This window comes from Alcaligenes aquatilis (assembly GCF_003076515.1).
Classification (GTDB): Bacteria; Pseudomonadota; Gammaproteobacteria; order Burkholderiales; family Burkholderiaceae_B; genus Alcaligenes; species Alcaligenes aquatilis.
This window is the reverse complement of sequence record NZ_CP022390.1, coordinates 3,214,263-3,271,933: the sequence shown is the minus strand read 5'-3', so window position 1 is coordinate 3,271,933 and position 57,671 is coordinate 3,214,263. Positions and strand designations below refer to the sequence as shown.

General features: G+C 54.2%; 49 protein-coding genes (2 of these 49 cut by a window edge). 28 read left to right on the top strand and 21 right to left on the bottom strand.

What is annotated here, in order from left to right:
* The 15 genes from CA948_RS14975 to CA948_RS14905 all read right to left on the bottom strand — a co-directional run.
* Window positions 1–947, bottom strand: partial view of a CgeB family protein gene (locus CA948_RS14975; RefSeq protein WP_108728415.1) — the 5' portion only. 139 nt of this gene lie to the left of the window's left edge; the window shows 947 of its 1,086 coding nt (coding positions 1–947); it begins with the start codon at window positions 945–947; its stop codon lies beyond the left edge, outside the window.
* Entirely contained in the window at window positions 944–2,260 is a 1,317-nt protein-coding gene (locus tag CA948_RS14970) for a glycosyltransferase (protein WP_108728414.1), read from the bottom strand. The genes CA948_RS14975 and CA948_RS14970 overlap by 4 nt, the downstream gene beginning before the upstream one ends.
* A gap of 5 nt (window positions 2,261–2,265) precedes the next feature.
* Window positions 2,266–3,246 (bottom strand): polysaccharide deacetylase family protein, encoded by a 981-nt coding sequence (locus CA948_RS14965; protein ID WP_108728413.1) that lies wholly within the window; start codon window positions 3,244–3,246, stop codon window positions 2,266–2,268.
* Complete coding sequence (locus tag CA948_RS14960; protein ID WP_238988605.1) at window positions 3,243–4,139, bottom strand: polysaccharide deacetylase family protein; 897 nt, start codon at window positions 4,137–4,139, stop codon at window positions 3,243–3,245. The genes CA948_RS14965 and CA948_RS14960 overlap by 4 nt, the downstream gene beginning before the upstream one ends.
* Before the next feature lie 158 nt (window positions 4,140–4,297).
* The gene (locus tag CA948_RS14955; protein WP_108728411.1) at window positions 4,298–6,010 is read right to left on the bottom strand and encodes an asparagine synthetase B family protein; all 1,713 of its coding nucleotides are present in this window, start codon (window positions 6,008–6,010) and stop codon (window positions 4,298–4,300) included.
* Window positions 6,011–6,041: 31 nt separating this feature from the next.
* A complete protein-coding gene (locus CA948_RS14950) occupies window positions 6,042–9,395 on the bottom strand; it encodes a glycosyltransferase (protein ID WP_108728410.1) in 3,354 nt (1,117 codons plus the stop codon).
* A gap of 26 nt (window positions 9,396–9,421) precedes the next feature.
* Window positions 9,422–10,687: a UDP-N-acetyl-D-mannosamine dehydrogenase gene (gene wecC / locus CA948_RS14945; protein ID WP_108728409.1), complete on the bottom strand. Its 1,266-nt coding sequence runs from the start codon at window positions 10,685–10,687 to the stop codon at window positions 9,422–9,424.
* A gap of 14 nt (window positions 10,688–10,701) precedes the next feature.
* Window positions 10,702–11,823, bottom strand: a complete 1,122-nt coding sequence (gene wecB / locus CA948_RS14940) for a non-hydrolyzing UDP-N-acetylglucosamine 2-epimerase (RefSeq protein ID WP_108728408.1) — start codon at window positions 11,821–11,823, stop codon at window positions 10,702–10,704.
* Between the two features lie 4 nt (window positions 11,824–11,827).
* Window positions 11,828–14,545 carry a coiled-coil domain-containing protein gene (locus CA948_RS14935; RefSeq protein ID WP_108728407.1) on the bottom strand — a complete coding sequence of 906 codons (2,718 nt, stop codon included), beginning with the start codon at window positions 14,543–14,545 and terminating at the stop codon, window positions 11,828–11,830.
* 25 nt (window positions 14,546–14,570) lie between these two features.
* On the bottom strand, window positions 14,571–15,761 hold the full coding sequence (locus tag CA948_RS14930) for a KpsE/RkpR family capsule polysaccharide export protein (protein ID WP_203226723.1): 1,191 nt from the start codon (window positions 15,759–15,761) through the stop codon (window positions 14,571–14,573).
* Window positions 15,758–16,420 carry an ABC transporter ATP-binding protein gene (locus CA948_RS14925; RefSeq protein ID WP_108728406.1) on the bottom strand — a complete coding sequence of 221 codons (663 nt, stop codon included), beginning with the start codon at window positions 16,418–16,420 and terminating at the stop codon, window positions 15,758–15,760. The genes CA948_RS14930 and CA948_RS14925 overlap by 4 nt, the downstream gene beginning before the upstream one ends.
* The gene (locus CA948_RS14920; protein ID WP_108728405.1) at window positions 16,417–17,205 is read right to left on the bottom strand and encodes an ABC transporter permease; all 789 of its coding nucleotides are present in this window, start codon (window positions 17,203–17,205) and stop codon (window positions 16,417–16,419) included. The genes CA948_RS14925 and CA948_RS14920 overlap by 4 nt, the downstream gene beginning before the upstream one ends.
* A gap of 42 nt (window positions 17,206–17,247) precedes the next feature.
* Window positions 17,248–18,447: a polysaccharide biosynthesis/export family protein gene (locus tag CA948_RS14915; protein WP_230019385.1), complete on the bottom strand. Its 1,200-nt coding sequence runs from the start codon at window positions 18,445–18,447 to the stop codon at window positions 17,248–17,250.
* 2 nt (window positions 18,448–18,449) lie between these two features.
* On the bottom strand, window positions 18,450–19,790 hold the full coding sequence (locus tag CA948_RS14910) for an aminotransferase class I/II-fold pyridoxal phosphate-dependent enzyme (RefSeq protein ID WP_094197972.1): 1,341 nt from the start codon (window positions 19,788–19,790) through the stop codon (window positions 18,450–18,452).
* On the bottom strand, window positions 19,783–27,258 hold the full coding sequence (locus CA948_RS14905; RefSeq protein WP_108728404.1) for a type I polyketide synthase: 7,476 nt from the start codon (window positions 27,256–27,258) through the stop codon (window positions 19,783–19,785). The genes CA948_RS14910 and CA948_RS14905 overlap by 8 nt, the downstream gene beginning before the upstream one ends.
* 1,100 nt (window positions 27,259–28,358) lie before the next feature.
* Here CA948_RS14905 and CA948_RS14900 point away from each other — a divergent pair.
* Window positions 28,359–29,849: a nucleobase:cation symporter-2 family protein gene (locus CA948_RS14900; RefSeq protein ID WP_094197974.1), complete on the top strand. Its 1,491-nt coding sequence runs from the start codon at window positions 28,359–28,361 to the stop codon at window positions 29,847–29,849.
* 216 nt (window positions 29,850–30,065) lie between these two features.
* Here CA948_RS14900 and CA948_RS14895 read toward each other — a convergent pair whose 3' ends face one another.
* Window positions 30,066–30,929 (bottom strand): DMT family transporter, encoded by an 864-nt coding sequence (locus CA948_RS14895; RefSeq protein ID WP_094197975.1) that lies wholly within the window; start codon window positions 30,927–30,929, stop codon window positions 30,066–30,068.
* A gap of 126 nt (window positions 30,930–31,055) precedes the next feature.
* Between CA948_RS14895 and CA948_RS14890 the strand changes: the two genes are divergently transcribed.
* Both CA948_RS14890 and CA948_RS14885 read left to right on the top strand, forming a co-directional pair.
* On the top strand, window positions 31,056–32,447 hold the full coding sequence (locus CA948_RS14890; protein ID WP_108728403.1) for an aminotransferase-like domain-containing protein: 1,392 nt from the start codon (window positions 31,056–31,058) through the stop codon (window positions 32,445–32,447).
* A gap of 123 nt (window positions 32,448–32,570) precedes the next feature.
* Window positions 32,571–33,446 carry a DMT family transporter gene (locus tag CA948_RS14885; protein ID WP_108728402.1) on the top strand — a complete coding sequence of 292 codons (876 nt, stop codon included), beginning with the start codon at window positions 32,571–32,573 and terminating at the stop codon, window positions 33,444–33,446.
* A 68-nt stretch (window positions 33,447–33,514) separates the two neighbouring features.
* On the opposite strand, the gene CA948_RS14880 is transcribed toward CA948_RS14885, so the two are convergent.
* The 3 genes from CA948_RS14880 to CA948_RS14870 all read right to left on the bottom strand — a co-directional run bounded on the left by CA948_RS14880 (window position 33,515) and on the right by CA948_RS14870 (window position 37,792).
* Entirely contained in the window at window positions 33,515–33,967 is a 453-nt protein-coding gene (locus CA948_RS14880; RefSeq protein WP_108728401.1) for a DUF7832 domain-containing protein, read from the bottom strand.
* Window positions 33,968–34,146: 179 nt separating this feature from the next.
* Window positions 34,147–35,340, bottom strand: a complete 1,194-nt coding sequence (locus CA948_RS14875; protein WP_094197979.1) for an acetyl-CoA C-acyltransferase — start codon at window positions 35,338–35,340, stop codon at window positions 34,147–34,149.
* A 19-nt stretch (window positions 35,341–35,359) separates the two neighbouring features.
* Complete coding sequence (locus tag CA948_RS14870; RefSeq protein WP_108728400.1) at window positions 35,360–37,792, bottom strand: 3-hydroxyacyl-CoA dehydrogenase/enoyl-CoA hydratase family protein; 2,433 nt, start codon at window positions 37,790–37,792, stop codon at window positions 35,360–35,362.
* 645 nt (window positions 37,793–38,437) lie between these two features.
* Here CA948_RS14870 and CA948_RS14865 point away from each other — a divergent pair.
* From CA948_RS14865 to tatC, 23 genes are all read left to right on the top strand, one after another.
* Window positions 38,438–39,013, top strand: a complete 576-nt coding sequence (locus tag CA948_RS14865; RefSeq protein ID WP_108728399.1) for a chromate transporter — start codon at window positions 38,438–38,440, stop codon at window positions 39,011–39,013.
* Window positions 39,010–39,540, top strand: coding sequence for a chromate transporter (locus CA948_RS14860; RefSeq protein ID WP_094197982.1), 531 nt, complete (start codon window positions 39,010–39,012; stop codon window positions 39,538–39,540). Before CA948_RS14865 ends, CA948_RS14860 begins: the two co-directional genes overlap by 4 nt.
* Window positions 39,541–39,728: 188 nt before the next feature.
* Window positions 39,729–40,553, top strand: coding sequence for an ABC transporter ATP-binding protein (locus CA948_RS14855; protein ID WP_094197983.1), 825 nt, complete (start codon window positions 39,729–39,731; stop codon window positions 40,551–40,553).
* Complete coding sequence (gene mlaE, locus CA948_RS14850; RefSeq protein ID WP_162496915.1) at window positions 40,550–41,335, top strand: lipid asymmetry maintenance ABC transporter permease subunit MlaE; 786 nt, start codon at window positions 40,550–40,552, stop codon at window positions 41,333–41,335. Before CA948_RS14855 ends, mlaE begins: the two co-directional genes overlap by 4 nt.
* Before the next feature lie 21 nt (window positions 41,336–41,356).
* Window positions 41,357–41,833, top strand: a complete 477-nt coding sequence (mlaD, locus tag CA948_RS14845) for an outer membrane lipid asymmetry maintenance protein MlaD (RefSeq protein WP_094197984.1) — start codon at window positions 41,357–41,359, stop codon at window positions 41,831–41,833.
* 38 nt (window positions 41,834–41,871) lie between these two features.
* On the top strand, window positions 41,872–42,651 hold the full coding sequence (locus CA948_RS14840) for an MlaA family lipoprotein (RefSeq protein WP_108728782.1): 780 nt from the start codon (window positions 41,872–41,874) through the stop codon (window positions 42,649–42,651).
* Between the two features lie 39 nt (window positions 42,652–42,690).
* The gene (locus CA948_RS14835; protein WP_094197985.1) at window positions 42,691–43,362 is read left to right on the top strand and encodes an MlaC/ttg2D family ABC transporter substrate-binding protein; all 672 of its coding nucleotides are present in this window, start codon (window positions 42,691–42,693) and stop codon (window positions 43,360–43,362) included.
* A 185-nt stretch (window positions 43,363–43,547) separates the two neighbouring features.
* Window positions 43,548–44,339 carry an ABC transporter ATP-binding protein gene (locus CA948_RS14830; RefSeq protein WP_108728398.1) on the top strand — a complete coding sequence of 264 codons (792 nt, stop codon included), beginning with the start codon at window positions 43,548–43,550 and terminating at the stop codon, window positions 44,337–44,339.
* 95 nt (window positions 44,340–44,434) lie between these two features.
* On the top strand, window positions 44,435–45,193 hold the full coding sequence (locus tag CA948_RS14825) for an ABC transporter permease (RefSeq protein WP_094198456.1): 759 nt from the start codon (window positions 44,435–44,437) through the stop codon (window positions 45,191–45,193).
* Window positions 45,194–45,197: 4 nt separating this feature from the next.
* Window positions 45,198–45,446 carry a BolA family protein gene (locus CA948_RS14820; RefSeq protein ID WP_009455487.1) on the top strand — a complete coding sequence of 83 codons (249 nt, stop codon included), beginning with the start codon at window positions 45,198–45,200 and terminating at the stop codon, window positions 45,444–45,446.
* A complete protein-coding gene (gene murA, locus CA948_RS14815; protein WP_108728397.1) occupies window positions 45,439–46,698 on the top strand; it encodes a UDP-N-acetylglucosamine 1-carboxyvinyltransferase in 1,260 nt (419 codons plus the stop codon). Before CA948_RS14820 ends, murA begins: the two co-directional genes overlap by 8 nt.
* On the top strand, window positions 46,698–47,372 hold the full coding sequence (gene hisG / locus CA948_RS14810; protein ID WP_094197988.1) for an ATP phosphoribosyltransferase: 675 nt from the start codon (window positions 46,698–46,700) through the stop codon (window positions 47,370–47,372). Before murA ends, hisG begins: the two co-directional genes overlap by 1 nt.
* Before the next feature lie 129 nt (window positions 47,373–47,501).
* Window positions 47,502–48,806, top strand: coding sequence for a histidinol dehydrogenase (gene hisD / locus CA948_RS14805; RefSeq protein ID WP_108728396.1), 1,305 nt, complete (start codon window positions 47,502–47,504; stop codon window positions 48,804–48,806).
* A 25-nt stretch (window positions 48,807–48,831) separates the two neighbouring features.
* The gene (gene hisB, locus CA948_RS14800; RefSeq protein WP_094197990.1) at window positions 48,832–49,419 is read left to right on the top strand and encodes an imidazoleglycerol-phosphate dehydratase HisB; all 588 of its coding nucleotides are present in this window, start codon (window positions 48,832–48,834) and stop codon (window positions 49,417–49,419) included.
* A gap of 20 nt (window positions 49,420–49,439) precedes the next feature.
* The gene (gene hisH / locus CA948_RS14795; RefSeq protein WP_094197991.1) at window positions 49,440–50,087 is read left to right on the top strand and encodes an imidazole glycerol phosphate synthase subunit HisH; all 648 of its coding nucleotides are present in this window, start codon (window positions 49,440–49,442) and stop codon (window positions 50,085–50,087) included.
* Window positions 50,088–50,164: 77 nt separating this feature from the next.
* Window positions 50,165–50,905 carry a 1-(5-phosphoribosyl)-5-[(5-phosphoribosylamino)methylideneamino]imidazole-4-carboxamide isomerase gene (gene hisA / locus CA948_RS14790; RefSeq protein WP_094197992.1) on the top strand — a complete coding sequence of 247 codons (741 nt, stop codon included), beginning with the start codon at window positions 50,165–50,167 and terminating at the stop codon, window positions 50,903–50,905.
* A complete protein-coding gene (hisF, locus tag CA948_RS14785) occupies window positions 50,902–51,693 on the top strand; it encodes an imidazole glycerol phosphate synthase subunit HisF (protein WP_094197993.1) in 792 nt (263 codons plus the stop codon). The genes hisA and hisF overlap by 4 nt, the downstream gene beginning before the upstream one ends.
* On the top strand, window positions 51,693–52,097 hold the full coding sequence (gene hisI / locus CA948_RS14780) for a phosphoribosyl-AMP cyclohydrolase (RefSeq protein WP_108728395.1): 405 nt from the start codon (window positions 51,693–51,695) through the stop codon (window positions 52,095–52,097). Before hisF ends, hisI begins: the two co-directional genes overlap by 1 nt.
* Window positions 52,094–52,447: a phosphoribosyl-ATP diphosphatase gene (locus tag CA948_RS14775; protein ID WP_094197995.1), complete on the top strand. Its 354-nt coding sequence runs from the start codon at window positions 52,094–52,096 to the stop codon at window positions 52,445–52,447. The genes hisI and CA948_RS14775 overlap by 4 nt, the downstream gene beginning before the upstream one ends.
* 83 nt (window positions 52,448–52,530) lie before the next feature.
* The gene (locus CA948_RS14770; RefSeq protein WP_094197996.1) at window positions 52,531–52,899 is read left to right on the top strand and encodes a histidine triad nucleotide-binding protein; all 369 of its coding nucleotides are present in this window, start codon (window positions 52,531–52,533) and stop codon (window positions 52,897–52,899) included.
* A gap of 12 nt (window positions 52,900–52,911) precedes the next feature.
* Window positions 52,912–53,145, top strand: coding sequence for a Sec-independent protein translocase subunit TatA (gene tatA / locus CA948_RS14765; RefSeq protein ID WP_094197997.1), 234 nt, complete (start codon window positions 52,912–52,914; stop codon window positions 53,143–53,145).
* 17 nt (window positions 53,146–53,162) lie between these two features.
* Entirely contained in the window at window positions 53,163–53,654 is a 492-nt protein-coding gene (tatB, locus tag CA948_RS14760; RefSeq protein WP_108728394.1) for a Sec-independent protein translocase protein TatB, read from the top strand.
* Complete coding sequence (gene tatC / locus CA948_RS14755; RefSeq protein ID WP_094197999.1) at window positions 53,651–54,418, top strand: twin-arginine translocase subunit TatC; 768 nt, start codon at window positions 53,651–53,653, stop codon at window positions 54,416–54,418. Before tatB ends, tatC begins: the two co-directional genes overlap by 4 nt.
* A 245-nt stretch (window positions 54,419–54,663) precedes the next feature.
* On the opposite strand, the gene CA948_RS14750 is transcribed toward tatC, so the two are convergent.
* Entirely contained in the window at window positions 54,664–55,830 is a 1,167-nt protein-coding gene (locus CA948_RS14750; RefSeq protein WP_094198000.1) for a S1C family serine protease, read from the bottom strand.
* A 25-nt stretch (window positions 55,831–55,855) separates the two neighbouring features.
* Here CA948_RS14750 and CA948_RS14745 point away from each other — a divergent pair, with 25 nt between their 5' ends.
* Complete coding sequence (locus CA948_RS14745) at window positions 55,856–56,632, top strand: Nif3-like dinuclear metal center hexameric protein (protein ID WP_094198001.1); 777 nt, start codon at window positions 55,856–55,858, stop codon at window positions 56,630–56,632.
* A 181-nt stretch (window positions 56,633–56,813) separates the two neighbouring features.
* Here the strand turns inward: CA948_RS14745 and mscL are convergent, their stop codons facing one another.
* Window positions 56,814–57,269, bottom strand: coding sequence for a large conductance mechanosensitive channel protein MscL (gene mscL, locus CA948_RS14740; RefSeq protein WP_094198457.1), 456 nt, complete (start codon window positions 57,267–57,269; stop codon window positions 56,814–56,816).
* Window positions 57,270–57,395: 126 nt separating this feature from the next.
* Here mscL and petA point away from each other — a divergent pair, with 126 nt between their 5' ends.
* Window positions 57,396–57,671, top strand: the beginning of a protein-coding gene (gene petA, locus CA948_RS14735) for a ubiquinol-cytochrome c reductase iron-sulfur subunit (protein ID WP_094198002.1). Its footprint extends 369 nt past the window's final position; 276 of the gene's 645 nt are visible here — the first part of the coding sequence; the start codon lies at window positions 57,396–57,398; the stop codon falls past the right edge of the window.

The following is a 57,671-nucleotide window of genomic DNA, read 5'->3' as shown; positions in this document are numbered from 1 at the left end:
GCCTGCTCACGGGAATGCACCACGTGGCAGAAATCACGAAAATAACGATCCACCGCCCGACCGGGGTTAGTCACTGCAATACCTCCGCTGGCCAGAATTTCCAGCAAGCGGCGTGAGCACATGGTGTCGGAGTCCGTGACCGAATTCACGTTCAGACACATTACATGCTCTTTGTAGATACGCCCGGTCTCACGGTGCGGCACCTGGCTATGCACCTGTAAATGCGTCGAGCGAGGAAAGCGGAACTCAAGATGCCGAGACAGCCTGTCGTGATTTCTGTCATAGGCATTCAGATGCATTTGAGCATCCTCACAGGCCCCGAAAATCATGTCCAGAAAACGGCGACGTTCACTCAGGATACGGCGGTAATAACTGCCTGTAAAACACCCTTCCTTGCGCGTAAACCCAAAGCCCGTGAAATGATGAAACGCAGGCTGATACGGCATACTCAAGGTGTTCACGGGCACATCAGGATTCAGGCGGGCGCGATAGCGCGGCAGGCAATCGCTATCGGTGGTGAACACATAATCAAAAGCCTTGGCTACATCAATGAAGTGTTCAAAATACGCCCCGTCGTCCTTGTTCCAGAACACCGTGGGCACGCCCTGATCTTTAGCAAACTGCACCAGCTTGTAAATCGTGCGAGGCGTACGCAAACGAATCAGTCGCGACTGCTTGGCCAGCTCGTAACGCCACGCGCCACCCAAGCCATGAAACACGGACTCCACAAAGAGCAGATCCGGCTTCCAGGAGGAGATGACCTCCTCATAATTGCGCGGGTTCAGAATACGGATAGAGCATTCGGCTGACAGGCAATCTGCCGTGAAGTAGTCCGAGACCAAGGCCACTTTCAGTCGCCCAAACTGCCCTGTAGGCTTGCCGTCTTCGCTGACGGTGGGGTGCGTATAAATGCGAGCACCCAAAGCCCGGATTGCGCGGCCAATCATGAGTGAGTCCCGACCGGCAAAGCATGCACCACAAAGTCCGCCCAACTACGGCGCTGCGAGGCTTCTTCACGTGCCAAGGCACCGTCCTGCGCCAAGACCTCCGGCCCCACCTGAAACGCCTCATCCAGCACACGGGCCAAGTCCTGCACATCACCTGCTTTAAAAAAGCGTACCGAACGGCACGACCCAACCTCATCCTTGAACACCGGCAAATCCGGCACCAGAACAGGCTTGCCCATCGCCATCGCCTCGACCAACTTGATGGGCGGCACAATGCGACACACTTCAAAAGGACGACGAGGAATACATACCAATGCAGCCTTGGCCTGCAAAGCACGGGCCTCTTCAGGCGAGACCCGACCAGCAAACAGCACGTGCTGTTCCATACCCAGACTTTGTACCTGGGCCTGCAACTGCGCGCGCGCCTCCCCATCTCCAATAATGGTCAGGGTTACATCCTTGCCACGGCCCACCAGGTCCGCCACAGCGTCGATCAAAACATCCAGCCCCTCATAAACAATCAGGGAACCAGCGTAGACAATGGTATTGGGCTGCACATCCTGGGCATCGCCAGGAATAAAACGCGAGGGGTCCACGCAATTGGGCATCAGCCCCATACGTGCAGGATCCACGTTCCAGTGCTCGCAAGCGTATTGGCCCAACTGCTCGGAAATCACAAACAAACGATCTGCCTGGCTGGCAACCAGACCTTCCAGCTCCAGCCCCTGCTTGAAACCTTGAGAGTCCCGGAACTCCGGCATACGGGAGGCCCGGCTCAACTCCCATAAGCCACGCATTTCATATTGAAACGGAATGCCCAACTGACGCGCAGCAATCAAGGCCGGCAAGGCATTGACGTGGTTAGAAGCAGCATGGATGACGGCGACGCGCTGCTTGATGGCTTCCTGGGCGATGGAGGCGGCAGCTTCGATGGCGAACTGCATCACGGGGCGCTTGTTGGAAGGATTGCGAGCATGCGCATATCGCACCCCATCCACCAGGGTTTCATCTTGCTCGGCATCCACCAATCTGTCTTTACGATCCCATGGATAACCTGGGCGTGTCAGCACACAGATATCCCCACCTGCCGCCTGCATGGCGCGGATAATCTCGTGGGTACGGGTGGTGTAGCCGCTGATGTGATACGGCAAGGCACTAGCCGGCACATACAGCACACGTCCTGGCACAGGCTCATAAGGTGTCTCACGGCGCTGACCGCGCCGGGTTTGCCGACGCACCGTAAACAAGGTCAAACGCCGGCTCAGAGCCATCCAAGGCTCACGCAACAGCCCACGCCATAACTTAAAGAGCATTTCCCTCAAGCCTTTTTCTGAATTTTATTATCCGGTTCTGCTTGAAGCTCTGCCAGCGACAAGTCCACCGTATCAGGCACAACAATTTTTCCGCGAGCCTTCAAGTCCAGAAACTCTGCCGTCGTAATCACGTCATAATCTTTAGTCAGACGGGCCAGCAGCTTGCGATAGCCTTCCATGCGGCTATCGTCACGATATTCTCCCAAGCCGTTCTCGTCCCAGAACAGCAAGGACCAGGAGTGCAGCAGAAAGACAGCAAAGGAAGGGTTGCCGCTAAGGGTATTCAACAGCAGCTGCCCCCACCAGGGACGGAAGCGGAAATAGCTGGACTCTGGGTAAGTAAGGCGAGCCCACCACTCCGGCTTGCCTACCTTACCTAGAATCCGTTTCTCGGTCATAGGCACCTCAATCACGCCATTGGACCAAGTAAAAGGCTTGTTCGTGGGTTTGCTATAAATGCACTGATTGTTATGCACGGCGCATACAGAATTGTTGAAGGACAAAGGAATACCCACTGCCTTCAAAGCACGAATCGTGTCTGCGTTCCAGCGAAACGACCCGGCACGATGCGCTAGAACCGGCTTGCCTGTTACCTCGGACATCAAACCCGCAAAGTGCTTGAACACGAACTCGGCACGAGCCTGCTCGGTGTACTGGTTCATGTACTGTGGACGGTTCGACAAACCATGCTCTTTCCAGAAGCTGTCGGGCAAGTACTCCGGGTGCGTGTGCAGTTGCACATCCTGGCCTTGTTCATCCAGCCAGCGCACAACCTCTTTCAGCTCATCCAGACGCGAGTAAGCCCCGCACAAGTCCGTAAAGAACACATGCTTGACGCCGAACTCGTCACCGATCTTGCACATCTCGGCCACCCCGGCCGTACCTCTTGGAAATCGCCCCCAGATCAGACGATTAACGTGATCGTCAGAGGCGCGCTTGGGCAGTGCCTCTGTATCGACCGTAATCATTGCGTAGCGATCCCTCATACCTGTGTTTCTACCTGCTCTAAGTTAACTGTTCGCGAAAGACGGATTTTACCCCGCGCCTGCAGATCCAAAAAATCTGCTGTGGTGATCACGTCGTAGTCCTTAACAACTCGTTGCAAGAACAGGCGGTAGCCCTCCAGCAGACGGTCGTTGGTGTACTGGAAATGGCCATTTTCATCCAAATCCAGCAAAGACCAAGAATGCATCAACACCACCGAGACTTTGGGTAAAGACCACAGAGGATCCTTCCAGAAAGTCGTAGGCCGTGAACCATATTGAAAATAAGAAGACTCCGGGTAGGTCAGACTGGACCAGCGGTCCGGTTTGGCATCCAACACACCAGGGCTAAAGCGCTCTGTTACCGGGACTTCAATCGTGCCGTTGGACCAGGCGTAAGGCAAGCAATCAGGCTGGCCTGTTGGACAGCGCTTCAACAAGGCGGCCCGCATGGACTGGTTGAACGACAAGGGAATACCGACTGCCTGCAAGGCACGGATTGTGAGGGCATTCCAGCGGAAAGAACCGGCGCGATGGGCAAGGATGGGTTTGCCAGTGACGTCAGAGATCAGCTTGCCGAAGTGTCGGAAGACGAATTCGGCGCGGGCTTGGTCTTTGTACTCATTCATTAAAGCTGGACGATGGTCCAAACCGTGGTCCACCCAGAAAGACTTGGGCAAGGTTTCAGGATGGGCATGTAGCTGCACATCCTGACCTTGTTGATCCAGCCAGCGAACCGCTTCCAACATCTCAGATTGCTGTGTAAGCGTGGCGCATAAGTCCACAAAGAACACATGCTTGGCGCCGAACTCATCGCCAATAGAGCACATTTCACGAATTCCAGCAGTTCCGGTGGGGTGCTCGCCCCAGACCAGGCGTTGGACATGTTGATCCACTGCGCGCCTCGAAAGGGCTTCAGTATCTACTGTAAAGAACGCATAACGATCCCAACTCAATGTCAAGAAATCCTTAAAAAATCCTCTTACTATGCCAGCGTCATTTACACCCTACTAAGAATAAACAACGTAGATCTTTCACAGAAAAAATTGCTTCGCTATAAATCCAGCATCGAGTAATTAACAGACTCATCCCCAACCACTAGAGACAGAGAATCAATTTTTGTAAATAGCTTTATATCCTTACCCGTCCACAAATCAGAATCAAAACCAGCCAAAAAACCATCCAGAAAAACACTTAAACGATCATCAGATCTACAGATCTCAATATTTTCTTTAAATTTCTTAGACAAATTTTTCTTCAAATCAAAAGAAGGCTCCTTATAAATATCTTTATTTAGTTCCTTTTTTAATTGTAGCTTTTCTAAAAAATCATCTTTTCTTATTTTTGAAATTTTTTCCGACATCTTCACCAAACCATCAGGAGGCGTATCGTACGAAAAACCAAAAGGAGACTCATAAGGGAACCTATGTAAATCCATTTTATTATTCCCTATAATATCAAAAACAACCTTCCCTTGAGATTTTAAATCACTGCCTATCATTTTTGATGCCTGGAAAAACTCTTTTCTACCAAGAGGGTAATAAAGAAGTTTACCGGACCTCCATGAATCTCTATAATTTCCAAAATGATAGCGATTTCTATGAAGAAAATAATGATTATCTATAGAATCAAAAAAATCCTCACCCTCAATACCCGCCATTTCGTCCATAAACCAAGAAATGGAGTCTTCATAGTAAGACTTCAACTCCGGCCGTTTATTAACCAGCGCCGAAAAAACATAATACCCGCACTTCCGCTTATTTAATCTTTCTGACTCAATCTTAGAACCATAATTAATTTTTTTAAAATACTCAGCCCAAAACCCTCTTAAAACCTCGCCACACCCTCCAACTAACTCGACATAATTTCCATTATGGGTAGTCGAAGTGCAGTATCTACTGAAATTAGTACGGAAATAATTAGAAGACCTAAAAAACCTATAGTGATTCAATGCCTGATTAAAATCAATCGGCTCAACCAGAAAAGAACGAGAACCAGCCCATTGAAGATCATAATGAGAAACAATATCTAGCGCGATATCAAAATCACGATCGATAACATCAGACTGAAAGCTGCCACCATCCTCAAATCTCGGATTTGTTCTAATTGCCAAATCAGAAATAGAGTCAATTCCCAATGACAAAACAGCTCTTGAATCCTTACCTCCTGACAAGGAGAGTTCAGTATTCTGAAAACCAATTTCCTGAAGCCGTTGAAGATCAGCCTTTACAGCCCAAGAGCCCTGTTCAATCAACTCTTGATAAGATGCAGAAGTAAGATTATTTTTCTTTACTATTTTCCACGCCCCATCAGAAATCTCTATGATCTCATTAGGCAGCAAACGCTTAATCTGTTCACAAGAAGTATTAGCTGAGAAAGCCTGATCAAAAAAAGAATACGATGAAGCAAGCATTGGAAAAACAGCCGCTAAATCCAATTTTGGATAAAAACCATTTTTCCTAATACACGACAACAAAGAATCATAAGAGTTAGATAAGAAAAACCGCCCACCAAAAGCAGAATAAAAAATAGGGTAAAAACCAAAAAAATCAGTACAAACTATTTTTTTATTTTTATCTTGATAAATGGCTACCCACTCACCATCCAACTCACCTTGCACCAAACCACTAGAAATTTTAGGATAATAATCCCGCGAAAAAATCCGACCTTCCTTATAACCAACACCATCAAAGAGCAAAACCTTATCAGCTTCCTCTCTATTAACAGAACGACCCAAACCAAAAGAAACAACAAGTCTGTTAAACATAAAGCACCATGAGCTTCAATTCTGCTAAAAATTAATTAAAAATCTGTATTTCAGACTTAGCAATTATGTCCGAAGCACACTGCCTTCTAACCCTCTTTGCTGCTTCCATTGATTTCTCACAAAACTCATCGGGATTTTCATATAACTGAAGAATTGCCGCAGCCAACGCCTCTGCACTTTCAGGCTTTACAAGAAAACCACTTAGGTCATCGACAAACTCTGGAATAGCAGTTACTGCCGTTGTCACTGGGACCAAGCCAGATGCCATTGCCTCATCCCTAGATACACCTTGAGAATCCATACGAGTAGGAGTTAAAAACACTCCATACTCCTTGTGCATCTGAGCGATTTCATGATGCGTAATAAACTTCCGTTCAATATTCACATTAGAAAATTGACGAAGCGGTGCCACGGTTTCTTCAAACAAGACACCATCCCCAATAAATTTAAACTCAAGATCATTAAAAACAGGTTCTTTTGACAGCTTCAATATTGCTTGGACACTTAAATCATTTGCATATTTTCTTGAGGCATATGGACGAATAGACAAAACCTTTTTTCTTTGTTCAGCATCCTTCTCTCTATAGCTGAATAACCCGACATCAATTGGATTATGAATAATGCTGTATTTTTCTTTTGGAAGCCTTACCTTCAAATCCTCAAATACCTCTTCAGCAAAATAAGAAGACACAAAGACCACATGGAAATTATCAGGCGGATTACTGAACAACCTCTTCCAGAAACCCATCCTATTATCACTAAGTTTTTTCTGACGAGCTATTTCCGACTCACTCATTAATTCAAACTCAAATTCCCGCCGCCACCAAGACTGAATTTCTGATCCATGAGCCCACACTGTAATTTGGACTTTATCCACATATTTTTCTAAAACCTTCCACATATTCTGATCCATGATATGGACTAGAACATGCTTCACCTGTCCAGTAGCAAGTGTTGCTTCTAACAAACGTGCATCACCTGTTGCAACATCAACATTCGCGAACTCTCTGTATTCCGCCGGCCCGTTGTGAATCTTATACATATCCACCAACTGCCCTGCCTCTTTATAAGCACGGATACGGCTATGCACAAATCCATAACGATATAGATCGTCATATGCTGGGTACTGTTTAGCAAGCACTAAATAAGGTGATTTCGTAATAACTGCAGCAGGTCTTTCCGCTGTACTACCTAGCACCAACTTTTCTATTGTTATTTCACCAGGCCCCTCAATGCGAAGACCAAAGCGAACCTTTGTACAATGCGCAGGTATCGCAAGTGCATGTTTATCCCCTGCCGGATTCATTTGGTAGGATATTTTTTTTCCTCGTTTGTCCTGAAACTCAAAGACGGTTTTTATATTTATTAATTGCTCACAATGTAGATGAAACTGGCTATTAAGCACCAAATTCAGATCCTGACGAACTCGTGCATTTCTAGAGTACAGATAAAGGTGCTGACCGGGTTCAAGTGTAGACACTAACCGTATCTGTCCATCAACAATAGAAAGCGTCACACCCTCCTTAGACGGGATCCACTCCAGTAGCTCTTGCGCGCCCAGCTGTGGCAGGCTACTGCTATCGTCTGCATCCTCCTGCGAAAATGCTGGCAACCCCTCCGCAACAGCTGCCAGATGATTGCAGAAAGACACACCTTGATCTAGTAGCATTAGATCCATGGCTACTGCCCTGCTTTGATCAGACAGGGCTGACCCATGAGCGATGTAATTGAACTCGTCAATCGCCAGCATTCCAGGAACCTGGATATTGGCCTGCCCTGGATTCAGCCAGGAACGTGCCACTTGGTGATGTTTCCACGCTGAACCTCGCACCAGTGCAGCACGTAAAGGCAATATGTCTACTTCTCGGTACTGATGCGAATCCCCTAGCAGGACGGGGACACCATCACGGGCACAATAATGAGCTGATTTCCCGAAAGCCGAGGCTGTAGTATAGGTACTTGCCAAGGCTAAATCCGTCAGATAGTGCTCTCCATAATAGTCATCGGCATGCATTTCACCTATCAAATCATCTTTCGACAATGACATAGTGGCTTGGAAGGCATCCTCGAGAACGGAGTAACAAGTAACACCCTCAACATTCGCCACACCCTCTGGTGTAACGAGGTACAACTGCTTGTTCTTATAATTTTGGCGCTGAAAAGAATCCAGAATCCGCTGCTGTTCCGACCCATTTTTTGCTTCAGCAAGTAGAACAACTAAAGGCTGATGAACAGCAAATTTTTTCCCCGTCAGTTTAGCTTGGATATAGGCTAAACGCTGAGCATAAGTATGCTCAGTCATCACCTTGCGTAAACCTAGAAGACGCAGCTTACGATAATGCAGCTCATCACTAATGATTGGCCGCATACGTTCAGCAATTTGCTCTTGATTATCTGAAGATACAACGAGATCCCCAAAAAGCAGGCGAGTGCCACGGGAGAAATTTGAAACAACAACAGTATTGGAAGCCAACAACTCAAATACCCGTCGAGCAAACATCGTCTGTGACTGCTTGATGGTATTCATGTTTATGCCATATCGATAACCTTTATACGCCCGATCAATCTCCGAAAATGGCAATTTACCCAAGATCATGGGCTTGTATTCGTCAGGAAAAGTGTAATGCGGGTGAGGGTTATCAGCATTGCGATCATATATATCAACCGGCCTCAAACCCTTGACAGCACCGATCAGAGCCGCAAAGTCACGCTGACGCTCTGGATAACGGAGGTAGTACGAACCCGCAAAATTAAAAGCATCTTTTCGATCAAAAATCTCCAGAGGGTTATGCGTTTTTGGTTGGGCGGCAAAAGGCAGGAAATAGACATGATCGTGGCCAACACGGGCTTTATATTTAGGCACACAATCAATATCTGTCGTAAAGACGTAATCCACTTGCTTGGCCAAGGGGATAAAGGTGCCAAAATGCACAGGATCCTCTTTATTCCAAAACAAGGTTGGTACGCCATTACGCTTGCACCAATCAATGCACGCATTAATTTCCGGGCCATTTGTACTGATCTTCAGCTTCCAGAGCTGTTCAAATCCCTGCCAGGCTGACTCAATAAAAAGTATATGTGGCTTAAACCTTTCCAACTGCTCAATGCAGTGCTCAGGGTGCAACTGCAACAGCTCACACTCCGGGTCATAGGAGTGAAAAGTAAACTCATCCATCACCCCCGCCACACGCAGCTGCTTGACGGGTAAGCTAGCCAGCTCACCATAGCCTGCGGACGCACCTAAACGAGACTGGCATAAAGCCAGGTTCGCAGCAAAGAACTGATGCCCCAACTGCTCACCCAGCTCTTTGTACAGGGCCATCGCCTGTGCAAACTCTCCATCGCGAAATGCCCGCGCAGCACTACTTACTTTTGATTGCAACATATCAGCCTTTTCTGCCTTCCTAACGCTTATTCCGCGAACAAACCTACAACATCAATACACTGAGCATGCTTGCGAATCTCAGCAACTTGCTCAATGAATGGACGGTGTTTGACAAGAACGCAGACGACGTCAGCATCAGCCAGCGCGCTACCCAGAGCGGACAGCTCAATTCCAGTGCCTTGTAGCTTGGCGGGCAATTCTTTGATGTTGGGTTCTACGGCGTGTACTTTGCATCCCAGGCTGGCGATCTTCTTGGCAACACCAACAGCAGGGCTTTCGCGCAAGTCATCAATATCGGGTTTAAAGGCCAAGCCCAGGCATGCCACTTTAATGTCTGCCATGCGTGCGTCAGGACGCAGCGACAGCACTCCGGCAATAGCGGCTTTGACTTTCTCCACAACCCACTCAGGTTTGTAGTCGTTGATCTCGCGAGCCAAGCGAACAATGCGGGCCTCTTCAGGTGTTTTGTCCACGATGAACCAAGGGTCCACAGCGATGCAATGACCACCCACCCCGGCACCAGGCTGCAAAATATTAACGCGTGGGTGACGGTTAGCCAGGCTGATCAGTTCCCACACATTAATATTCAAGCGATCACAAATCAGGGACAGCTCGTTGGCAAATGCGATATTGACATCGCGGAAGCTGTTCTCGGTCAGTTTGCACATTTCAGCGGTACGGGCATTGGTTGGCACCAAAGCACCTTCCACAAAGATCCGGTACAGCTCGGTAGCCATCTCGGTGGCTTTTTGTGTCATGCCGCCAATTACGCGGTCGTTACTCACCAATTCATGAACGACACGACCTGGCAAAACACGCTCTGGGCAATAGGCAACCTGAATGTCAGCTTCCTCGCCTGCTTGCTGAGGGAAACTCAAATCAGGACGGGCCTCGGCCAGCCACTGGGCCAACTGCTCAGTCGTACCCACCGGGGAAGTGGACTCCAGAATGACCAGATTGCCTTTGGCCAACACGGGAGCAATGGCTTTGGCTGCATCGGCGATATAGCTCAGGTCAGGTTTGTTGCCTTCCAGGAACGGAGTGGGGACAGCAATCAAAAACGCGTCAGCGGCTTCTGGCGTCAGCGTAGCGCGCAAATAGCCACCGTGCACAGCAGCCTGCACCAGCATATCCAGTTCAGGTTCAACAATATGAATCCGGCCCTGATTAATCGTATCGACCGCGTAAGCATTCACATCAACGCCAATGACCTTTTTGCGGCGGGAGGCAAATAATGTGGCAGTAGGCAGGCCAATATAGCCCAGGCCGATCATGGATAAAGTTTCAAACATGCTGGTTTTCCGAATCAAGAGATCAAGGTTTTTAGAATTTCGCTAATACGGGTGGCGGCTTTGCCGTCCCCATAAGGGTTGTGCGCCCGTGCCATACGCTCATATTCTGCAGCGTCATCCAGCAACTGCGTGGCTGCGCTGACAATGGCGTGTGTTTCTGTTCCCACCAAACGCACCGTTCCTGCATCCACGGCTTCAGGACGCTCGGTTGTGTCTCGCATCACCAATACCGGTTTGCCCAAAGAAGGCGCTTCTTCTTGAATGCCCCCGGAGTCAGTGACCAAAAGATCACAACGATCCATTAGGTAAACAAAGGGCAAATAATCCAATGGTTCGATCAAATGAACGTCGGAAACGTCGGATAAGATACGACGTACTGGTTCCTGAACATTTGGATTCAAGTGCACGGGATACACCACCTGCACATCGCCACGGGAGGCAATCTGGCGCAAAGCCAGGCAAATGTTTTCAAAGCCGGAACCAAAGTTCTCGCGACGATGCCCCGTCACCAGAACCAAGCGTTTAGCTGGATTGATAAAAGAGAACTGAGCCTCAAAACGGCTACGCAGTTCCGAGTCCTGGCGTACGCGCGCTGCTACATCCAACAGCGCATCAATGACGGTATTGCCTGTAATATGCACCGTCTTGGGATCGACACCCTCATGCAATAAATGAGACTGCGATTGCTCGGTGGGAGCAAAGTGCACATCAGCCAACACGCCCGCTTGGCGACGGTTCATTTCCTCTGGCCAAGGCGAGTACTTATTGTGAGTACGCAGGCCAGCCTCTACGTGACCGACCTTGATCTTGGCGTAATAAGCTGACAACGCTGCAGCCATCGTAGTGGTCGTATCACCATGCACCAAAATCATGTCTGGTTGCCATTGCTTGTACACATCACGCATACCCAACAACACATTACTGGTGATGTCATACAGGTCCTGACCTGGCTTCATCAGGTTCAAGTCAAAATCAGGTTTGATGGAAAAAATATCCAGAACCTGATCCAGCATCTGGCGGTGCTGACCCGTGACACACACGCGCGCTTCAAATGCAGAGTCAGCAGCCAATGCCTTAACCACCGGAGCCATTTTGATGGCCTCCGGTCGTGTGCCAAATACAGTCAAAATCTTCATAAAATTACTTTGTGCCTTTAGGGTGAACAGTTAATAAACAGGCGTCTTTCTCAAACTTGTATGCAGTGGATGTGCCCGCAAGCCCTTGAGCTTCTATATCTGCCAACCAACGTTGAGCGACTTGCTTTTCATCTTCGCGGATATAGTCATCCATCAAAAAATCAATATGGACATTGGGGAAATGCTCCATTAACAAAGGACCTGCGGGGTATCGAGCTTGAGGGCCCGTAGCCGCCGGAGGACCATCTACAATCACCAAAATGCGTTTTCGAGTAACTTGCTTTTGTTTGGCCAGTTTGGCCAAGGTGCTTTGGCAGCTGTAATATGGATAAACTTGGCCGTCCGCAGACTGCCAGTCCTTGAGTGGTGCCAGTGTCAGCTGTGCAGCCTGCTCCAACCCTGCTTGTTGAAGATGAGCTAAGGTTTGCTCGTAATACGAATCCAAATGCTCAAAAGACACGAACTGGGTCTGTCGGGTATCACCACGTTCCGCCATCAACGCCAATGTCTTAGCCACAATAACGGTGGACATGCCTGACCCAAACTCAATAACAAGGTCGTAAGGTTTAAGCACCAATTGCCGCATCAAACATAATGCAAAGTCAGCAGAGATTGGCCAACTGTGGGCCTCACTGTTAAATGCAGGTAGCACTCCAGTGGCAAAATACTCTTGCATCCCAACAAAGGACTGGAGCTGACGTACCGCATTAGCACTATTATTCTTAACCGCTGTTTCAATATGGCGACGAACACGGAGCAGCTCTTCGGATTGTTTTTTAAACAATTCCTCTTGTATCCCTGGAACTGCCGCGTCACGAGCGGCCAAGGACTGCACTTGGGCACTCAAGCGCTCTAGCAGATCTGTTTCACGCGCAGTCTGCGCCGACAATGATTGCTGTAACTCCAGTTGGCGTGCCTCCAGTGCGGCTTTACTCTTTTCCAAGCTCAGTTGCTCTTTAGCTTGCTGCAACAACTCCCCCTGACGCTGTGCGGCTAAAGCTATGTACTCATCACGAACTTGAAAAGCTTGGCTCAATTGAGCCTGCAAAGACTTATGGTCTGTTCGCTCCACATTGATTTGCTGCCTTGCCTCATCTCGTTCCTGCGTTATTGCCTGAACTTGAGATTGCAACGCATGCACTTCATCCAAGCGCTGAGCAGCAAGCACAACCAATCCATCACGGGCCTCCCTTAACTCCTGCACTTGCACAAGCAAAGAGTCCTTTTCTTCCTGAGCATCCCGCAGTTGCACCCGAAATTCCTCACACTCTGCGACTGATTCTTCTAACTGCACCAGCAGGGACTCAACCTCCTCCAAACGTTGCTCTGCAATTGCAAGTGACTCATCATGAGCGATACGCAAAATTTGAAGCTGCGACAAGGCTTCCTCTTTCTCGCGGTGGTGCATCTGCAGCTCATCCTTAAGCTGCTCACATTGCTGGGCCATATCCGCCAAGCCACCTTGCACAGTGACACATTGTTCAAACCATTGCCCTGCTTGTGCCTCTTTGTCCTCCAGAGCTTGCCTGATCCGTTTCAGATCAGCTTGCAAACCCACGCACTCACGTTGCGTCTGTAACTTCAACTGTTCTTCTTGCTCCAGCTCACGCTTCAAATCCGCTACTTGTTTGAGTGCAGCCTGCGTATTGCCCTGCTCCTGACGCATGAACTGTCGCTGCTGATCTTCTTGCTGGCTTCGCTCTTGAAGGGTTGTCTGATGATCCTGCTGTAATCGCTGGATCTGTGCTCGCAATGCTTCAACTACTACAAGTTGCTCTTGTTTTTCTTGATTCAGACGCTGCACCTCATCGCGCACGCTAGACAGCTGTATTTCTTGCTGTTTAAGAGTACTGACCATTGCGTTGCGTGATTCAGCCAGCTCCGCCCACTGACGCTGCACCGCCGCATGCTGCGCCTCAACATCAGATACAGAGCGGACTTGATCTAAACGAAACTCTTTCGCCTGCTTCAGCAAACGATCGCGTTGACGCGCCTCAGAGTCAGTAAAAGACACATCCTCGGGTAAGAGCGCCAAGAGTGCTTCTGCCTCAAGCAAATCACCAGACTCATGCAATCGAAACGCCAACCATTTTTGACGGAACCCACGTGGCTCCAACGCAAAGGCCCGGCGCGCCATCGCCGCAACCAAGGTTGGTTCAGCCGTCATATAAGTCCGGGCTACAGCTGTCCACGCACTGGCTTGCACACTTTTTGAAACTGAAGCCTGGTTCAGCAAGGATTCGACTTGAGAGTCCCCCCCTTGCTGATACGCCTGAATAACTTTGTCGAAAGATTTCCCACCCAGTGCAGCAGGAGGCTGGGTGCGACGATTTTGACGCCAAGCCTGACGCAAACGCCCCGGCACCGAGATCAACGAGCCTGTAGACTGCACACCCTCAATCAAAATGTCGCCAAGCTGTTTAGCTAAAGCATATTGAGTCTTTAAGTCATGTAGCTGGGTTTGCACCTTAAGCAGGCACTCCAAGCGAACACTTTCCGCCTGAATCTCGATAAGCCGCACGTCCACAGGTGCCACATTAATGACTGTCGGCTTCAAATCACGCCCAGTTGCTTGGGGGTGATCATACAAACGCCCTAACTCCTCCTGCACGACTTGCAGTTGATCAAACAACAGCCGGTTCTCCTCTTCTAAACATTGCGCATGCGTGGATACCGGTTTCTCATGACCTAATTCAGAAGGCACAACAGGTGACATAGACATTTAAATGGATTTCCTATCTTTCTTATTAGTCCACATGGTCCAAGACAATGCTCTTGAGCAGCTTCAAAATCCCGGCCAGGATCAGCGCCAACAGCAAAGTCACCAAGGTGTTGTACAGACGACGCGGCTCCATCGGATACTCGGGCAAGGTGGCGGACTGCAGCACAGACACTTTCTCCAACATGCGAGTGGCATCAATCCTGCCTTTCTCCAAAGCAGTTAAAGAGGATTTGTAGAGCTCTTGTGTGAACTTCACATTCATATCCAAGCGATAAAACTCTTCTACATAGGCATTCAACGTGCCGCCGGACGGCGTCGCCAACTTCAGCTTTTCTTGCTTAATTTGCTCGTCCACTGCTTTCAAAGACTGTTTAAGCATCAGAATATTGGGATGGTCACGATCCAATGACTTGGGCAAAGAGGCCAATTGGGTCTGCAACTGAGCCCGCTGCCCTTCCAAGGCAGCCACAATCGCATTAATACTTTCTGCTGTGGCTTGTGGGGACAATAAACCGGCTTCATTCTGGTAGTTCAGCAAGTCCTGGCTCGCTTGTTGAAAGCGCTCCTGCGCCTGGTCAACCTGAGTAACCAAGAAATCGACCTGAACCTGGGCCATTTCATGGCCCAAGACGTTCATATAACGCTCGCCTTCCTTAACCAGCAGCTCCGTAATCGCCTGAGCCATCTCGGGGCTATAAGCTTGGACCTTGATGCGCAACACACCAGAGAAATCATCAAACTCCACTTCGACACGACGCAGGTAATGACGGTGAAACCACTCTAGCGACGCATCCTGGAACCACATCCGCGACACCAGATCATGATCCGAGGAGCTGTAATGCGTACGTAAATCCAAAGACTGATCGAGCTTTTTAAGCATGTCCACGGACAGCAAGTAATCACGCAACAACAACTGGTTCGCGCGATCAACAGTAGCCACACCCGATACCAACATCCCTAAGTCAAAAGAGGGGGCTCCTACCGAGTCTGTCTTTCGGATAATGACGTTAGCCTCGGACACATAGCGGTTCGAGGCAAAGATCAACCAGTACGCCGACGTCAAAACAGCCAGGATCAAAATCACACGTACGGCATAATCAAATAAGCGCAATGAAAACCACGAACGCAGGCGAGCTCCAAAGGTAGGTTTCTTTGAAACGGCTTGATTAGAAGCGGTGCTAGCCGCCTGCGTAGTGACTTGAGGTGTATCTGTCATTTTGGAAGCGAATCCTTGTAGGCATTGAGCGCATCGTCAATCTGGTCAAACCAGTGCGCTCGTCCTTGATGCAGCCAGACACCCGCCTGGCAAAATTGTTTTAAGGTTTTATTGTCGTGAGCCACCATGATCAAGCCCGCGCGATTGGTCATGGTTTTAAAGGCGTCCGCGGCTTTTTTACGGAATGCCGCATCACCCGCTGCCGTCACCTCGTCCGAGATGTACACATCGAAATTAAAGGCAAACGACAACGCAAACTGAAGGCGGGAGCGCATTCCAGAGGAGTAGGTATAGACCGGTTCCTCAAAAGCTCGACCCAGTTCAGAAAAATCTTTAATAAAAGCCAGCCGATCTGCCAGATCTTCTTGATGACCATGCACTCTGCACACAAACTTGGCGTTTTGGCGGCCGGTCAAGGTGCCCTCCAACCCCCCGTTGCCCATGGGCCACGACACCCTGCACATACGCTGCACCGTTCCCTTATTGGGGTGATCCACCCCACCGATCAAGCGCAACAACGTAGATTTCCCAGCACCGTTAGAGCCAATCAAACCCACATTTACCTTGGGTGGGATTGTCAGGTTGACCCCTTCCAACACCCAACGGCCCACACCATGGGCGGTCTTGTAGCGCTTATAAACATCCTTGACGACGATCATTTCATCACCAACTGCTGTGTAAAGCGTCTATACAAAACCAGGCCCAGAAACAAGCTGACCACCCCCCATAGGTACAGGTATCCCATGCTGACGCCAGGCACCATGTGGTAGTAATTCGCAAACCCTTTACGCACCAACTCCAGTCCATGCACCAAAGGATTGAACAAGAGCAGATCCCGATAAGGCTGGGGAACAGCAGAAATCGGCATGATGACCCCGGAGATCAAGTACAACGGCATCATCATGAGTTTCAATATGTGCTCTGTCTCACGAACCAAGGCCATCAAGACAGAGGCCACCAAGCCATAGCCCACACCAAAAAGCCATAACCCAAACATCGCCACCAAAACCTGCAAGGGGTCATCAGGCCGTACGTCATGCCCAAGCAAGGCAGCCCCCGCTAAGATAATGGCGGACACCAAGGTCATCAAAAATGCTTCCAAAACACCTCGTGCGACATACGTGTCAAAGGGATGCACCTGCCTGTAAGCAAACAAAGGCTTATTACTATCTGCGGCATACATCACCTGCATCGCCGTACGACGAAACATAAAAAACGCCAGCATCCCCACCACAATCCAAACGGTGACATCAATGCCACCGACTGTGCGCAAACGAATCACGGTGAAGATAAACGTGATGAAACTGATATGCAGCACCGGCTCCATCAACAACCAGAACCAGGCAGCCCGCATATCAAACAGACGGTCCAAGGATTCGCGCAAAAGCAGCGCCCGCCAGACCGACCAGGTGACGGCCATGGGGCTGCGCACCTGATTACTCATCTCGACCTCGACTAAAAATTTTGCGTTCAACCATGAGGCTCATCACTTCATCATGTTGTTCAAGGTCGTACTAGGCACGGCCACCGACACCACAAGACGCAGGAACTTCTGGAATTCAGCCGCTGGCGAATTGGAGACATAAATCACGTCCTTGTCCTGAACCGGGAAGTTCTGGGTGACAAAGAAAGAAGCCGGGTCACGCAGGTCGATCTCGTACACCACGGGTACGAGGCCCTGCTTGTCCAGCAGGGTCGACTCTGGCGCACCGTCCACCAGCGCAGCATCTTCAAAGCGAAAGACAAACACACCGCGAGCATCAGCACGTGAGGTATCCAGGCCGCCGGAACGGGCCAGGGCCTGCACCAGGGAGATACCTTGGGCTTCAAACGGAATCTCTTCGTTCTTGCCTGTGGCGCCCAAAATAGAGAAGCTTTGGTTCTGATACAGCGCCGTGATCACATCGCCCGGCTTTAACATGATGTTCTGGCTCGGATTACGGATGATCGTATCCAAGGCCATCGTCGATGTGTTCTGCTCGCGCGAGAGCTGAATGGCGATACTGTTTACCGCTTGTTTAACGCCACCTCCGGCGGCCAAGGCATCCAGCAGGCGCTCGCCTTTCGGTGTCAAGGGCATCAAGGTGCTTTGATTGACTTCACCCACCACCGTTACGTTGGAAGAGTTGTTCTGGGTGACACGCACCAATACTTGGGGGTTATTGGCCTTGCCTTGCAAACGCTTGGCAATGCTTTCTTCAATCTGTTGGGTGTTGTGGCCCTGGACAGCAATACGGCCTGCAAAAGGCATGCTGATCATGCCATCTGAGGTCACCATTTGTGACGGGAAGGCAACGGCATTCGTCGTCGCTGCCGTCGCCTTGGGATCCAAGGAAATACTGCCAAACAGCATGGCAGGCGGCGCTTCCCATACCGACACTTCCAGCACATCGCCGGGGCCAATCAGGTAGTTGTTCGAGCCCGTGCTAGGGAACTGGGCAGCAAAGTCACCCATGCGCTTTTTAGCGGCCAGTTTCTTGGTCAGGGAGTCAGTCACATTGACCAGAGTGATGCCTTCGATACGGCCATCACGTCGTTCCTGCACTTGCTGGCGGCTGGGGCCATCGGCTGGCATCCAGTCAGGCATCGTGGCACATCCGGCCAGTACGGCGACCAGGGTACTGGCCAGTACGGGCCGTCCTATTGCGGCGATCTTGCTAACTGCTGTGTGTAGTAATTGAGACATGCTTATTTCTTCATGAGCGTATGAACGGTTTCACACGCCAGGTCTATGTCATCCTGGCTATGCGTGGAAGACAGGAAAAAGCGCAAACGTGCTGCTTTTTCTTCTACCGCAGGATGGATAATGGGTTGCACATTCAGACCGGCATCAAACAACTGACCGGACAATTTGACTGCTTTCAGAGAGCTGCCGGTAATCGCAGGAATAACGGCGTAGCCTTGGGCAAAACCGGTATTGATCCCCAGCGAGCGCATCGAATTCAGAAACTGACTGCCACGCTCTTGCAGGTTTTGTACACGCTCGGGCTCCCGACGCATGATCTGCAAGGCTTTGAGCGAAGCAGCCGCCAACACGGGAGAGATTCCCACGCTGTACACAAAACCGGAGGCGGCGTATTTAAGCAGTTCCACCAGCGCACGATCACCAGCGATGTAGCCGCCGCAACTTGCCAAGGTCTTGCTCAAGGTGCCCATCCAGATATCGACATCTCGACCCACCACACCAAAATGCTCGTGCGAGCCACGGCCCGTTTTGCCAAGCACACCCAGAGCGTGAGCTTCATCGACCATCAAAAACGCTTTATAGCGCCGTTTTATGTCAATAAATGCAGGCAGATTCGGGATATCTCCATCCATGCTGTACAAGCCTTCAATCACAATCAGCACACGCTCGAACTGGCCACGAATATCGGCCAGAATGCGCTCCAGGGCGACACTATCGTTGTGAGGAAATGAACGGCGGGCGGCCCCCGATAACTGGATGCCTTGCAAAATACTGTTGTGGATCAGGCTATCGTGAATTACCAGATCCTTGGGGCCAAACAAGTAACCAATGGTGCTGACGTTGGTGGCGTGTCCACTGACGAAAACCACGCAATCATCCACCTCATAGTTCTGGGCCAGTTCCTCTTCCAGCTCGCGCTGAACACGGCGCTCGCCCGCAACCAAACGGCTGGCCGAGGCCGATGTGCCGTACTGGTCCATCGCGGCTTTAGCGGCTGCATTGACTTCAGGGTGTGCTGACAGACCCAGATAGTTGTAATTGGCGAAGTTCAGATAGTCGCGCCCGTTGATCCGGGTATGCGCAGCCGCTACACCGTCGTGGCTGCGAAAAAATGGATTGCGCACGCCCATACGATCGGCCATGGCCTTGGGCACCAGCATTTTCTCGTAACCAGGGTGGCGGTCAAAGCGGGTGAAGGCATCCGGAATATGGCTGGCCGCGCCCTGACGGCTGGCAGACTGATCGGCCATGCGACCATCGCCGGTCGCTTGCCCAGTTTTACGTCCCAAAATGCGCTGAATCAGTTGTGCTTTACTACCTGGCGCCAGATCGTTCTTACTCATGAATCAGTGATGTCCCTGTTTCTGCCAATCGCTGTACATCCTTGGCCAGTCCTTGCAAGTCCGTATCGGACATCTCATCCCCGTGCTGACGTACGACATCGGCGACCAGATGCCCTGCATCGTGCTCTGCCGAGTCCTCGCCACCAGCCGTCAACTTATCGACAATGCGGGCGGCGACGTTCCAGACGGTGGGGGAATCGTTCAGCACCATGGCGGGCAACTGCACGCCAAAGCGTTGCTCCAAGCCCAAGGCCAACTCCACGGCCATCAAGGAGTCCATGCCCAGATCATGCAAGGAGCGTTGAGTTTCGATACGGTCTACTTCAGTACGCAAAATGTTGGCGACTTCCTGCGCCACCCACTCGGCCACCAAAGCGTGAATTTGCTCGGGCGTTTTACCAGCGATCAGGGCGTGAATATCCTGGCCGTCGCTACCGGAGTCCTGATCTTTACGAGCACGGTTCAAGATGGCAAAGCGTTCGCTTTGGGCCGAGGCCAGCAAACGGGCCAGGGCATTCCAATCGAAGTTAGCCACAATGGACACTTCACCGTTAACAGCCAGCACGCGATCCAGTTGATCCAATGCCTGATCGGATTGCAGAGACGCTTTGCCCAGGCGTTTGCCCAAGCTGTCCTTCACGGTTTCATTGCGGGTCAGGTAACCTGCGTCGCCAATCGGCCCCCAAGCAATGCAAGAAGCCGCCAGACCCAGGTTCTGAAGTAGGCGCGTCAGCCCTTCCAGGCCCGCGTTGGCGGCCACATAGTTCGCCTGTCCGGGGTTACCAATAGAAGTCGTCACCGAGGAATACAGCACGAAGTGGGACAAACTCACATCCTGAGTGGCCAGGTGCAGATTCCATGCCCCCACCAACTTGGTTTGCAGCACCTTGTTCAAGCTGTCCTGATCCATATTCGCGATCAGGCGATCATCAAACACGGCGGCAGCATGCAGCACACCCGTTAACGGACTATCACTTGCCTGAATCTGGGCGACGACAGCTTGTACCGCTGCACAATCCGTGACGTCACACGCCACGATTTGCACACGACAGCCTTGTGTCTGGAACTGTTCCAGCAGCGCTTGTGCACCCGGGGTATCGGCACCACGGCGTCCCGCCAAAACCAAAGAGCGCACGCCACGCTTGACCAGCCATTGGGCTGAAGCCAAACCGAAGCCAGACAAACCGCCCGTTACCAACCACGTGCCCTGTGTGGACAAGTCGATAGGGGTCGCTATTTGTTTTGCGGGTAGGCCAGGCTGAGCATCCTTCAAGGACACCACCAGCTTGCCGATGTGACGAGCCTGTTGCATGGCGCGGAATGCATCGACCACATGCTCGGCACCGAAACTACGGTAAGGCAGTGGGAACAGCGCGCCGTCATGAAACAGCTCCATGACTTCTTTGAACAAACGTCCTGCCAGGGCTGGACGTCCTGTCAGCAACTGGTCGGCATCAATACCGAAGTAGCTGATATTGCTCTTGAAGGGGCGCAGACCAATCGGTGTGTTCTCGAAAAAGTCACGCTTGCCCAGTTCCAGGAAACGGCCAAATGGGCTCAAGACATCCAGGCTGCGGCGCATGGCTTCACCTGCCAGGGAGTTCAGCACCACGTCCACGCCCTCACCGCCAGTGGCATCCATCACATCCTGAGCAAAGCTCAGGCTGCGCGAATCGAACACATGGTCAGCGCCCAGCAAGGAGGCGAACACTCGCTTCTCGTCCGTGCCAGCGGTGGCATAAATCTCTGCGCCCAAATGGCGGGCGAGCTGGATTGCAGCAATTCCCACGCCGCCTGCAGCACCATGGATCAGCACTTTCTCGCCGGGCTGGATATGGGCCAGGTGCGTCAGCGCGTAGTACACGGTGAAGAACACGGTGGGAACGGTGGCGGCGGCTTCAAAATCCCAACCTTCAGGCATGGGAGCGATAGCATCCGCACGTGTCACCACATGGCTGGCAAAGCAGGAGGAACCAAAACCCATCACCGGCTGGCCGACCGACAGGTTAGTGACATCGGCACCAAGGCGTGTAACCACACCCGAGAACTCCAGGCCTAGGCTCGCACCGGCGAACCCGTTTTCTACGGCTTCGTCCGGCAACAAGCCCATCAAGTACATCACGTCACGGAAGTTCAGGCCCGCTGCCATGGTGCGGACTTCGACCTGATCCGCAGCCAGAGTGGGCGCTTGAACAGCTTGCCATTCCAGATTGCGCAACTGTCCGGGCACGTGGAAGTCCAACTTAAAGCGTGCATCCTGGCCTAATTGAGCACTTACAAGCTGAGTGGCCTCCTGCAACACCAAGGTATGGCGTGCGTCTTGAGATAAGACAATTTCTGTCGCACCATCTGGCCACAGCAGCTCGCACTCCAGGCGCTGAGCGATGCTGCCGGCATTCAGATCGCCGGCCAGATCGATCAGAGTGCAGGACAAGGCAGGCAGCTCGTTCATGACGACGCGGCCAAAGCCCCACAAGGCCGACTGGGCAGGATTCACCGCCCAATCCAATTCTTCCGCCATCGCAGGCAATGCTCCGCCGTGCGTCACCAGGAACAAACGGCTTGCAGCAGCACGGGCGGACAAGCTTTGAGTCAGGTTCAGCAGTTGCGTACTGGTCTGGCTGACAGCAGCAACGGTATCAGCCCAACCCAGCATCGGCACCACATTCAGCGTGTGCTCATCAGCCAAAGCGTCGGCACTGGGTGGCCAGGCTTGGGCGCAAACCGTCTGTCCGACTGCCTCCAAACGAGCTTGCAAAGAATGGGCATGCGTTTGGGAAGCCTCGTCAAACAACAGTAGCCACTGGGCTGTAGCGACGGCCTCCAGATTCTGACCTGTCTGCTTTGTCGCGGCGCTGGCCAAAAGCAAATAAGCACCTTCGCTCAACGCCTGAGCGGCAGGCTCTGGTGCTGTTTGTACCTGCTCAAAACCCGCTTGCTCCAAAGCCCTGTGCCAGCCTTCAGGCGACAGCAAGGAAGAGGATTGCGACTCAGCGGCTGTATGCCACCAGCTTGGGTCCAGACCGGACAGAAAATCCGCATGCCAATCAGGGTGACACTCGGCCAGCAGCAAAACACCACCTGTAGCCAGCCACTGCTTGCTACGCAGCAAAGCAGGTGGAACATGCACGGTACGGTGCAGGCTGTGACGCAAAATCACGACATCAAACTGTGTGTCGTTGGACTGATCCAACTGCCACTCTTGCAAATCAAAACCGACAACTTGCACATTGGCTAGCGCATGATGTTGCGTCGCCTGACGTGCCTGCAAATCGACATCCGGCAAGGCCAACACATACTCAAACTGATCTTCAGACAAACAAGCCGCCAGCGTCTTGGGCAAATCGCTAGGGCCAACAGCGACTTCCAGCACACGCAGCCGCTGGGAAACCGGCAAGTTCGCAGCCAGCTCTCGCAACTGGGCTTCCAGTGCCTGACGCACACCCAGATACATGGGGTCATCGTCATACAGCACTTCAACCACCGGGGAACGGCGCAAGGAAGCCAGCAGTTTTTCGCCTGAAAGATCACCACGTAACAAGGCGGGCAGTTGGCGGCCCACCGAACCAATCTGGGTCAACTGCGGCAGGCTGCTCGGGGAGTCCTGCAAAATAGTGCGCCACAAGTCCTGGGCAGAAGGCATATCCGCCTGCTCCACCACTCGATAGCTTTCCCCATCTTGCAGCAGCGCTTCACTGCGCAACAGCTCACTCATCCAGCGACCATACGGACTATTCAATACCTCGGCACTGAGCTCGGCTGGTTTAACGTCCTGGAAGGCTTCATAAATAAAGGACAGACTCAAGGCATCCAGCAAAGGCAAAGTCTGCTGGAACCAGGTTTCGCGTTCTTGCTGCTGATCGACCAGTGCAGCCCAACCGCTTTGGGCCAGTTGTTCAGGCGAGAGCGTAACGGCGGCTCGCTCATCATGAGGATGAGGACGCAGATACGGGGTAATTTGCCAGTTAGAGACCGCGTGTCGGTCCTGACGCAAGAAATGTGCTGCGCGGAAACGACAAGCCTGGGCGCTGGCCAGCAAGCGGCCATCAGCACCATACAGCTCAAAGTCCGCCAGTACCGAACGGGCACTGCTGCGACGCAGATGCGCACGGAAATGCGTCACTTGCCCTTCGGTGGACAAGGTAAAGCGGCCTACTTTCACAGGCAATAAGGCAACGCCTTGGCCTGCTTCAATATCTTGTGCGAAGAAATCCACCAGAGACTGGTAGCACACGTCCATCAAGGCCGGGTGCAGCAGATAACCGTCTTGCTCCAGGCTGACGGGCATTTCCAGTTCCGCATGCAGGTACGTATCTTGCACCTGTGAGACCTTCAAACCCTGGAAGGCCGGACCGTAGTCCAAACCCAAGGAATGTGCCAAACGATAGTGGCGATCACGATCAATCTGCCGTTCCGCCGAGCTTAGGGGCGAAAGCTCTGGCTTGGGCATGCGCTCATCCGAAGCCAGAATGCGGCCACTAGCGTGTACCACCCACTCGTCCTGGCTCAGGCGTTGGCGGCTCTTGATATAGAAACTGCCATCGCGCGGGCTCAGCACAAAGCGCAGGCTGCGGGCATGCTCACCGTCAAAGACCAGCGGAGCCAGAATATCCAGCTCGTCCACCTGGATCAGTGCTTCGCCCAGCCACTCGCGGGCTGCGGCCAAGGCCATCTCCAAATAAGCAGCGCCGGGGTACACCATGGCCCCACCCACTTTGTGATCAGCCAGCCAAGGCAAAATCACCGGGTCTAGTACGTTTTCCCAGCTGATATCGCTATCGGGCAGGCGCCAACCCAGCAAATCATGTACTCGTCGGCGCTCAATGGAGCGCATCCCTTCTGTGCTGGTCTTGTACCAATGACGCTCGCGCTGCCACGGATACACAGGCAGATCCACCGGATTACCAGCCATGGGGAAACGGGCTTTCAACTGAGACGGCAGCAGAGCCAAGGTATGCAGGGCCGTATCGGCCAGACGCTGTGGGCCATCGTCATGCTTGCGCAGGCTGGACAGCACAACACCCTGAACATCGGCCTGAGTCAGGGTTTCACGGATGTAGCGCTGCAAAATGGCATGCGGGCCAATTTCCAGAAAAACACGGCAGCCCTGCTTGGCCAGACAAGCAATGGCCTGCTCAAACTGCACGGGCTCGCGAATATTGCGCCACCAGTACTCCACACCCAGCTCGTATGGGGGCAACTCTTGACCGGTAACGGTCGAAACAAAACGCGCCTGTGGTTCCTGCTGGCCGGGCTGCAAGTCGCCCAGGCTCTTTTCCAGATGCGGCAACAAGCCATCCATATAGGGGCTGTGAAAGGCGTAATCCAGATCCAACAAGCGAAAGAAAACGCTTTGGTCTTCCAGGGCAGACTGAATGCGTTGCAAGCCTTCCAGGCTACCGGACAAGGTGATATTGGAGGGGCTGTTCACACCCGCCACATTGACGCCCAAGTCCGCACCCTGGCTTTCCAGCAAGGTGTTTACCGCTTCCAGCGATAGACCAATAACGGCCATCCGGCCTTGACCACGAGTCAGGCCTTGGGCCTGGCTACGGGCACAAATCACACGTATGGCTTGTTCCAGATCCAGAGCACCAGCGGCCCAGGCTGCAGCAATTTCACCTACGCTATGTCCCGTGACGGCATCAGGCTGAACGCCATCTTCGCGCAGCATGCGCGTCACAATAACCTGCAGGGCAAACAACAGGGGCTGGGCAACGGTCGTGTCGTCCATACGGGAGGCAGCAGGCTCGGCCTGCAATTGCTCCAGTAACGAGAAACCCGCCAAGGGCTGCATCAAGGTGTCCAGCTCGGACAGCAGTGCGGCGAAACGAGGGGACTCGCGCAACAAGGTCACGCCCATACCCAACCACTGCGCTCCGTTACCCGCATACACGAAGGCCAGTTGAGCTTCTTTATCCAGGGCATCTACCGTTTGCAGACCCTGCGGGTCTTGCCCTTGCGCGTAAGCACGCAATTGCGCCACGCCTTCTTCAACCGTTTCGGGCTGAATGATCAAAGCACGAGCCAAAGTCTGCCGACCGTGCGCTACCGCGTAACTGACATCGTAAAACGCTTGTGCCGTCTTGCCATCGAGCAAATCCGCATAATTACCTGCCTGTTCGCGCAGAGCGGCTTCTGTTTTGGCCGACAAGACTAAAGGCGGCAAAACCGAGTTCGGCGTAACAGTCGATTGACCAGCGCGTGCGACAGGGGCCTGTAGCAAAACGTGTGCGTTGGCACCACCAAAGCCAAAAGAATTAAGGCCCGCCACCAAAGGCTTGCCGTCGGTACGATGCAACTGACGGCCTTGCGGTAACAATTCCAGATTCAAGCCGTCAAAATCAATCGCGGGATTGGGGGTGTTCAAATGCAAAGCAGGCGGCAGGGCTTGATGCTGCAAAGCCAGCACCGTTTTGACCAAACCGGCCATGCCGGAGGCTGACTCCATATGCCCCAAATTCGCTTTGACTGAACTAATAGGCAAACGCTGTTCGCGCGTTTTTCCATACACCGCACTGATTGCGGTAGTTTCAATAGGGTCGCCTACTGCCGTACCGGTACCGTGGGCCTCGACAAAGTCCACATCACCCGCAGTCAGGCCGCTGCGCTCTAAAACGGAGCGCATTAACTCAATTTGTCCCTGGCAGCTAGGGATGGTGATGCCGGTCTTGCGAGCACCATCGGCATTCACGCCCGTAGCCAAAATGACAGCCTGTACCTGATCACCATCGGCTAATGCTTGCTCCAAAGGCTTGAGCATCAGTACCGCACCGCCCTCGGAACGGACATAGCCATTGCCGGCCTCATCAAACGCCTTGCAGCGTCCGTCTGCCGACAACATCGACGCTTTGGTAAAGCCGACAAAGGGATAGGGGTGCAGCAACAGATTGACGCCACCGACCAAAGCGGTCGAGGCCTCGCCATTACGCAGGCTTGAGCATGCTTGATGCAAAGCCACCAAGGAAGACGAGCAGGCGGTATCCACCGCCATGGACGGTCCGTGCAAGTCGTAGATATAAGACAGACGGTTGGCCGCAATACTCATGGTATTGCCGGTCATCATATGGGCAGTCAGGCTGGCCAAATCATCCAGGCCGCGCATGCCGTAATCCAAACCGGAGATACCGACATAAACCGCACAGTCACTACCAGCCATGGCGGACGGCACAACACCCGCGTTTTCCATGGCTTCCCAGGACAGCTCCAGCAACAGACGCTGTTGCGGGTCTAGCCAGGCGGCTTCGCGTGGGGAGATACCAAAAAAATCCGCATCGAACTGGTCGATACGCGACAGAACGCCAGCCGAAAACGTGATGCTGCGACCCGGCTCGGACCTTTTGTCGTGTTGCAATTCGGCAGTCGCCCAGCGATCAGCGGGAATTTCCGTGACCAGATCGCGCTTTTCAATTAAAGCATTCCAAAACTGGTCGGGCTGCGATAAATCGCCCGGGAAGCGAAACGCCATACCAATAATAGCGATTGCTCCAGACGCAGTATTGCTTTTATTAATGTCCGTACGGGATGCTTTTAACTCCTTAGCACCCTTTCCTGTATTTTGAGACACGCACCCTACCCTTTCGATCTTTACTGACTTGCCCTGTCATCGCGGAGCACGGAATAGTCATGTTTGATAAAACGCTATTTCGGACAACGACTCCTGACATAGCCGTGTCGCAGACAGCACACCAGTAAACAATGGCGAAAATTACACCTAGTTACTATGACTTACAAACCCCAATTACATGTAAATTACACAAACTCAATGCAATCAGATAATATTTATTTTCGATTTTTATTTAAGCAATGACGCAAAAATAAAAGATCAAAATTAAATACCCACTATTAATATTGTTCTATTTATTGTTTACAACAAAAAATGTGTGTTTGAAAAATGACAAAACCTTGGTCATATTCACCAAGGAAGTCCAATCAAGCCACTAGGCAAAACATCAACGCTGCTTTCATTTCGCTGCCACCTTGAGAAAAATGAAACTATTAACGTGATATTAAGCAAAGTCTTTTTCTCACCAAAAAACTTTTCCTACTGGTGCTAACCTGCTGCACTGCAAAAAGATTAGCAGCTCGGAATGTTACCATTACGCAGTTGTTCTAATCCATAAAGAATTGAAATGAGACACAGGCGCACTGTAACAATCCACTGCTGCGCGAATGCCTTTAAACAAGCTTCTTCAAGACTATCAGGCCACTTACAGGTCAGTCATAATTGACAATCAAGTGCGTTACAACAAGAGAAAAAAGACCAGGTAATCGCATCTAAAATCTCATTTTTGATACAAACAAGACAGACGCACGACCAGCGCAAAACCGTTACTGGCGCAGGTATACGACCCCCCCCTTCTGGCCTACGCCCCCTGTACTACCAAAGCAGTGTTTTCCCTTAGCCGCATCAAAAACACCCGAATCAGGGCAGTTTTTTTGGGGGTTATCCCTCATCTATAGCTAGGCACACCTAGGCTCTATACGAATTGCCTTATGGCCTGGCTGTCGCACGCCGTTACATTGAAGTGGCTTGATCTAATAATTAATCCACTCTGGAGACATTTCATGGGTACGAACGCGACCACCGCACCCGTCGACGAACGATTACCAAACGGCCGACTGGCGGCGCTGGGCTTGCAGCACGTTTTGGTAATGTACGCCGGTGCTGTCGCGGTTCCACTAATTGTGGGCCGGGCATTGAACCTGACGTCTGAAGAAGTATCTATCTTGATTGCCGCTGACCTGTTTGTCTGCGGCATCGTGTCCATCATTCAGTCGATGGGCTTCACGCAGTACTTTGGCATCAAATTGCCCGTCATGATGGGCGTAACCTTTGCCGCTGTGGGCCCCATGGTGTCCATGGCACAGGCCAACCCAGGTCAGGAAGGGGCCCAATTGCTTTTTGGCACCGTGATTGGGGCGGGGATCATCACCATGATCATCGCCCCTGCCGTTAGCCGCATGCTGCGCTTTTTCCCGCCTGTGGTGACCGGCACCATTATTGCCATGATCGGCATTACGCTGATGCGCGTGGGGATCAACTGGATTTTCGGTAACCCTGTCGGCCCTACCGCCCCCACGGTCATTAACCCCGACCACCTGGCCTGGATTCAACACGCACAATCGGCTGCGGCCATGCCCGGCTCTGCCTTGCCCCCACCCCCAGAAGGTCTGGCCTTGAAAGCAACGGTACCCAACCCGCGCTATGCCAACCTGACCGGTCTGGGCATTGCGGCCATCGTGCTGACCTCGATTCTGCTGATCGCTAAATTTGCAAAAGGCTTTCTGGCTAACGTGGCGGTATTGCTGGGTATTGTCATTGGCGCGGTTGTGGCGTCGGCCATGGGCATCATGACTTACGAAAAAGTGGCCAACGCTGCCTGGGTGGATCTGGTCTTGCCATTCCACTTCGGGATGCCTCGATTCAACCTCCTGCACATTGCGACCATGACGCTGGTCATGATTGTGGTGCTGATCGAATCGACCGGCATGTTCCTGGCGTTGAGCGATATGACAGGCAAGAAAGTAGATCAGAAAGATCTGGCACGCGGCCTACGTACCGACGGTCTGGGCACCTTGCTGGGCGGTATTTTCAATACCTTCCCCTACTCCAGCTTCTCGCAAAACGTGGGTCTGGTTGCCGTTACTGGCGTACGCAGCCGCTTTGTCTGCGTGGCCGGTGGCGTGATTCTGATCATTCTGGGCCTGCTGCCCAAGATGGCGGCCCTGGTTGAGTCCCTACCCACCGTGGTTCTGGGCGGCGCCGGGATTGTGATGTTCGGTATGGTGACGGCCACTGGTATCCGCATTCTGTCCGGCGTGGATTACAAGACCAACCGCAATAACTCCATGATTGTGGCCATCTCCATTGGCGTGGGCATGATTCCTCTGGTGGCCCCCAACTACATGCAGTGGATGCCTCACGCCATTCACCCGCTGATCGAGTCGGGCATCTTGCTGACCTCGATTGCTGCCGTTCTGCTGAACTTGTTCTTTAATGGTGCTAAAGAAGATACGCATGCAGCGGTAGAAGCCGCCAAGCACGCTGAAGCCTGAAACGCTTGCCAAGCTTGTCGTGAAACCGGCCTGTCGAATCCATGACAGGCCGGTTTTTTATCGTCCGATACACCAAGCGAAAACGCCCCTTTCAGGAACTGCCAACTGAAAACGGCGTACAAGTTACTTGTCGCTGGGCTGTCCAAAGAGAAAGATCGCCTCCTTACTGGGCATCAAACCAAAGGCGCAGCGCGTGGCTGCTCCCCTTTTCTGACATCACGAAGCAAAACGCCGTGCACCAGCCACACACAAGGCAGCGCCTAAAGTGACCCAGATCATGCTGGCATTGACGGACTCGCCCAATAAAGCGGCAGCCAGTCCCAAGCCCATAAAAGGTTGCAGCAACTGTAATTGCCCCACCGCAGCGATCCCGCCGTGTGCCAACCCTCGATACCAGAACACAAAACCCAGGAACATGCTGAATACTGATACATAGCCGAAACCTAACCAGGCGGCAGTGTTCACATGACTGAAGCTCTGGGGCCAGAACCACAGCATCATGACGAACATGAAAGGCAAGGAAAGCACCAAGGCCCAGCAAATCACTTGCCAGCCGCCCAGACGACGTGACAGGCGTCCGCCTTCGGCATAACCCAGGCCACACACCACAACGGCGGCCAGCATATACAGATCCCCTTGCCAGGCCGCATCCAGACCTTCTCGCGCGGCATAGGCCATCACAAGCAAGCAGCCTAAAACAGAGCACACCCAGAACACGGGTTTATGCCGTTCACCAGCCAAGACCACCCCAAAGAGCGCTGTGCACAAAGGCAACAAGGCGACGTACACAATGGAATGCGCCGAAGTGATGTACTGCAGGGCCAGCGCCGTCAGCAAGGGAAATCCCAGCACAACACCAAAACCAACCACGGCCAGGGGTAAGAGGTCCGATCGTTGTGGCCGTGCCACGCGCCCAATCACTAACCAGGCAGCCGCCAGCAAAGCGGCGACCACCGCTCGCGCTCCGGTCAGGAAAAAAGGATCCATACCCAGCACAGCAACACGCGTCGCCGGTAAAGAACCGGCAAAGATTGCGACGCCCATAAAGCCGTTTAGCCAACTGACTGCCTTGCTATCCATCATTCGCTCCGACAAAGATGCTTGTCAGTACAACACAGCTATGCCAGCATACCTAGGCACAGTCCAGTACAGTTTTAAAAAACTGTACTGCCCGCTAGACCCATACACCGTGCCCGAGCCCGCCCCATGTCTGCCGTTACCCGTATAGACCACATCATGCAATCCGTGCGTGAACACATCGCGGCACGGACATATCCACCCGGCACCCGCCTGCCTTCGATACGTGCCCAAGCCCAGGCAGCGGGGGTTTCCGTGTCCACCATTGTGGAAGCCTATGACAGGTTGGCGGCTGAAGGCCTGATCCAAGCTCGTGCAGGGTCCGGCTTTTACGTGACGGCTCCGTTGGCCCCGCTGAACTTGGCCGCCCTGGATCCGGCTTTGGAGCGGGATATTGACCCGTTATGGATCTCGCGCCAATCCTTGGAAGCAAATGCAGATGTATTAATGCCGGGCTGTGGCTGGTTACCCTCGGACTGGATGTACGACCAGGGAGTGCGTCGGGGCCTGCGCAAGGCAGCGCGTAGCCACAGCTCAGACTTAACGGACTACGGTTCGCCACTCGGTCTGGAGGCGTTGCGTCAACGACTGGCCCGCCGTCTGGTGCTGTCCGAAATTGATGCGGCGCCTCATCAAATCATGCTGACCGACTCGGGCACACAGGCCATTGATCTGCTCTGTCGCTTTTTCCTGGAGCCTGGCGATACCGTCTTGGTCGATGACCCGTGCTACTTCAATTTCCACGCCTTATTGCGAGCGCACCGAGCCAAGGTCGTCGGTGTGCCCTACACGCATCAAGGCCCCGATCTGGCGGCTTTTGAGGCGGCATTGCAAGAGCACAAACCCCGCCTCTACATCACCAACTCCGGCATACACAACCCAACCGGCGCACGCCTGTCGGCCATGACGGCGCATAGCGTACTGGCCATGGCGCAACGTGCTGACCTCTATATTATTGAAGACGATATTTTCGGAGATCTGGAAACCCGCCCCGCAACCCGGCTAGCTGCACTGGATGGCCTGTCCCGCGTGGTGCAAATAGGCAGTTTCTCCAAAACACTATCGGCCTCGCTGCGTTGCGGATACATTGCGGCCCAGACTGCCTGGATCGAAAGCTTGGTGGATTTGCGCACCGCAACCAGCTTTAGCAGCAACCGCCTATCCGCTCAGATTTTGAATAGCGCACTTAGCGACAGCGGCTATCGCAAGCATCTGGAACGCGTTCGATACCGGCTCTCCAAAGCAATGGATCACAGCCTGACCCAGCTGGAGCGGCTCGGCCTGACACCCTGGCTGCACCCCCGCGAGGGCATGTTTCTATGGTCACGGCTGCCCGCTGGACATGACGCCTTGAGTCTGGCCCGTGCGTGCCTGCCGCAGGGAGTGGTACTGGCCCCAGGCCCTGTGTTTAGCCAAGCTCCTGATGCCAAGCAGTTCCTGCGTTTCAACGCCGCACAATGCACGGACAAACGCGTCTTTAGCGTACTGAAACGCGCACTGGACAAAGAGCTGTCTGCCTAAAGCGCCCAGAGGTTTCAGGCCTCCTGCCGCCACACCCATATCAGTGTCCCGGTCGCGGCCAGGGGATTACAATCTGCCCTGTTATGCGGCCCATGTGGACCGCCACCACCGCCCCCCATTCTCATGTCCCCAAAAGACTTACGCGATTTATTCCTGCTGGCCGCCATCTGGGGCGGTTCGTTTTTATTTACGCTGCAAGCTGTCCCCGACTTTGGTCCCTTCCCGCTGACCGCCGTGCGTGTCGGTTTCAGCGCCTTGGCCTTGATGAGCTACATCACCGTCACCGGACGTTTACCCTCCTTTCTGGCGAACTGGAAACCCATCTTTGCACTGGGTATTCTGAATGCCGCCGTCCCCTTTTCCTTATATGCCTTTGCCGCCTTGCGGCTGGAATCGGGGCTGCTGGCCGTCTTGAACGCCATGGCTCCCTTGTTTGGTGCGCTTGTCGCCCGAGTCTGGCTGAAAGAGCGCCTGACACCCAGCCGCATTTTGGGGCTTTGTCTGGGTTTTCTGGGAATTCTGATTCTGGTGTACGACAAACTTAGCTTCAATAAAGGCGCCGAGGGCTGGGCCGTACTGGCTTCTTTGCTGGCTACCGTGTTCTACGGTATTGCCGCCAACTTTACCGCCCGCTACCTGCGTGGTGTACAGCCACAGGCCGTCGCCGCAGGCAGCATGGTCAGCGCAACATTGGTGCTGTTGCCAGCGGCTATTTACTGGTGGCCCGCACAGTTTCCGGGTCTGCATGCCTGGGGCGCTGCGCTGTCCTTATCCTTGCTGTGTACAGCGGTCGCCTACCTGATTTTTTACCGCCTGCTGTCCAATGTCGGCCCCTCCAAAACCATTACGGTGACCTTTCTGGTGCCGCCGTTTGGGGTGCTGTGGGGTGCCTTGCTCTTGGACGAAGCGCTGACCGCGCAGATGCTGATCGGCATGAGCACCGTACTATTTGGCACCTTGCTGGCCACAGGACTGATCGGCAAACGCAAGGCAGCGTAGGTCAGCTACGCCGCCTTGCGCACCCAGCTCTACATGTGGGCCGCAATGATGGAAACAGATAAGCAAGACTAGCCGTCCAGCCCCTGCTCCTGCCGCCAATGCTGGTAACGTTGCTCCAGCACCAGGCGCAAGGTTTCATAGCTGTTCCAATCGTCGGGCACGTGATAAATCGATGGCAAGGCCGCGTCGTCCAGCGTATCCACGTAATCGTCCAGAAACAGCTCGTCGTAATAAAAATCACTGAAAGCCTTACCCTGCTCGGACAAGTACTCGCTGACCAGCACATCATCGCAACACTCTTGCAGCAGTTGCGAGCCTTTGAGCATGTGATCACGGCACTGGCGAACCTCATTAGGGTAGCGATCTACGAAAGCACTCGCCAACAGGTCTTTTTCCACCAACCAGGCCAAATACATACCTATGTGTGTACGGCCGCCTTGCGGACCCAGATCGGCGGGATAATCTCCCCCAACATGCCAGTCTACGGCGTCATATTTAACGGGATCAGTGTGCGTTTTCAATGTCGAACCTCCGTAGGGATGCGTATGTCCTGAATCAGTATATCGATCACACAGCGGGTTTTAAGAAAACAATCTTAATAGTATCAATCCATTAGCCACTCACACAGGGGACAGCCCAATAAAAAGCCGCCCGAAGGCGGCTTTGTCCAGCAACGATAGAAACAGCAGCAGATCGGAAATTATGTTCGCTCGAAAATCCCGGCGGCTCCCATGCCAGTACCGATACACATGGTGAGCATGCCGTATTTCAACTGACGACGCTGCAAGGCATGAACCACGGTCGCGGCACGCATGGCACCCGTTGCACCCAGAGGGTGGCCCATGGCAATAGCACCGCCCAGCGGATTAACGCGCTCGGGGTCCAGGCCCAGATCACGGATCACCGCCAGAGATTGAGCAGCAAAGGCTTCGTTCAGCTCGATCCAGTCCATCTGGTCTTGCTTCAGGCCAGCCAAGGCCAGCGCATGAGGCACAGCTTCTTTAGGGCCGATACCCATAATCTGCGGCGGCACACCACGGACCGAGAAGGTCACGAAACGGGCCAGCGGCGTCAGGTTGTGCTCACGCAAGGCACGCTCGGAAACAACCAACAAGGCGCCTGCCCCATCTGAGGTCTGCGAGCTGTTGCCAGCCGTGACCGAGCCACGCGCAGCAAACACGGGACGCAGTTTGCCCAGCACTTCCAGGCTGGTATCAGGACGTGGACCTTCGTCACGATCAACCACTTGGGTCTTGACGGAGATTTCCTGAGTGCTCAGGTTCGGCTGACGGCGTGTGACCGTCACAGGCAGAACTTCGCCCGTGAACTCGCCGGACTCCCACGCCTTGACGGCTTTCTGGTGCGACGCCAAGGCAAATGCGTCCTGATCCTCACGGGACACTTTCCACTGACGCGCCACTTCTTCGGCAGTCAGACCCATGCCGTAGGCAATACCGTAGTTCTCATCCGAGGTAAAAATCTCGGGGCTGAACGAGGTGTTTACACCCATCACCGGCACCTGGCTCATGGACTCCACACCCGACGCCACGATGATGTCCGCCTGGCCCGTACGGATACGGTCGGCAGCAATCGCAATGGCGCTCAAGCCCGAGGCGCAGAATCGGTTGACGGTCATCCCGGCCACGGTGTGCGGCAGGCCTGCCAGCAGGGCAGAAATACGCGCAACGTTAAAGCCTTGCGGGCCTTCTGGCAGAGCGCAACCGGCTACCACCTCTTCAATAGCTGCAGGGTCCAGTTTGGGAACATCGGCCAGCATGCCGCGAATGGCCTCAGCCAGCAACTCGTCAGGGCGGTAGGACGAAAACACACCACGAGGCGCTTTTCCGATGGGCGTCCGCTTGGCAGCGACGATATAAGCTTGTTGTACAGTCATGTCTACTCCTTGATCCGCTCTAGTTACGCACTGGCTTGCCAGTGCTCAACATCCCAGTGATACGTTCCTGGGTCTTGGGGGAATTGAGCAGCTCCAGGAAAGCCTGCCGCTCTTGCGCCATCATCCAGGCTTCATCCACCAGCGAGCCGGGATCCACATCGCCCCCGCAGATCACGGTTACGACTTTCTCGGCAATATGGAAGTCATATTCCGAGATGAAACCACCTTCTTTCATGTTCACCAACTGTGCTTTCAGCGTGGCGATGCCATCGCGACCGGCAACCGGGAAGCGACGTGGCAATGGCGCACGCCAACCAGCGCTGGCCAGAGCCTGTGCCTGACGTACGGCCACGTAAACCAGTTCCTGGCGGTTCATGACGATGGTGTCAGACTCTTTCAGGAAACCAAGCTGACGGGCGTCCAGAGCGGAGCGCGACACCTGGGCGCTGGCGATAGCCAGAGCAAAACGCTTCAGGTAGGCCAGCAGCGGGGCATCGGGTGCACCCATGGCTTGCAGTTCAGCAGAGCGACGAGCCGAGTAAGCCAGACCACCTGCGCCTGGAACCAGACCCACACCCACTTCAACCAGACCAATGTAGGACTCGAAGTGAGCGACGCGGTGCGCGCAATGCACAGCCAGTTCGCAACCGCCACCCAGTGCCAGACCGGCCACAGCAGCCACCACCGGCACTTGGGCGTAACGGATACGCAAAACCATGTCCTGCATGGCACGTTCCACAGGCTCAACGCCGGCCACACCTTCTTTCTCGAACACAGGCAAAATGGCTTTCAGGTCCGCGCCTGCGGAGAATGGATCACCCTCCTGGGCCACCACCAGCGCCTGATACGAAGCTTCGGCCAATTCAATGGCCTTGAACATGCCATTGACCACACCGGGGCTTAGCGTGTGCATCTTGGTCTTGAAGGACACGATCAGCACATCTTGTGGGTGCGGCGCGGGCAGTGTCCAGCAACGCACCGACTCATCTTCAAAAACGGTGGTGGTTTCCAGAGATTCGACCTCGCCAACCAGCAAAGGTGTGCCAATATGACGCTGGTAAACAGGCAGATGACTACGGCCTTCAAAACGGCTTTGCGAAGGATTCCAGGAGCCAGCGGCGGTGTGTACACCTTGCGCTTCCCACACAGGACCACGAGTCGCCCAGTCTGGCAGCGCCTGGCTGCTCAGCGTCTTGCCCTCTTGAATGTCCTGGTTGATCCACTCGGCCACCTGACACCATCCGGCAGCCTGCCAGATCTCGAACGGGCCTTGCTTGTGGCCAAAGCCCCATTTCAAGGCCAGATCCAGCTGACGTGCGTTGTCGGCAATGTCTTGCAGATGAATGGCGCTGTAGTGGAAGGTATCACGCAGCACCGCCCACACGAATTGAGCCTGAGGCTTGTCGGACTCGCGCAGCTGACGCAGGCGCTCAGCCGGGTCACGTACGGCCAAAATGGCGGCCACATCGGGATCAATTTTCTGGTCAGCGGCCACGTAATCACGCTGCTGGGCATCGAAACGCTGAATCTCGCGACCCTTCTTGCGGAAGAAACCGGCGCCGGTCTTTTGACCCAAGGCGCCCGCATCAATCAGGCCCTGCACTTCTGGCGGCAGGCCAAAGTGTGCTTTGAAGCTGTCATCGGGCAGTTGATCCTGCATGGTGCGGATCACGTGTGCCAGCGTATCCAGACCAACGACGTCGGCGGTACGGTAAGTACCCGATTTGGCGCGGCCCAGGCGTGTGCCCGTCAATTCATCAACCTGCTCGTAGGTCAGGGAGAAACGGCGAGCCTGCTCGAACACGGACAGAATGCCAAAAACACCAATACGGTTACCGATAAAGTTGGGGGTGTCTTTTGCGCGAACCACGCCCTTGCCCAACTGCGATACCAGGAAAGTTTCCAGAACATCCAGCAGCTCGGGCTGGGTGTATTTCGTGGGGATCAGCTCCACCAGGCTCATGTAGCGCGGTGGGTTGAAAAAGTGCACGCCGCAAAAACGTGGGCGCAGCGCTTCAGGCAGAACGTCCGCCAAGGACGTGATGGACAAACCGGACGTGTTGCTGGCAATGATGGCATTAGGGTTCAGTGCTGGCCCGATCTTGCGATACAAATCCTGCTTCCAGTCCAGACGCTCGGCAATGGCTTCGATCACCAGATCGCAATCGGCCAGACGATCCAGATTGTCTTCGTAGTTGGCGGGTTCGATCAGGTCGGCCAAGTCTGGCGTACCTAAAGGAGCGGGATTCATTTTGCGCAGATTGGCAATGGCACGAATGGCAATGCCATTTTTTGGACCCTCGCGGGCGGGCAGATCAAACAGAACTACTGGTATGCCTGCATTGACGCAATGAGCGGCAATTTGCGCGCCCATGACGCCGGCACCGCACACGGCGACCCGACGCAAGGTACGGGCACTGCCCGTCACTGCACTGGCTGAACTAGATGTCATAGGTTTGTCTCCAGGAAACTGAAACCCCACGCAGCATAAGGCCCCAAACGGACGCTCTACGATGCGCGGCAATCGAATAATCGTACACGCACAACCGGCTTTAAGACCATAAAGTCTTTTTTATTTTCAATCAAAGATGAGCATAGATCAAATCCGTTTTCATAAAACGGTCCATGTTCTGATCCTGGCCGGCCTGTCCATTCACTTAGATTTCTTTGCATAAAATTCAAACGGTCGTTTCAATGTCTTTTATTTCAATAGATTGAACCCATAAAAAGCCTATTTCCCCCTTCATTACCAGCAATTGCTTCATACCCTACCAAGCTGGCACCACACATGGTTTCAAGTTGTTTATTTAATTCTTTTCTTATTTATTTCAATTCATTTTTATTTAATTTTTTGATTTACTTTAATTAATTTTTTTCTTTAAATATTTCAAACAAATAAGGAACACTTGGGGATGGCAAGAGCTTGGAGCCATCCCTGCCCAGCAGCCATGCTCTTACTGATAAAGGCACCGCAGCACCTTTGGCAAGGAGGATCAGCCCCCTACCCGAGCCCACAAGAGGGCAAAAACGGCTTAATTTGTATGCCAGAATGCTCAAACTTCCACTTTTGACGAGCCCTATCCGCCTTCATTGCCCTATGACCCGGTCTCAAGAAGCTCCCCCTTTATCCTTAAGCGCTCTGTTTCTGATCTTTGCCCGAATTGGCCTGACCAGCTTTGGCGGGGGCTTGAGTGGCTGGCTAATGCGCGAGTTTGTCGTCCAGCGACGCCTGATGAACCAGGCAGACTTTCTGAGCGGTCTGGCCCTATCCCAGGCACTACCCGGCATCAATGTGGTGAATCTCTCTATCTGGATTGGTTACCGTCTGCTGGCCGGACCTGGAGCTTTGCTTGCCACGCTGGGCATGGTGCTTCCCCCGCTGCTCCTGGCCATTTTCATGCTGATTGGTCTAGAACAACTGACAGGCTCTACCCTGGTGCCTCAGGCCATGGCCGGGATTGCCGCAGCCGCCATCGGTCTGTCGCTTGAAATGGGCGTACGCTCGGCGCGCAGCGCAGCTACCGGAATTGTGCCAATTGCGATCATGTTGGCGGTTTTTCTCGGCATTTTCGTCATGGAATGGAGCCTGATCCCCGTTATTCTGATCTGTGCGCCGCTGTCCGTCTGGTACGCCTGGCTACAGCTTGGGGATTCATCGGCAGCACAATCATGATCACGGTCCTGTTCCAGCTCATGCGCGTGTTCGCGCCTCTGTCTTTTCTGACTATAGGCGGCGGGCAGAGCATCATCCCGGAAATTCACCGGCAATCGGTAGAAATCCATGGCTGGCTCAACAATCAGGAGTTTCTGGACCTGTTCGCCCTGTCGCGCCTGACACCCGGCCCGAAATCCTTGCTTGTGACTCTGGTGGGTTGGAAGGCAGCAGGCTGGGCCGGTGCCCTGGCCGCATCCGTAGCCATTTTTCTACCATCGGCCTTACTGATCTACTACTTGGCGACCATCTGGAAACGCCATGAAGGCACGCGCATCATCCGCGCTATTGAAATCGGGCTACTACCCATTGCCGCAGGCATGATCCTGGCCGCCAGCGGCACAATCCTAAAAGCGGCTCAAGGCGGATTGTGGGCCTGGGGCACAGCTCTGGCCTGTACGGCCATTCTGCTGCTAAGTCGCATCAACCCTTTATGGTTACTGGCAGGTGGCGGATTGCTATTTGCCTTGATGCAACCCGCCACCTAAGATAAATTCGCCCCGTAAACATGAGGACTTCATCGCTAGCCCCGACTTTAAGTAAGTGGCTGTATCAGGCGCCACAAAATGGGTCATAAAAGCGTCACGATCCTGTGTTCAGAAAGCGCAAGACATTGAGCCGCCAGAGCTGCAAGCAGTACAATGGCAGGTCCTTTTACCTCCCTTTTGCCCGCGACATGGCTGTAAATACTGACCAAGCCGTACTAAATCTGGATTCTGCCTCGCTGGGTTATGGTGCTTTTACCGTACTGGCGGACGTGTCCATGACCGTCCAGAAAGGCCAGGTCGTTGCCATGATGGGGGGATCGGGTTCCGGAAAAACAACACTTCTGCGTGCTGCTACTGGGCAAATTCGCGCCCAAAAAGGCACGGTCACGGTTTTTGGCCAGGACCTGGCCAAGCTGGACGGCGAGGCCCTGCGCCAGACGCGTCAACGCATGGGTGTACTGTTTCAGCAGGGTGCCCTGTTTACCGACCTGAACGTATTTGAAAACGTGGCTTTCCCTTTGCGGGAGCTAACAAACGATTCTGAACCCGCCATTGAAGATCGTGTGCTGGACAAGCTGGACGCCGTTGGCCTGCGTGCCGCCGCCCATTTGGGCATCAATGAAATCTCTGGCGGTATGGCCCGCCGGGTTGCCTTGGCTCGCGCCATTGTGCTGGAGCCCGAGCTGATTCTGTACGACGAACCCTTTGCCGGCCTGGATCCTATTTCTATGGGCATTACCGCACAACTGATTCGAGACCTGACGGACCGCCTGAACTGCGCTTCGGTACTGATTACGCACGATGTGGCCGAATCTTTTGCCATTGCTGATCAAGTCTATATGGTTGGCCAGGGACGTTTGCTAACCCAAGGCACGCCCACCGAGCTGCGCGCCTCCAAAGATCCCTACGTGCAACAGTTCCTGCGTGGCGAACCCGATGGCCCCATCGCCTTTAACTATCCCGTCACCCCGGCTTTTGAAGCCTGGCTCCAAAATCGGACAACGCGCTCATGAACTTCATTACCGCCCCGATTAGCGCGCTAGGCACTGCGATACGCAACAGCATTTACGGGCTGGGCGCATTCAGCCGCCTTTTTGCTGCCTTGCTAGCACGTTCATCGCTGCTGTGGCGCCGCCCCCGTCTGGTTTCCCAGCAAATTCACTTTATCGGCAACTATTCGCTGCTGATCATTGCCGTTTCCGGCCTGTTCGTCGGTTTTGTGCTGGGCTTGCAAGGCTATTACACGCTGAATCGTTATGGTTCCGAAGAGGCGCTGGGTCTGCTGGTCGCCCTGTCTTTGGTACGAGAACTGGGCCCCGTTGTGACCGCTTTGCTGTTCGCTGGTCGGGCCGGTACGTCGCTCACGGCCGAGATCGGTTTGATGAAAGCCGGTGAACAGATTGCTGCCATGGAAGTCATGGCAGTCGACCCCTTGCGACGCCTGCTGGTGCCGCGTTTTTGGGGTGGCATTATTGCCATGCCTATTCTGGCCGCCGTCTTTTCCATGGTCGGTATTTTGGGCGGCTATATCGTCGGCGTACAAATGATCGGCATTGATGCCGGCGCCTTTTGGTCACAGATGCAAAATGGCGTCGATGTGATTGATGACGTACTCAACGGTGTGATCAAGAGCCTGGTATTTGGCCTGATCGTGACCTTGATTGCGCTGTATATGGGCTGGCATGCCAAGGCCACGCCCGAAGGCGTTTCTCGCGCGACCACACGCACCGTTGTCAGCGGCGCTTTGGCGGTATTGGGCACGGACTTCCTGCTCACCGCCCTTATGTTCAGTTAACTATTTAGGAATTGCTCAGCTATGAATCGCGAGAAAACCGATTTCTGGGTTGGCCTGTTTGTTTTGCTGGGGCTGGTCGCACTGGCATTCCTGGCTCTGCGGGCGGGTAACCTCAGTTCTTTTTCCTTTGCCAAAACCTACCAGGTCTCTGCCAAGTTCGATAATCTAGGTGGCCTGAAACCACGTGCGCCCATCAAGGCCAGCGGTGTGGTCGTTGGTCGAGTCAGCTCCATTGGTTTTGACAATCAGGACTTCAAAGCCGTGGTCACACTGGATATGGACGAACACTACAAATTCCCCGTAGACACGTCGGCCTCCATTCTGACCTCGGGCCTGTTGGGTGAACAATACATAGGTCTGACTGCCGGCGGCGACGACAAGAATTTGCAAAGCGGTAGCACCATTACCTATACCCAAAGCGCGGTTGTGCTGGAGGAACTGATCAGCAAGTTCCTTTACAACACGGCCTCCAATGACGGCGGCTCCAAATCGGAGTAGTAAACCGCTGACTCATGCTCATTACAGACGACACAACCATGAATACAACAACTCGCCGCTCTTACTCCCTGCCTCGTGGAGTCCGTTTGAGCCTGGTCGGTGCCAGTGCTGCCCTTGTGGCCGGTTGCGCCAATGTGCCCAACCCCAACCCCCAGGACCCATGGGAGAGCATGAACCGTGGCATCTACGCTTTTAACGAAACCGTGGACGGCGCGCTGATCAAACCCATTGCAGAAGGCTATACCGCCCTGACACCGCAGCCTGCACGCACCTGCATTAGTAACATTTTCAACAACCTGGGCGATGCCTGGTCGGCCGTCAACAGCTTCCTGCAAGGCGAGCATGTTGACTTCTTCAACACCCTGGGCCGTGTCCTGTTCAACTCCACCATGGGCCTGGGTGGTTGTATCGACGTTGCCACCATGAACGGCTCTGAGCGCATCCCCAACGACTTTGGCGTAACGCTGGGCGTATGGGGCATCAAGCCTGGACCTTACGTGGTTCTGCCCTTCTTTGGCCCAAGCACGGTTCGTGACGGTTTGGCACGCGGCACCAGCTTCCTGGAAGGCTTTTCCTCCACGGGCCCGATCATGGCGATCAAGGATGTACCGGTACGCAACAGCATCATGGGTCTGTGGGCGCTGGATGCCCGCGCCGGCGTGCTGGATACAGAAAAACTTGTTAACGACATCGCCCTTGACCGCTACAGCTTCATACGCGACGCTTACCTGCAACGACGCCATGCGATGGTTCAAGACCGTCGCACCGGTGGCGACTCTAGCCAGGACCTGCCTGACTACTCGGACGCAGACGAATAAAAACGCCCTGCCCGCAGAACATTATTCCGGAGTTTTTTTATGATTTCCCGTCCCGCCTTGGGCGGGACTGCTTTGCAGTCCTCTCCCTCTCGCCTGATTTCCTGGGTTCTGACCACCTGTGCCGCGCTGGCCCTGTGTTTGTATGCTGTCGCCGCGCACGCCCAAGCCGCCGACCCTAAAGGCGAGCCCAACAAGTTTGTTGAAACGGTTGGCAATCAGGCATTGCAAGTTGTCAAGGCAAGCGAGGCCATCCGCAAGGGTGATCGTGCTGCCATCACGGCCGCTGTGAACGAAAACATCATGCCGTACGTGAACCTGGAAAAGACCACTCGCCTGTCCGCTGGCCGCTACTGGCGCCAAGCCAGCGCAGATCAACGCCAAAGACTGGTCGAGGCTTTCAAGGGCACCTTGGTTCGCACCTACAGCGGCGCCTTGTCCCGTGTAGATGACAAGACCCAGCTGACCATTCTGCCTTTCCGTGGTGATGCCAATGCGGACGACGTGGTTGTGCGCTCCTCGCTGACCCAGTCCAACGGTGGCCCGGTTGGCGTAGATTACCGCCTGGAGAAAACACCTGAAGGCTGGAGAATCTACGACTTGAACGTGGAAGGTATCTGGCTGATCCAAAACTACCGCAACCAGTTTGCCCAGCAAATTGAACAAAGTGGCATTGATGGCCTGATTCAGGCGCTGAACAAGCAAAACAGCTAAGACAGGCCGTGGCAAGCTCGGGCGCTTTGGTCGAGCTTTCTTAAGCAGACCAGAGTCGTACTCTATAATAAAGAGCCTGATCACCCCCAAACAGGTCTACGCCCATGCGTAGGCCTGTTTAGTTAACAAAGACGCTACCGCGACGACTTGTACCGCCACACTCGCGTCAGGCCAACCAAATTGCCATGTCCGCCTTCAAACTCGATAACGTCAGCAAACGCTTCGCCCCCCAAAGCCGGGGACTCAAAAGCCTGTTTTCCCCTCCCCGCTCCGATGCCGGTTTTCTGGCCGTCGATCAGGTCAGCCTGACTATCGAACATGGTGAGTTTTTTGGCTTGCTCGGCCCCAACGGCGCCGGCAAAACAACCCTGATTTCCATGTTGGCGGGCCTGACCCGTCCCACCAGCGGCCAGGTCAGTGTCTGTGGTTACGATGTGCGCACCCAGTACCAAAAAGCCCGCCAATCGCTGGGCGTGGTGCCACAGGAAATTGTTTATGATCCCTTTTTCACTGTTCGTGAAACCTTGCGTCTGCAATCGGGCTATTTTGGCCTGAAACACAATGATGACTGGATCGACGAGATCCTGGCCAATCTGGCCTTGAGCGACAAGGCCGACACCAATATGCGTGCCTTGTCCGGTGGCATGAAGCGCCGCGTGCTGGTTGCCCAGGCACTGGTCCATCGCCCCCCTGTCATTATTCTGGATGAACCCACTGCCGGTGTGGACGTGGACCTGCGCCGCACGCTGTGGGAATTCATCATTCGTCTGAATCAACAAGGCCACACCATCTTGCTGACCACCCACTATCTGGAAGAAGCCCAGGCCCTCTGTGGCCGACTGGCCATGCTCAAGAGTGGCAAGATTGTCGCCCTGGATACCACACAAGCCATTATGGAACGCGCGGGTGGCCACGATCTGGAGGATGCATTTGTGCGCATCATGCACAACGAAGGAAAAATGGGAGTCGCACTGTGAACCAGAACCCCTCTCCCAAACACTGGGGTGTGCCACAAAACACGGACGCACCCACAAGCAAGATCGGCACCCTGAGCCTGCCCCCTCAGCCCAAGATGGGCTCGGGCTTCCCGACACTGCTGCGCAAAGAGCTGATGCGTTTCTGGAAAGTGGGCTTTCAGACCATTGCCGCTCCGGTGCTGACAGCGCTGATGTATTTGCTGATTTTCGCCCACGTACTGGAAGGTCGCGTCACGGTGTACGACTCCGTGCCCTACACCGCCTTCCTGATTCCGGGCCTGATGATGATGAGCATGTTGCAAAACGCCTTTGCAAACCCCTCGTCATCATTGATTCAAAGCCGCATCACAGGCAATCTGGTCTTTATCCTGTTGCCGCCACTGTCGCACCGCGAAATTTTCGCTGCTTATCTGCTGGCGTCCATCGCCCGTGGCATCTGTGTGGGCCTCTGTGTCTGGTTGGTGTCCCTGTTCTTTGTCTCCTTGCCCCTGGCCAAGCCTTTGTGGGTATTGGTCTTTGCCGTCCTGTCTTGCGGCATCATGGGCACCTTAGGCCTGATCGCCGGCCTGTGGTCTGAAAAATTCGACCAGTTGGCCGCGTTCCAGAACTTTCTGATCATGCCCGCCACCTTTTTGTCAGGTGTGTTCTATTCAATTCATAGCCTGCCGCCGTTTTGGCAGACTGTTTCACACTGGAATCCGTTGCTCTATACCATTGACGGATTCCGCTACGGTTTTTTTGCCGCCTCGGATATTTCTCCCTGGTTCAGCCTGACCGTTGTCGCCAGCGTCTTTGTTGCGCTGTGTCTGATTTCGCTACGCCTGCTTGCCTCAGGCTATAAATTACGGAATTGATCTCATGTTGCCGACTCCCGAACAAGTTCACCAATACATTGCCGACAACCTGCCCTGTGAACACTTGCAAGTGCAAGGCGATGGTTCGCACTTTGAGGCCCTGATCGTCAGCACCGCCTTTGAAGGCAAACGCCTGATTGCGCGTCACCAACTGGTCTACAAGGCCCTGGGTGACCGGATGAAAGCTGAAATCCACGCCCTGTCCATGCGCACGCTGACCCCCGACGAATACAAGGCCAATCCGAATGGATAAATTACGCATCACAGGCGGACAACGCCTCAATGGCGAGATCACCATCTCTGGCGCCAAAAACGCTGCTCTGCCTATTCTGTGCGCCAGTTTGCTGACTGCCGATACGGTGTACCTGGACAATGTCCCGCGTCTGCGCGATATCGACACCACCCTGAAGCTCTTGGGCCAGTTGGGTGTCACCCAGGAGCGCAATGGCACGCTGGAGTTGAATGCCGGCAACATCACCAATCTGGAAGCGCCCTACGAACTGGTGAAAACCATGCGCGCCTCCATTCTGGTGCTGGGCCCCCTGCTGGCCCGCTTTGGCCAGGCCCGCGTCAGCCTGCCCGGTGGTTGCGCCATTGGCCAACGCCCGGTAGATCAGCACATCAAGGGTCTGGCTGCCATGGGTGCAGAAATCCATGTCGAGCACGGCTTTGTGAATGCCCGCGCCAAACGCTTGCGTGGTGCAGTGGTGCGCACGGACATGGTGACAGTCACCGGCACCGAGAACCTGATGATGGCCGCTGTCCTGGCAGAAGGCCAAACCATTCTGGAGAACGCGGCCCGCGAACCGGAAATTATTGATCTGGCCGAGTTGCTGATCAAGATGGGCGCCAAGATCCAGGGCCACGGCACCGACCGCATCGTCATTGACGGTGTCGAGCGCCTGCACGGTGCCAAGCACACCATCTGCCCCGACCGTATTGAAGCCGGCACCTTCCTGTGTGCTGTTGCCGCTACCGGTGGCGAACTGACCTTGCGCAATACCGATGCTGACGCCATGGGCGCCACGCTGGACAAGCTGCGCGAAGCCGGTCTGCACATTGAAACCGGCCCAGACTGGATCAAGGCCAGCATGAATGGTCGCCCCAAGGCAGTCAGCTTTCGCACCAGCGAATATCCCGGTTTCCCTACCGACATGCAGGCTCAACTGATGGCCTTGAACACCATTGCCGACGGCACCGCCTCGGTTGTGGAAACCATCTTTGAAAATCGCTACATGCACGTGCAGGAATTGAACCGTCTGGGTGCACAGATTGATATCGAAGGCCATATGGCCGTGGTTACCGGCGCCCCCTACCTGACGGGCGCTACCGTCATGGCAACCGACCTGCGTGCTTCGGCCAGTTTGGTCATTGCGGGTCTGGCTGCTCGGGGTGACACCACCGTCGAACGCATCTACCATCTGGACCGTGGCTACGACCGTATGGAAGCCAAGCTTCAAGCCGTAGGCGCCAACATCGAGCGAATCAGCAGCAAGGAAACCTAATGAGCCCCGCCGGTTTAAATCAACCTCTGACGCTGGCCTTGTCCAAAGGCCGGATTTTTGACGAAACCCTGCCTTTGCTGGAAGAGGCGGGCATCAAAGTGCTGGAAAGCCCGGAAACGTCGCGCAAACTGATCCTGCCCACCAATAATCCGGACCTGCGTCTGATTATTGTGCGTGCCACGGACGTGCCGACCTACGTGCAATACGGTGCTGCCCATATCGGGATTGCCGGCAAGGACGTGTTGTACGAGCACATGGAACAGCACCCCGGCGGTCTATACCAGCCCGTGGATCTGAACATTGCCCGTTGCCGTCTGTGCGTAGCCGTGGCGGAGGGCTTTGACTACCATTCGGCTGTCAAACAAGGTTCGCGCTTGCGTATCGCAACCAAATACACGCGCGCGGCTCGCGAACACTTCGCCAGCAAAGGCGTGTACGTGGACCTGATCAAGCTATATGGCTCCATGGAGCTGGCCCCGCTGGTCGGTCTGGCTGACGCCATTGTGGATCTGGTCTCCAGCGGCGGCACCCTGCGTGCCAACAAGCTAGTGGAAGTGGAAGACATCACCCCCATCTCCTCACGTTTGATCGTCAATCAAGCTGCCATGAAAAACCGTGGTACCCAGCTACAACCCCTGATCGACGCTTTCTCTCGCGCCTCGGTGGACGAGTAAAATCTCCCCTGCTTCTTGCAGGGGACAAACAGCCGAACAATCCTGCTTGCGCAAAAGACGCAGACCGCCTTTTGCGCAAGCGAAATGTTATACACTGGCCCTTGATCCTTAGCTTTTTCCTATAGCGACATGTCACTGATCCATCGCCTGAACTCTCAATCCGCCCAGTTCGATGCCGAACTGCGCACGCTACTGGCTTACGAAGCGTCTGAAGACGCGTCTATCGAGCACGCTTGTGCCGAGATTCTGCATCGTATCCAGCATGAGGGAGACACGGCCTTGTTGGATTACACCCAGCGCTTTGACCGACTGGCCGTTGAACAGGCTTCGGCACTGGAAATTTCTAAAGAAGAGCTGTTTGCAGCCCTGGACAGCCTGCCCGCCGGTCAGCGCAAGGCACTGGAGCAGGCCGCCGAGCGCGTGCGCCGTTATCACGAACATCAACGTGCCCAAACCTGGACCTACACAGAAGCCGACGGCACCGTGCTGGGCCAGCAAGTCACCCCCTTGGACCGTGTGGGACTGTATGTTCCCGGTGGCAAGGCCGCTTACCCCTCCTCGGTTCTGATGAACGCCATTCCCGCCAAAGTGGCGGGTGTTCCTGAACTGATCATGGTCACGCCTACACCCGATGGCGTGCGCAACCCTATCGTGCTGGCCGCCGCCGCCCTAGGTGGTGTCGATCGCGTGTTCACCATTGGTGGCGCACAAGCCGTGGGCGCCTTGGCTTACGGCACGGATACCATTCCTGCGGTGGACAAGATTGTCGGCCCCGGCAACGCCTATGTAGCCGCTGCCAAACGCCGCGTCTTTGGTGTGGTGGGTATCGACATGATTGCCGGCCCCTCCGAAATCCTGATCATCAGCGACGGCAGTGCTCCAGCCGACTGGGTGGCCATGGACCTGTTCTCCCAGGCCGAACACGACGAGCTGGCCCAGGCCATCTTGCTGTGCCCCGATGCCGACTTTCTGGATCAGGTTGAAGCCGCTATCGAACGCTTGTTACCCACCATGCCACGCGAGGACATCATCCGTCGCAGCCTGTCTGGCCGGGGAGCCCTGATCCACGTCCGCGATCTGGACGAGGCCTGTCAGATCAGCAACCATATCGCGCCGGAACACCTGGAAGTCTCTACCCGGAACGCCCAGGACTTGTTGGGCAAAATCCGCCATGCTGGCGCCATTTTCCTAGGCCCCTACAGCTCCGAATCGCTGGGCGATTACTGTGCCGGGCCTAACCATGTCCTGCCGACGGCACGCACTGCGCGTTTCTCGTCACCGTTGGGCGTCTACGATTTCCAGAAACGCAGCAGCATTATTCAGGTTTCAGAATCAGGCGCCCAGACACTGGGACCCATAGCCGCTACGCTGGCACAAGGCGAGGGCCTGTACGCCCACGCTGCCAGCGCGCAATTCCGATTGAACCAATCCTGATACCGGCCTTGCCGCCGGCTCTGATATGCGTACCGCCGAGATTACCCGCAATACCAATGAAACCCGCATCCGCGTGGCCGTTAACCTGGACGGCACCGGCCGTCACTCGCTCAACAGCGGTGTGCCTTTTCTGGACCACATGCTGGACCAGATTGCCCGCCACGGTCTGATCGACTTGGATGTGCACTGTGAGGGCGATACCCACATCGACGACCACCATACCGTCGAAGATATCGGCATTGCGCTGGGCCAGGCATTTGCCAAGGCTGTCGGTAGCAAAGCCGGTCTGCGCCGCTATGGCCACTCCTACGTGCCGCTGGACGAAGCCCTGTCGCGCGTCGTCGTGGACTTCTCCGGTCGCCCTGGTCTGTTTTATTTTGTGCCCTTTACCCGCGCACGAATCGGTCAGTTCGATGTAGACTTGGCACGCGAGTTTTTCCAGGGTTTTGTCAACCACGCCCTGGTTTCTATGCACATCGATAACCTGCGCGGCGAAAACGCACATCATCAGTGCGAAACCGTGTTTAAAGCCTTTGGTCGAGCATTGCGTATGGCTCTGGAGCTGGACCCACGTAGCGAAGGCGTGGTGCCTTCGACCAAAGGGGTTCTGTAAACGTCCTTTGGACACACATCGTGACCACTATCGCTATTGTCGATTACGGTTCGGGCAACATCTTCTCGGTTGCCCGGGCACTGCATGCCGCTGCACCTGATGCGCGCATTGTTCTTGCTCAAACTCCTCAAGCCATTCTGGATGCGGACCGGGTTGTATTACCCGGCCAGGGAGCCATGCCCGATTGCATGGCCCACCTGGACCAATCCGGTTTGCGCGATGCCTTGCTGACTGCAGCCCGCAGCAAACCTTTATTAGGTATCTGCGTAGGCGAACAAATGCTGTTCGACTCCAGTCAGGAAGGCAATGTCCCCTGTTTAGGTCTGATTCCCGGCCAAGTGCGCCGTTTTGAGGGCCCAAACTACAAAAGCAGCGACCACGCCTCCGGCACCGGGCTGAAAGTGCCCCATATTGGCTGGAACCGCGTACACCAGACTCAAGACCACCCCTTATGGGCTGGCATTGAAGATGGCGCGTTCTTTTACTTTGTGCATAGCTACTTTGTCGATCCGCTGCATATAGATCAAACTTGTGGTTCGACGCACTATGGCCAACGCTTTACCTCGGCGATCGCAAACGCTAATATTTTTGCGTTGCAATGCCATCCTGAGAAAAGTGCGGACAACGGCCTGCAACTGTTCCGGAATTTCGCCAACTGGAAGCCATGATTTTTCAATAAAGCTTCCTGGCGTCTTTTCGACTTTTTCCGACCCAGTATTTCTTACGTTTTTTACGGCTAAAGACCATGCTTTTGATTCCCGCCATCGACCTTAAAGACGGGCGTTGTGTGCGCCTTCGCCAGGGTGACCTGGACGACGCCACTATTTTCTCGGATGATCCGGCCAAAATAGCAACACAGTGGCTCGAGCAAGGGGCCCGGCGCCTGCATCTGGTGGACTTGAACGGCGCTTTTGCCGGCAAGCCCAAGAACAGCGAAGCCATCAAATCCATTATTGCGGCCATTGACGGTGAGATTCCCGTACAGATCGGGGGCGGTATCCGCGATCTGGACACCATCGAACGCTACCTGGACGCCGGAATGAGCTATGTCATTGTTGGCACAGCCGCCGTCAAAAGCCCAGGTTTCCTGCAGGACGCTTGCAGCGCTTTTCCTGGCAGCATCATTGTTGGCCTGGACGCTCGTGACGGCAAAATCGCCACCGATGGCTGGAGCAAGCTGACACGCCACGACGTACTGGACCTGGCCAAGAAATTTGAAGACTACGGCTGCGAATCCATTATCTATACGGATATTGGCCGCGACGGCATGTTGACAGGCGTCAATATCGAAGCCACCGTCAAACTGTCTCAGCACGTCAAGATTCCTGTGATCGCCTCGGGCGGCGTCACCAACCTGAAAGACATCGAAGACCTGTGTGCTGTCGAGCACGAAGGGATTGAAGGTGTCATTTTGGGGCGCAGCATTTATGAAGGCACCCTGGATTTTGCCGAGGCACAAACATTTGCTGACGAGTACCCGGCATGAGCCAGGTTGCTGCCAACGAATTAGCCTGCCGCATTATCCCCTGTCTGGATGTCACCGCCGGTCGCGTGGTCAAAGGAATCAACTTTGTGGATCTGGTCGATGCCGGAGACCCGGTAGAGATCGCCCGCAAATACAACGACCAGGGTGCCGATGAGCTGACCTTCCTGGACATTACCGCCACCTCGGACAACCGGGATCTGATCTTGCCGATCATCGAACAGGTGGCCAGCCAGATTTTCATTCCGCTGACAGTCGGTGGCGGTGTCCGTGAAGTCACGGACATCCAGCGCCTGCTCAATGCCGGTGCGGACAAGGTGTCCATTAACAGCGCCGCCATCAGCAACCCTGATCTGGTGCGTGCTGCCAGCGATCACCACGGCACGCAGTGCATGGTTGTCGCCATTGATGCTCGCCGTGTCAGTGCCGAAAACGAAGCTCCCCGCTGGGAAGTCTTTACTCACGGCGGCCGTCGTGGAACAGGTCTGGATGTCGTGGAATGGGCAGCCCGCATGGCCGACTATGGCGCAGGCGAGCTGCTGCTGACCAGCATGGACCGCGACGGCACCAAATCCGGCTTTGATCTGGAACTGACCCGTGCCGTATCCGATGCGGTCTCCGTGCCCGTTATCGCCTCTGGCGGCGTGGGTGGCCTGCAAGACCTGGCCGACGGCGTGATCAAAGGTGGTGCTAGTGCCGTGCTGGCCGCCAGCATCTTCCACTATGGTCAACACACTATTGCCGAAGCCAAGGATTTCATGGCTGCGCAAGGTATTCAGGTGCGACGCTAATGGCAGACTTACCGGCCTGGCTGGCTGAAATCCGCTTTGATGAACAAGGTCTGATCCCTGCGATTGCACAGGACCAGGCCACGGGCAAAATCCTGATGGTCGCCTGGATGAACCAGGAGTCCCTGCAAGAGACCGTCAGTACTGGCCGCGCCGTGTACTGGTCGCGTTCCCGCCAGCGCCTGTGGCGCAAAGGCGAGGAATCCGGCCATGTGCAGCATGTCAGCGACTTGCGCCTGGACTGCGACGGCGATGTTATTTTGCTCAGCGTGGAACAGCTTGGTCAGATTGCCTGTCATACGGGACGTGAAAGCTGCTTTTATCGCCAGTTACAAGGCCAGAGCGATCAAGCACAATGGGTGGTGGTTGATCCCGTCCTGAAAGACCCGGAGCATATTTACCGATGAACGAACAACCTACTGTCGAGACTATTCTCGATCATCTTGGCCGCACTCTGAAGTCCCGTTTGCCGGCACAAGGCGGGGACCCTTCCTCGTCCTATGCCGCCAAGCTTCTGGCCAAAGGGCCGGATGCGTTCTTGAAAAAGATCGGCGAGGAGGCAACCGAGCTGGTCATGGCGGCTAAGGATCAGGAGCGCGAACGCATTGTCTGCGAAACCGCAGACCTGTGGTTTCATAGCCTGGTGGCCCTGACCTATTATGGTCTGGAGCCTCGTGATGTCCTGACAGAGCTGCTGCGCCGTGAAGGCACATCGGGATTGGAAGAAAAAGCTTCGCGACCTAAGGATCAAGCGTAATCCTGTCATCTAGTCGCGCTACACTGTCCTAATACCTAGATTTTCAGCATTCGCCCAGCGAGTGCTTCGCTACCGAGGTTGCTATGAGCGAGAACTGTCTTTTCTGTAAAATTGCTGCCGGTCAGATCCCGTCCAAAAAGGTATACGAGGACGAGGATTTTCTGGCATTTCACGACATCAACCCAGCGGCTCCTATTCATATTCTGGTCATTCCCAAAAAACACGTCGTCTCCATGCAGGACGTATCGGACCAGGATAGCGAATGGTTGGGTAAAATGATGGCTTTGGCTCCTTCCCTGGCCGCAAAGGCTGGTTGTCGCCCCGGCCCAGAAGGCGGTTTCCGCATTGTCATCAACAACGGTTTGGATGGCGGGCAGGAAATCAACCATTTACACATGCACATCTTGGGCGGTGAGCGCCCATGGCAACAACGCGCAGCCATGGCTGCTTAAGGGAGATACATTATGGGTAGCTTTAGCATTTGGCACTGGTTGATCGTTCTGGTCATCGTCGCCCTGGTTTTCGGCACCAAAAAACTGCGTAACATCGGCTCGGATCTGGGCGGTGCAGTCAAAGGTTTTAAAGAAGGCATGAAAGAAGTTGGCGACGACGAGAAAAATCCCGAGTCTGTCAGCCAGCGTACGGCAGACCCCCAAACCATCGATGTGCAGGCAAAGGAAAAGTCCGATCGCACCTGACTTTTACGTGAGTCTCCATGTTTGATATCAGCTTTACTGAGCTACTCCTGATTGGCGTAGTTGCTTTGATCGTTATCGGTCCGGAGCGCCTTCCCAAAGTGGCTCGCACAGCCGGGCATCTGCTTGGCCGCGCTCAGCGTTACGTCACCGAGGTCAAATCCGATATCCAACGTGAAATCAATCTGGATGAGGTCAATAAGCTCAAAGACCAGATGGAGGACGCCGCGCGCTCGGTGCGCAGTTCGGTCGAGGACACGGGCAAAAGCATCAGCCAGCCTCTAACCGAAGCGCGCGACACGCTACAAAATGCGTCGGAGTCCGCACGTAAGGCCTTCTCAGATACCGCTGACAGCGCGACTACAACGCCCGACGCCGCTTTAACAGAACCGGCTGTCAGCCAGCCAAGCACGGATGCAGCCGCCCCACCAGCGCCGAGCGCGCCTGCCAGTGACGACGCTCCCCGTCCTACGGATGCTCCCGCCCACCCCGCTAAAGGACCTACGGCATGAGCACCGACGCGCCTCAAGAAGACACCTTTATCTCTCACCTGGTAGAGCTGCGCACACGCCTGTTACGCGCCGTTATTGCCGTGGTGGGAATTTTTATCGTGTTGTTTACCTATCCGGGTGCCTCGGCCATTTACGATGTGTTGGCACAGCCCATGATGAGCTCGCTGCCCGAGGGCACACGCATGATCGCCACGGGGGTAATTACCCCTTTCATGGTGCCGGTCAAAGTCACCCTGATGGCAGCCTTCGTGCTGGCCTTGCCGATTGTGCTTTATCAGGCATGGGCCTTTATTGCGCCTGGCTTGTATAACCACGAGAAGAAACTGGCGTTGCCCCTGATCATGACCAGCACCTTGCTGTTCATCGCTGGCATGGCATTTTGTTATTTCGTGGTGTTCCGCACCGTTTTCCATTTCATCGCCACGTTTGCCCCACAATCGATTACGCCAGCTCCGGACATCGAAGCCTACCTGGGTTTTGTCATGACCATGTTCCTGGCATTTGGCATTACATTTGAAGTGCCGATCGCAGTGATCTTGCTGGTAAAAACAGGCGTTGTGACGGTAGCCAAGCTGCGTGAAATCCGTGGCTATGTCATTGTGGGTGCCTTTGTCATCGCTGCTATTGTTACTCCACCGGACGTGGTCAGCCAGCTTCTGTTAGCAACTCCGCTATGCCTGCTCTATGAGTTAGGGATTCTGGCCGCCAGCCTGATCAAAAAACGAGAAACGGAAAGCAGCGAAGGCCGTGAGCTGGACCTGTAAAACGGTCAAAGCAACATCGGTCTGTACACGCTAGGTTTTTGTCAGTGCAGGCCCAAAAATGGCTCTCTTGCCCTGCTCCAAAAAGAGCAGTCCTAGAGAGCCATTCTTTTATAGACGCGTTGCAAAGCCCTTGTGCCGCTACGATCTGTAAAACAGCCAAAAACCGGTACAGCCCTCAAGGCCATGGCCCTTCAACCCTTCTTCGAGGGGCACCCCACCAGGAAAAAGCAGGGAAGCTGCTGACCTTACTTGCGCACCTGAGGCCGCATACCAACCTTGACAGGAACATCCAGCTCCTTGCCATCGCGCAGCACACGTAACGTCACGGTCTGCCCAGGTTGCACGGGGCCAATCTGGTTGAGCAGATCAATTGAATCGGTCACTGGCTGACCATTCAACCCCAACACGATATCCCCAACCAGCAAATGGGCCTCGGCAGCCGGGCCATGACGCTGCACGCTGGCAATAATCACACCCGCATCACTTTTCAGCTTGAAGCTCTTGACCAAGTCTGGCGTGATGTCCTGCGGCTCCAGCCCCAGCCAACCCCGCGTCACTTCTCCATTACGAATGATCTCGTCCATAATGGCCAGCGCTGTCGAAGCAGGAATGGCAAAGCCGATTCCCAGCGACCCACCGGTTTCAGAATAAATAGCGGTATTGATCCCCACCAGTCGGCCCGTCACATCCACCAAGGCACCACCAGAATTGCCCGGATTGATTGCCGCATCTGTCTGGATAAAGTTCTCGTAAATATTGATACCCAGGCGATTGCGCCCCAGCCCCGACACAATACCCATTGTGGTGGTTTGCCCCACTCCGAAAGGGTTGCCGATAGCCAGTACGACATCTCCCACCTGCAACTGATCCTGGGACTGTGTCCGGATCACCACCAGTTTGGGCAGATCGATCTTGAGCACAGCCAGATCGCTTTCCGGGTCCGAACCAATCAAGCGAGCCTTGGCCTGACGCCCATCCGACAAGGCCACCTCAATGGCGTCGGCCGCCTCGATCACATGGTAATTGGTCAGGATATAGCCTTGTTCGTGTACGATCACGCCCGAGCCCAGGTTGATTGTGGAGCGACGCCCCATCAGATCAGGCAGTTCACGGAACAGACGTTGCAAATCGGGGTCTTCCAGCAAGGGAGAATTGCCTTCCAAATGCTTGCTGGTGTACACATTAACGACAGCCGGCGCGGCCTGGGTGACCGCCGAGGCATAAGACAAGGGGCTCTCCTGGGCGACAGGGGCCAGTAAAGAAGGAACCGGTGCCGGCATGACCACCGCATCAGTTGTGCGCACGGGTAACTGGGGTGCTCCCAACCACTGAGGCCTGAATGTCACCACAATAAAAAAACCCGCTAAGCAGATCGTCACCGCTTGAGCAAATACTAGCCACAATCGACGCATAGCACTCTTTCAGATAAGGATTTCCATGACTCAGGTTTCAACGGCAGAACTGGCCAACTGGCTCAATAGCACCTTGGATATCACCCGTTTCAAAGACTACTGTCCCAATGGGCTCCAGGTCGAAGGCAAGCCCTATATTGGCAAACTTGTCACCGGCGTAACGGCCTCGCTGGCGCTGATTGATGCCGCTATTGCCCGCCAGGCGGACGCAATTTTGGTACACCACGGCTGGTTCTGGAAAAACGAGAACCCATGTATTGTTGGCACCCGAAAAACTCGTATCGAACGCGTCCTGTCGCATCAGCTTAACCTCTTGGGCTATCACCTGCCCCTGGATGCGCATCCCGAGTTTGGCAACAACGCTCAACTGGCTCGGCAATTAGGCATTGAGGTGCTCCGTGATGCAAACGGCTTGGCACAAACCTGTGGCCCGGACGGACTGGTCTGGCTGGGTGAACTGCCTGCCCCCGTTTCACTGGAAACATTCGGCCTGACAGTTTGCAATAACTTACACCGCAAACCACTAATTGTTGGTGATTTACAACGGAAAGTCCGCCGAATCGCCTGGTGCACGGGAGGCGCACAGGGTTTTATTGATAGTGCCGTTGCCGCCCAAGCCGATCTTTATATCAGCGGTGAGGCCTCAGAACAGACCTTTCACAGCGCACAGGAAAACAATATTGCCTTCATGGCTGCCGGTCACCATGCCACCGAACGCTACGGTGCCAAAGCTCTGGGTGAGGAAATTGCGCGTCAATTTGGTATTGAGGTGGAGTTCATCGACATGGACAACCCGATCTGACTTCACCAAAAACCAGCACATATGACCTTGAACAAGCTTTAAAGCCCCGCATGGCTAGACAAGCCCAGGCCAGGAAAGGCTAAAATCAGGCATCCGGCGCGGGCAAACTTGGCCCTGCCGGTGGGTTTACATAAACAAAAGGTGCCGAAAGGCACCTTAAAGCTTTGATACGTTTGGGCTTTTATTTTTTCAGCGAATCCCTGATCTCACGCAGCAACAGCACGTCTTCAGGGGTTGGCGCGGGAACGACTTCCGCTGCTTCTTCCTTGGCCACCGTGGCGCGCATACGGTTAATCATCTTGACCATGCAAAACACCACGAAGGCCAGCAAGATGAAGTTGATCAAAATGGTCAGGAAGCTACCCCACGAAAGAACAACAGCCCCTGCCGACCTCAAAGCTTCCAGGGTTTCTGGGCCGGTAAAGCCCTCTGGTCTACGCAAGACTGTGAACTGATTGGTAAAATTCACCTCGCCGCCAAGGATGAAACTGATGACGGGCATGATGATGTCTTTTACCAGCGAGTCGATAATCTTGCCGAAAGCAGCGCCAATAATGACACCGACCGCAAGGTCCATCATGTTGCCCTTAACGGCGAACTCCCGGAATTCGTTCAGGAAACCTCGAGCCTTGTTCATATGTTCACCTTTGATCAAGTTATGCTGCGCTGGGTAACGCGTATAATGTGCGGTTGAATAATATACCCAGGCCCAAATCCGTAAATTGTGGTATTGCCCGAGTCGGGCAGGAATAAGGATACTAGAATGAGTCAGAACACGACACAGCCCGATGCCAGAGGCGCGGTTGATTTCAATCTTCCGCCCGATCCTTCGCGCCGCACCTGGGTCGCCACCGCCTGTGCATTAGGTGGTGTTGCTGGTGTGGCAACAGCTGTTCCCTTTGTCAGCTCCTTTGCTCCTTCGGAGAAAGCAAAAGCGGCCGGCGCTCCCGTAGAGGTTGATATTTCCAATATCGCCCCCGGTCAGATGCGCACCGTTGAATGGCGCGGGAAACCGGTCTGGATTCTGCACCGCACCCAA

What these genes read in the sequence shown, in the direction of transcription:
- CA948_RS14950 (WP_108728410.1), bottom strand. Translation starts at nt 9,395, where the DNA reads ATGTTGCAATCAAAAGTAAGTAGTGCTGCGCGGGCATTTCGCGATGGA.
- CA948_RS14750 (WP_094198000.1), bottom strand. Translation starts at nt 55,830, where the DNA reads ATGCGTCGATTGTGGCTAGTATTTGCTCAAGCGGTGACGATCTGCTTA.
- CA948_RS14900 (WP_094197974.1), top strand. Translation starts at nt 28,359, where the DNA reads ATGGGTACGAACGCGACCACCGCACCCGTCGACGAACGATTACCAAAC.
- mlaD (WP_094197984.1), top strand. Translation starts at nt 41,357, where the DNA reads ATGAATCGCGAGAAAACCGATTTCTGGGTTGGCCTGTTTGTTTTGCTG.
- CA948_RS14955 (WP_108728411.1), bottom strand. Translation starts at nt 6,010, where the DNA reads ATGTTTAACAGACTTGTTGTTTCTTTTGGTTTGGGTCGTTCTGTTAAT.
- CA948_RS14885 (WP_108728402.1), top strand. Translation starts at nt 32,571, where the DNA reads ATGTCCCCAAAAGACTTACGCGATTTATTCCTGCTGGCCGCCATCTGG.
- CA948_RS14895 (WP_094197975.1), bottom strand. Translation starts at nt 30,929, where the DNA reads ATGGATAGCAAGGCAGTCAGTTGGCTAAACGGCTTTATGGGCGTCGCA.
- CA948_RS14870 (WP_108728400.1), bottom strand. Translation starts at nt 37,792, where the DNA reads ATGACATCTAGTTCAGCCAGTGCAGTGACGGGCAGTGCCCGTACCTTG.
- CA948_RS14860 (WP_094197982.1), top strand. Translation starts at nt 39,010, where the DNA reads ATGATCACGGTCCTGTTCCAGCTCATGCGCGTGTTCGCGCCTCTGTCT.
- CA948_RS14930 (WP_203226723.1), bottom strand. Translation starts at nt 15,761, where the DNA reads ATGACAGATACACCTCAAGTCACTACGCAGGCGGCTAGCACCGCTTCT.
- CA948_RS14745 (WP_094198001.1), top strand. Translation starts at nt 55,856, where the DNA reads ATGACTCAGGTTTCAACGGCAGAACTGGCCAACTGGCTCAATAGCACC.
- tatC (WP_094197999.1), top strand. Translation starts at nt 53,651, where the DNA reads ATGAGCACCGACGCGCCTCAAGAAGACACCTTTATCTCTCACCTGGTA.
- tatB (WP_108728394.1), top strand. Translation starts at nt 53,163, where the DNA reads ATGTTTGATATCAGCTTTACTGAGCTACTCCTGATTGGCGTAGTTGCT.
- CA948_RS14835 (WP_094197985.1), top strand. Translation starts at nt 42,691, where the DNA reads ATGATTTCCCGTCCCGCCTTGGGCGGGACTGCTTTGCAGTCCTCTCCC.
- CA948_RS14965 (WP_108728413.1), bottom strand. Translation starts at nt 3,246, where the DNA reads ATGAGGGATCGCTACGCAATGATTACGGTCGATACAGAGGCACTGCCC.
- tatA (WP_094197997.1), top strand. Translation starts at nt 52,912, where the DNA reads ATGGGTAGCTTTAGCATTTGGCACTGGTTGATCGTTCTGGTCATCGTC.
- hisA (WP_094197992.1), top strand. Translation starts at nt 50,165, where the DNA reads ATGCTTTTGATTCCCGCCATCGACCTTAAAGACGGGCGTTGTGTGCGC.
- CA948_RS14865 (WP_108728399.1), top strand. Translation starts at nt 38,438, where the DNA reads ATGACCCGGTCTCAAGAAGCTCCCCCTTTATCCTTAAGCGCTCTGTTT.
- murA (WP_108728397.1), top strand. Translation starts at nt 45,439, where the DNA reads ATGGATAAATTACGCATCACAGGCGGACAACGCCTCAATGGCGAGATC.
- CA948_RS14855 (WP_094197983.1), top strand. Translation starts at nt 39,729, where the DNA reads ATGGCTGTAAATACTGACCAAGCCGTACTAAATCTGGATTCTGCCTCG.
- CA948_RS14925 (WP_108728406.1), bottom strand. Translation starts at nt 16,420, where the DNA reads ATGATCGTCGTCAAGGATGTTTATAAGCGCTACAAGACCGCCCATGGT.
- hisI (WP_108728395.1), top strand. Translation starts at nt 51,693, where the DNA reads ATGGCAGACTTACCGGCCTGGCTGGCTGAAATCCGCTTTGATGAACAA.
- mlaE (WP_162496915.1), top strand. Translation starts at nt 40,550, where the DNA reads ATGAACTTCATTACCGCCCCGATTAGCGCGCTAGGCACTGCGATACGC.
- CA948_RS14830 (WP_108728398.1), top strand. Translation starts at nt 43,548, where the DNA reads ATGTCCGCCTTCAAACTCGATAACGTCAGCAAACGCTTCGCCCCCCAA.
- CA948_RS14890 (WP_108728403.1), top strand. Translation starts at nt 31,056, where the DNA reads ATGTCTGCCGTTACCCGTATAGACCACATCATGCAATCCGTGCGTGAA.
- hisF (WP_094197993.1), top strand. Translation starts at nt 50,902, where the DNA reads ATGAGCCAGGTTGCTGCCAACGAATTAGCCTGCCGCATTATCCCCTGT.
- CA948_RS14875 (WP_094197979.1), bottom strand. Translation starts at nt 35,340, where the DNA reads ATGACTGTACAACAAGCTTATATCGTCGCTGCCAAGCGGACGCCCATC.
- hisD (WP_108728396.1), top strand. Translation starts at nt 47,502, where the DNA reads ATGTCACTGATCCATCGCCTGAACTCTCAATCCGCCCAGTTCGATGCC.
- hisG (WP_094197988.1), top strand. Translation starts at nt 46,698, where the DNA reads ATGAGCCCCGCCGGTTTAAATCAACCTCTGACGCTGGCCTTGTCCAAA.
- mscL (WP_094198457.1), bottom strand. Translation starts at nt 57,269, where the DNA reads ATGAACAAGGCTCGAGGTTTCCTGAACGAATTCCGGGAGTTCGCCGTT.
- CA948_RS14935 (WP_108728407.1), bottom strand. Translation starts at nt 14,545, where the DNA reads ATGTCTATGTCACCTGTTGTGCCTTCTGAATTAGGTCATGAGAAACCG.
- CA948_RS14825 (WP_094198456.1), top strand. Translation starts at nt 44,435, where the DNA reads ATGGGCTCGGGCTTCCCGACACTGCTGCGCAAAGAGCTGATGCGTTTC.
- CA948_RS14915 (WP_230019385.1), bottom strand. Translation starts at nt 18,447, where the DNA reads ATGTCTCAATTACTACACACAGCAGTTAGCAAGATCGCCGCAATAGGA.
- wecB (WP_108728408.1), bottom strand. Translation starts at nt 11,823, where the DNA reads ATGAAGATTTTGACTGTATTTGGCACACGACCGGAGGCCATCAAAATG.
- hisB (WP_094197990.1), top strand. Translation starts at nt 48,832, where the DNA reads ATGCGTACCGCCGAGATTACCCGCAATACCAATGAAACCCGCATCCGC.
- CA948_RS14820 (WP_009455487.1), top strand. Translation starts at nt 45,198, where the DNA reads ATGTTGCCGACTCCCGAACAAGTTCACCAATACATTGCCGACAACCTG.
- CA948_RS14920 (WP_108728405.1), bottom strand. Translation starts at nt 17,205, where the DNA reads ATGAGTAATCAGGTGCGCAGCCCCATGGCCGTCACCTGGTCGGTCTGG.
- wecC (WP_108728409.1), bottom strand. Translation starts at nt 10,687, where the DNA reads ATGTTTGAAACTTTATCCATGATCGGCCTGGGCTATATTGGCCTGCCT.
- CA948_RS14770 (WP_094197996.1), top strand. Translation starts at nt 52,531, where the DNA reads ATGAGCGAGAACTGTCTTTTCTGTAAAATTGCTGCCGGTCAGATCCCG.
- CA948_RS14910 (WP_094197972.1), bottom strand. Translation starts at nt 19,790, where the DNA reads ATGAGTAAGAACGATCTGGCGCCAGGTAGTAAAGCACAACTGATTCAG.
- CA948_RS14775 (WP_094197995.1), top strand. Translation starts at nt 52,094, where the DNA reads ATGAACGAACAACCTACTGTCGAGACTATTCTCGATCATCTTGGCCGC.
- CA948_RS14970 (WP_108728414.1), bottom strand. Translation starts at nt 2,260, where the DNA reads ATGCTCTTTAAGTTATGGCGTGGGCTGTTGCGTGAGCCTTGGATGGCT.
- CA948_RS14840 (WP_108728782.1), top strand. Translation starts at nt 41,872, where the DNA reads ATGAATACAACAACTCGCCGCTCTTACTCCCTGCCTCGTGGAGTCCGT.
- CA948_RS14905 (WP_108728404.1), bottom strand. Translation starts at nt 27,258, where the DNA reads ATGGCGTTTCGCTTCCCGGGCGATTTATCGCAGCCCGACCAGTTTTGG.